The following is a 54,187-nucleotide window of genomic DNA, read 5'->3' on the forward strand; positions in this document are numbered from 1 at the left end:
GTAACCCGGGCACCGCGCTCTCACGGTGAGCCGGTCCGGCCGGCGACGACCGCGATGGCGGCGATCAGGAGAGCCGCGCACGTCGCCAGCGCCGGCAGCAGCCCGGCGTGGCCGGCGATGGCCGCGACCGTGAGCCCGCAGGCGATCGTGCCCAGGTAATCGGCCTGGGCCAGCAGCGAATGAACCGTGGCGCGCACCGCGGTGACGGTCTCGTTGTTGACCCAGATGGTGGCGAAGCTGCGGGTCAGCGGCAGCGCCCCGGCCGCCATCAGCACCGCCATGCCGCTGGCGAGCGCGTTCGGGGCGAGGGCCAGCCCGGCGATCCCGGCCGTGGCGGTCGCGGCGGCCGCCAGGTAGCCGCGGCGGACCGTGCCCGGCGTGCCGATGCGAGGCTGGACCAGGCGCAGGGCGGCCGCGCCGGCCAGGCACATGACCACGCCCAGCCCGGTGAGCCAGACGACCGGGTCGAGGCGCGGCGCGAGGGCGACCAGCCGCAGCGGGTAGAGCCGGCCGAACGTGCTGGTCACCCCGTTCACCAGCAGGGTGGCGGCGAAGATGGCGACCAGCACCCGGCTACCGCGCACCAGAAGTAAGCCGCCGGCCAGGAGGGACCACGCCGCGGGCCAGCGGTGCGCCGGTGCCGGGGCGAAGCGGCGCTCGCGGAACCCGGCCGCGACAAACAGGCCGAGGGCCAGCATCGCCGACCCGGCCAGCACGATCGCCGTCGGGCGGCCGGTGAGCCGGGCCAGGCCGCCGAGCGTGAGCAGCCCGGCGACGGTGCCGGTGAGCTGGGCCCGTTCGGCGCGGATCAGGACGGCCGGTACGCGGGCCGGTTCGTCCAGCTCGTCGCTGATCCAGGCCACGTCGGCGCCGCTCGCGAAGGTCCAGGACAGGCCCCAGAGCATCTGCGTGGCCAGCAGCGGCAGGAACCCGCGGACCAGCCCGGTCGTCAGCATGGCGGTGCCCATCAGCAGGTGCGACACGACCAGGGACCATTTCCGGCTGACGGTGTCGGCCAGCATGCCGGCGGGCACCTCGAACACCAGGCCGACCGCTGCCTGAGCCACCCCGATCAGGACGAGCCGTTCGGCGGGCATACGGGCGTCGACGACCAGGTACACGCTCGTGACCAGCCACCAGCCGCGGTGCAGCAGCGCCCGGCACCAGACCCACCGGGCGTAGACGGCGCCGAGGTCCACCGGCACAAGAAGTCAGAAGAGGGTCGGCGGCTCGTCGGGGGAGGCGAGGGGCGCCGGCGTGGGCAGCGGCTGCAGCGAGGGCAGAATCGCCCGTACGTCATCGTGAAATTGCCGGGCGAGCGAAGGGGCATCCGCGTTGTCGGGCGTGTGCAGGAAGACCGTCGGCGAGCGGCCCTCCCGCAGCCAGCCGGCCACGATCGGCACCCAGGGCTGCCAGCCGGCGACCGTCGCCGCTGGGTCGTCGCGGCCCAGGTAGCGGATGATCGGGCGGCCGGTGACCGCCGTGGTGCGCAGCGGCATGCGGGGCTTCTTGGTCCACGCGTCCCGTTCGGCGTCGCTGGTCGGCGGGTGGGCGAAGAATTTCGTGGTGTCGAACGGGATCCACTCGGCGCCCGCCTTCTCCAGCACGGCCTGCAGCGGGCCGGGCTCGGCGAAGAAGTCCCGGTGGCGCACTTCCACGGCGTACGGCAAATGGGCCGGAAGCCGCCGCAGGAAGGTCTCCAGGACGCTCAGGTCGCCGGGTCCGAAGGACCCCGGCAGCTGGATCCAGTACGCGTGGGCGCGCGGCCCGAGCGGCTCCATCGCGTGCCAGAACGCGCCGAGGTCTACATCGGTGAGGCGGCGCTCGTGGGTGACGGTCTTCGGGAGCTTCACCACGAAGCGGAACGACGGCGACGTCTGCGCGGCCCAGGACGCGACCGTCTCCCGGGCGGGCGTCGCGTAGAAGGTCGTGTTGCCCTCGACCGCGTCGCACCAGCCCGCATACGCCCGCAGTCGCTCGCCGGCCGGGAGCGCCCGGTCGACGAACCGGCCCTGCCAGGCCTTGAGCGACCACATCGCGCAGCCCACGTGAAGTCGCACGCGGACGAGACTAACCGATCAGCTGCCAGTCCATCCCGTGCCAGGACACCGGCGTGGACAGCGGCCGCCCCTCCAGCGGATCGCCGTCCTCCGGCCACAGCCCGGTCACCGCGATCTCCCCGATCGTCGCCGTACGGGACGAGTCGGTGTCGCCGAGCAGCGCCGCGGTCACCCCGGCCGCGGTCAGCATCGTGCGGGTCAGGTCCAGCCGCGGCGGGTGCGTGCCCAGGACGGCCGCCGCGGCGTCGGTCGCCTCCTCGAACGCCCGCCGCGCGGCGAGATCCACCGGCGAGGCCAGCATCCGGGCCAGCGCGGCGGCCAGGCCACCGTCGCCGGGCAGCAGACCGGCCAGATCCGGTACGGCCGGCGGCTCCTCCCCGCACACCTCGAACGTCGCCACCCACAGCGACCCGGACGTCTCGGTCCGCACCGGGCTGGCCGTGGCCGCCCACACCGCGGCCCGGAACAGGCCGTTGTGCAGCCGGCTGTCCGCGTTGTCGATCAGCCGGTCCAGGGCGTACCGGGCGATCAGCGCCAGGTCCCGGTCCACCTCGACCGTTGCGGCGCCCCGCTCGACCTGGTACTCGGCCTTCCCGTCATCGTCCACGACCAGGCAGAACGCGTCGCGGAAGCCGGCCTGGACGATCTCCCCGAAGACGGCCGCCCGGGGCGAGCCCGGCGGCATCGTCAGGATCGTGCTGGTGACGTCGTCGCGCATCCACCGCGCGTGATCGGTGATCGGCGGCGGGGCCGACCGGGAACGCGGCGCGGGCGGGCGGTAGGCGGCGGTACGCGGTCTGTCCGCGTATTCACGGAAGCGCATGGCCCGCATGCTCCCAGCGCCCCGGGCGGCGATGTCGCACCGTACGTCCGCCGTGACCCCGGCCGTTCGGGGTGGACTCGCTGGGCTACCGTTGCCTGGAAATCAGCCGCAGCCCGGCCGGGATGTCGAAACGCGGGGAGGTTTGCGTGGCCAACTCCCGCCGGTGGATGTGGTCCGCCGCGGCCGTCACGGCCGTCGCCGTGGTCGCCTATGGCCTGTACGCGGCGTTCGGTGGCTCCGCCGATCAGGTCGCGCCGGGCAGCCTGCAGCGGGCGGCGCTGACCGCCTGGCCGAGCGAGTCGAACACCGGCGTGCCCTCCGGGACCAGCCTGACCGCGTACGACGGGCCCTGTCAGATCACCGACGACAACACCGTGATCGACGCGAAGACGGTGAACTGCGGCCCGGACGGGCTGAGCGTCCGCGCCGCCAACCTGGTCATCAGCAACAGCAAGGTCAACGGCGTGATCCGGCTGGACACCGACCGGGCCGGGGCCAAGGGCTGGTCGATGTCCGTACGCTTCTCCGAGGTCGACGCCGGCGTCAAGCCGCTGGCCGCCATCTGCTGCGGCAACCTCACCGTCGACCGGGTCAACGTGCACGGCGGCGTCACGGCGGTGCAGTGTGAGGCGTCCGGGCCGACCTCCGGCGGCGACCCGGCCCCGAAGTGCACCGTCCGCGACTCGTACCTGCACGGTCAGCAGCTCCCCCGGAACCAGCAGTGGCATCTCGGCGGGTTCCTGACCGAGGGCGGCGACACGACGGTCACCCTCGACCACAACTACGTGATCTGCAACGCCCCGGTGTATCCGCCCGACGGCGGTTGCACGGGCGACATCAACCTGCTCGGCAACTTCGGGATCATCCACGGCGTCACGATCACCAACAACAAGCTGGGCGCCACCCCGAACCTGTCCTACTGCACGTTCGGCGGCAGCAGCGGCAAGGGTTTCGGGCCGCAGGCGCACGACATCGTCTACCGCGGCAACGTCTTCGAGCGCGGCACGACCGGCAAGTGCGGCCAGTACGGCGCGGTCACCGACTTCGCCAAGGCCGGCCCGGGAAACGTCTGGACCGGTAACAAGTACGACGACGGCACCCCGATCCCCGCGCCCTGACCGGCGACCCGGACGCACTCGCCCGATCGGAACACGCCGCTGGTGGCGCTCCTCAACCAGCTCGGTGCCGAGCTCGACCCGGTGTTGCAGAGCAACGGGATTCAGTGGCTGAGTCTCTCGGAGGCCGAGCGGCAGGAGGTGGCGCTGCAAGTGCTGGCGCGGCTGCCGGTGTTGTGGATCTGGGACAACGTCGAGCCGGTCGCCGGATTCCCGGCCGGGACGCCGTCGGCGTGGACCGCGGATGAGCAGCGCGGATTGCGCGACTTCTTGCAGGCGGCGTCGCAGACCCGGGCGCGGATGCTGTTGACCTCGTGACGGGATGAACGCGACTGGCTCGGCGATCTGCCGGCCCGCGTCCGGCTGCCCGCCATGCCGATGCGCGAACGCATCCAGTTCACCCAGGGTCTGGCCGCCCGGCACGGTCACCGGATCACCGATGTGGCGGACTGGCGGCCGCTGCTGCGCTAAAGCGACGGCAACCCGCTCACCATTACCGTGTTGGTCGGACAGGCCCTGCGCGCCGGGTACACCACCAACGCGCAGATCGAGGAATTCGTCGCCCAGGGGGCCAGCCTGCGGACCTCCGACAATTGGTCGGGCAGCGCGTACCGGGCCGCGGTCGTGCGGAGCACCAACGACGCGCTGGACTGGCTGCGCTGGGCCCGGTGGAGCGGGCTGGCCGCCGCCTTCACCGTGTTCGCGGTCGGGCTCCTCGGGCTGATCGGTGTCGCCGCCCGGCCCACGCCGAAGGCCACCACGACCGCCGTCGTCGTCGACCGGAACGGCGCCGCCTGGTGCGGGCCGATCGGGCGTACCGCCGGCGGCCGGCTCACCGTCAACGGCTCCCCGGTCGCCGGCGTCCGCGACGTCACCGTGGTCGCCGCCGGTAAATGAGGGTGCTCAACCCGCCCGCGGGCCGGATACTGGCGCGCGCAACTGTCATCGGGAGGGTGAGACATGAGCCGGACGATCCGGGTCACCGTGCGGGGTAGCTTCGACAAGCTGAGCGAGGCGCAGCTGGCCGAGCTGGTCGCCGCCCGGGCGGAGCACGATTTGATGAACACGGCGTACACGGCCGAGGGGTATCTCGCCTACGACCTGCCGGGCCGGCCGTTCTTCACGTTCCGGTTCCTGGCCACCGCCGAGGAGCAGGACGAGATTCCGGCGATCACCGCCGACGCCGAACAGCGGGCGGCCGCGTGGATGGCCGAGCGGGGGTACCCGGTGAAGAACCTGACCGCGCAGGCCGTCGACATGTCCGAGGTGCCGCTGGGTAGCCGCGGGAAGCGAGAAGCCGGGCGCCGCAGGTAACGGGCGCCGCAGGTAAATCGGTTGCCGCCCGGCGGCGTACCTGGTGAGGTTGGTCCGTCCGAGTTGCCGAGTGAGGAGTGTCCCGCGATGCGAGCTGCGTTTCTGTCCGACCAGGAAGGATTCCGGCTCACCATGAGGGACAGGACGCTTGGCTACGCTCAATCTCGGCATTCTGGCGCACGTCGACGCCGGTAAGACCAGTCTCACCGAGCGGCTGCTGTATGCCGCCGGGGTCATCGACGAGCTCGGCAGTGTCGACGCGGGCAGCACCCGTACCGACACGCTCGAGCTGGAACGCCGCCGCGGTATCACGATCAAGTCGGCGGTGGTGTCGTTCCCGCTGCGCGGCACCACGGTCAACCTGATCGACACGCCCGGCCACCCGGATTTCATCGCCGAGGTGGAGCGGGTGCTCGGCGTGCTCGACGGCGCGGTGCTGGTGATCTCGGCGGTCGAGGGGGTGCAGGCGCAGACCCGGGTGCTCGCCCGCACGCTGCACCGGCTGCGCATCCCCACGCTGATCTTCGTGAACAAGATCGATCGGGTCGGTGCGCGGTTCGCGGGGCTGCTCGACGAGATCAGCGCCCGGGTGTCGCCGGCGCTCGTGCCGATGAGCGAGGTCACCGACCTCGGCACCCGGGGCGCGGCGGTGGCCGAGCGGGTGGATCTGCTGCGGCTGGCCGACCACGACGACGCGGTGCTGGCCGCGCTGGTCGAGGAGCGGACGCCGCCGCCGGTGCGCGCGCACGACGACGTGCACCCGGTGTTCTTCGGCTCGGCGATCACCGGCGCCGGCATCGACGAGCTGATCGGCGGGATAGTCGATCTTGCGCCGGCGGCGACGAACGGCAGGGCCGGCGGGGCGGTCTTCAAGATCGATCGGGGGCCGGCCGGGGAGCGGATCGCCTACCTGCGGATGTTCGACGGCGTTTTGCGGGTACGCGACACGATCGGGCCTGACCGGGTCACCGGCATCGACGTGTTCACCGACGGCGGCACGCAGCCGCGCGCCGAGCTGACGCCGGGGCAGATCGGCACCGTCCGCGGGCTCGGTCACGTCCGGATCGGCGACACGGTAGGCGTACGCACCCGAAAAGCGCGGCAAGCGCAATTCGCCCCGCCCAGCCTGGAAACCGCCGTGCTCGCGTCCCGCCGGGCCGACCTGCACGCGGCGCTGGCCGAACTGGCCGAGCAGGATCCGCTGATCAACCTGCGGCAGGACGACGAGCGCCGCGAGGTGTACGTGTCGCTCTACGGCGAGGTGCAGAAGGAGGTCATCCAGGCCACCCTCGCCGAGCAGTACGGCCTTCAGGTCAGCTTCCGGGAGACCACCACCCTGCACATCGAGCGGCTGGCCGGCGCGGGAAGAGCGGTCGAGTTCAACAAGGTCGACCCGAACCCGTTCCTGGCCACGGTCGGCCTGCGGGTGCGGCCGGGGAGCGACGGGGTGACCTTCGATCTGGCGGTGGAGCCGGGGTCGATGCCGCCGGCGTTCTTCGCGGCGGTCGAGCAGACCGTGCGGGAGACGCTGCGGCAGGGGCTGCGCGGCTGGCCGGTCCCCGACTGCGCGGTCACCATGACCCACTCGGGGTATTCGGCGCGGCAGAGTCACTCGCACGCGGTCTTCGACAAGAGCATGTCGAGTACGGCGGGCGACTTCCGCAACCTCACCCCGCTGGTCCTGATGGCCGCGCTGCGGCAGGCGGGAACCGTGGTGCACGAGCCGATCCACGCGTTCACCGCCGAGGTGCCGCCGGACACGATCCCGGCGGTGCTGCCCCTGCTGGCCCGGCTCGGCGCGATTCCCCTGGCCACCGGCGCCCACGGCGTCGACGGCGAGATCCCGGCGGCGATGGTCCACGAGCTGCAGCGGCGGCTGCCGGGGCTGACCCGGGGCGAAGGGGTGCTGGAGAGCGCTTTCGACCACTATGCGGCCGTACGGGGGAAGCCGCCCGTCCGGGAGCGCACCGGCCCGGATCCCCTCGACCGCAAGGAGTACCTGCTGCGCGTGCTGCGTCTCAGGACATCGTCAACGTCAGGTTGACCACGACGGTACGTCAACCTAGGGTTGACGACATGACGCAAACTTCCCCGCCCGTGCGGCTCGACGACCTGATCACCGCGATTCACCGGGCCCGGCCCGACGACGCCCTCCAGCAGCTCTCCGACGCCGTACTGCTGGGCGACCACCTCGGGGAGCTCGCCGACCACCTGATCGGCCACTTCGTCGACCAGGCCCGCCGCTCCGGCGCCTCCTGGACCGACATCGGCCGCAGCATGGGCGTCAGCAAGCAGGCCGCGCAGAAACGGTTCGTGGCCAAGGGCGACCAGGGCTTCGACCGGTTCTCCACGGTGGCCCGCACGGCGGTGGTGGCCTCGATGAAGCAGGCGAAGACCCACGGCCACCACGAGATCGTCCCCACCCACCTGCTGCTCGGCGTACTCGATGTGCCGGAAGGCCTCGCGGCGCGGGCGCTGCTCGCCCAAGGTCTCGACCTCGATGCCGTTCGCGCGGCGGCGGAGGCCGCCCTCCCGGCGCCGGCCGACGGCGGCGAGGAACCCGTCCTGATCCCCTACGACGCCGCCTCGCGCAAGGTGCTCGAGCTGACCTTCCGCGAGGCGTTGCGGCTCGACCAGCAGACCGTCGGCACCGGGCACATCCTGCTCGCGCTCCTGGAAGAGCAGGAGGCGACGCTGGCCGGCCTGAAAGTCATCAAGGACCGGATCGACGCGTACGTGTCAGCCGAGGGGGAAGAGGGCACGGGTCAGCCATGAGCCCCCGGGCTCGGGCCGGCCGGTGATCAGCCGCAGCGTGTCGACCCGGGCCCGGATCGGCAGCCGCGGCAGCACCGCCTCGCCGGCCGCCTTCAGCACGTCGACGGGGTGGTCGTGCCCGACGGTCAGGTGCGGCACGACCTCCTCGAACGCCCCGTCGTACGGCCGCACCCCGGGAAACCGGGCGGTCACCGCGGCGGTCAGCCGCAGAAACGGCGAAGCCGGCGACGGCGCCAGCCACACCACCCGGTCGGCGAACCAGCCCAGCCGGTCGAAGGCCACGAAGAACGCCGGCACCGTGGCGGCGGCCCGCCCGAGCGTGTCCAGGACGTGCGCGGAGATCTCGGCCGGCGGCAGGAACGGGAACAGGACCGTCACATGCGCCGGCACGCCCCAGCTCGCGGCCTGGTCGAACAGCTCGCGGTGCGGCGCGACGACCGGCTCCACCTCGGGAACGGTGACGATGAGGGCGCTCTGGCTCGCTTCCATCGACACAGTTTGAACCCTGACAGATGTCATGGCGGGGAGATGACGCGCGACCCCCCGCGTGTCACCCCCGCCGGGCCACGATGAGGGCATGACGTTAACCGCGACACCCGGCACCGCGGCCCGCGGCGCCGCCGAACCGGCCGTCGACCTCGACGGCGTCGTCAAGCGCTTCGGGGCCGTGACGGCCGTCGACGGCATCAGCCTGCGGATCCGCCCCGGCGAGGTGGTCGCCCTGCTCGGCCCGAACGGGGCCGGCAAGACCACCACGGTCGACATGCTTCTCGGCCTCGCCCAGCCGACCGAGGGCTCGGTGCGGGTGTACGGCCGCAAGCCGCACGACGCTGTCGCCCTCGGCCTGGTCTCCGCGGTCATGCAGACCGGCGGCCTGCTCAAGGACTACACCGTCGAGGAGACCGTGCGGCTGACCGCGGTGCTGTTCGGCAAGCCGCCGGGCTCGGCCGACGAGGCCCTGGACCGGGCCGGGATCGCCGACATCGGCAAGCGGCTGGTCGGCAAGTGCTCGGGCGGGCAGCAGCAGCGGTTGCGGTTCGCGATGGCCCTGCTGCCCGACCCGGAGCTGCTGATCCTGGACGAGCCGACGACCGGCATGGACGTCGGCGGTCGGCACGACTTCTGGCAGGCGATCCGCCGGGACGCGCAGGGCGGCCGGACGGTCATCTTCGCCACGCACTACCTGGAGGAGGCCGACGCGTACGCGGACCGGGTGGTTTTCGTCCGTCGCGGCCGGATCGTCGCGGACGGCACCGCCGCCGAGGTCAAGTCCCTGGCCTCTGGCCGGACCGTGCGGGCGACGCTGGCCGGCGCGGTCGAGGCCGATCTTCGCGACCGGACCGGCGCGGAGAAGGTCGAGGTCCGCGGCGACACCGTCTACCTGCACGGCCGGGACACCGACGCGATCGCCCGGTACCTGCTCAACGAGACCCCCGCCCGCGACCTGGAGATCACCTCGCGGAATCTCGAGGAAGCGTTCCTCACGCTCACCGCCGATGACACGGAGCCTGCGAAATGACCGTTCTGACGGAGAGGTCCCTGCCGCGCTTCGGCGGTTTCAGCCTCGGGATGATCAAGCTGGAACTGCGCCGGATGATGCGCAACCGGCGTACGGTGATCTTCACGCTGGTCATGCCGGCCGTGTTCTTCCTGCTGTTCGGCACCAACGCCAAGACCCGGCACGAGACGGTCGGCGGCGGCAACGTCACCGGCTACATCCTGGTCAGCATGGCCGTCTACGGCGCGATGCTGGCCACCACGAGCGGCGGCGCGATGGTGAGCATCGAACGCGCCGCCGGGTGGAGCCGGCAGCTTCGCCTGACCCCGCTCAAGCCGGTCGCCTACATCGCCGTGAAACTCGTGCTCGCGATGATCATCGGGTTGGTGTCGGTGGCCGTCGCGTTCGCGGTCGGCTCGGTATCGGGGGCGAAGCTGCCGGCTCACGCCTGGATCGAGTGCGGCCTGCTGGCCTGGGTGTGCGCGCTGGTGTTCGCCGCGTTCGGCCTGTTCATGGGGTATCTGCTGCCCAGCGAGAACGTCATGCAGATCCTCGGGCCGGTGCTGGCGGTGCTGTCGTTCGCCGGGGGACTGTTCGCCCCGCTGGACACCTTCGGCCACACCTTCGCGACGATCGCCAAATTCACTCCGGTGTACGGGGTGGGCCAGCTGGCCCGCTACCCGCTGACCCACGACGGCAACCTGTGGCTGGCGGTCGCCAACGTCGCCGCCTGGACGCTGATCTTCTCGATCGGGGCGATGTGGCGGTTCCGCCGCGACACGGCCCGCGTCTGAGGCTGGGATAGCGTGATGACCGTGGCCGAACAGTCCGAGAGGTATGACTGGGGACGCCGGTACGGCTGGCTGTTCGCCGCGGTCTGGTTGTTCTACCTGGGTGAGCCGGTCGGCGCCCTGAGCAAGCATCCGGATCCGGTCTGGCGGGTCGTCGGCCTGGTCGCGGTGGCCGCGTTCGGGGTCTCCTACCTGCTCATGGTCCGGCTGGCCAGCCTGGTGCGGAACTCGCCGGTCCGGACCAGGCCGTTCGTGGCCCGGGCGGCGCTCGGCATCGCGACCATGCTGGTGCTGTTCCTGCTCCAGATTCCGGGCGCCGGGGCGCACGCGCTCAGCTGTCTGGTGTACGTCGCGGCGTTCGGCATGGTCGCCCTGCCGCTGCCCGCCGGCATCACGCTCGCCGCATTCCTGGCCACTCTCGCCGAGGCGCTGCCGGGCGTGGTGCCCGGCTGGCGCGACAACGGCTACGGCCTGGCCGTGCTGCTCGGCTCGCTGGCGACCTGGGGCATCCGGCTGGCCACCCTGCGGCAGAACCGGTTGGTGGCGGCCCAGCAGGAGATCTCGGATCTGGCCGTGCAGAACGAGCGGGCCCGCATCGCCGCCGACCTGCACGACATCCTCGGTCACTCGCTGACCGTCGTCGCCGTGAAGGCCGAGCTGGCCCAGCGGCTGCTGGACGTGGATGTCGAGCGGGCCCGCAAGGAGCTGGCCGACCTGGAGGGGCTGGCCCGCGACGCGCTCTCCGACGTGCGGTCCACGGCGATGGGCATGCGCGGCATCTCGCTGCCGGGCGAGATCGCCGCCGCCCGGGAGGCCCTGGCCGCGGCGAACGTGCAGGCCAGCCTGCCGGGCGCGGCCGACGAGGTGCCCAGCCGCAACCGGGAGCTGTTCGCCTGGACGATCCGCGAGGCGGTCACCAACATCGTGCGGCACAGCAAGGCCCGGCACGTCTCGGTCGTCCTCGCCGCGCAGAGCGTGGAGATCGTCGACGACGGGGTAGGCGTTTCTTCGCAAAACGGAAATAATGGACAAGGTCTCGCCGGGCTGCGCCGGCGGGCGGAAGCGCTGGGCGGGAAACTCACGGTGGGGGGCCGTGCGGACCAGCCGGGATTCCGCGTACGGGTGGAGGTCCCGTCATGATCAAGTTGTTGCTCGCCGACGACCAGGCCCTGGTCCGCGGCGCGATGGCCGCCCTGCTCGACATGGAGCCCGACATCAAGGTGGTCGCCGAGGTCGGCCGCGGCGACCAGGTCCTTCCGGCGGCCCGCGACCACGACGTCGACGTGGCCCTGCTGGACGTCGAGATGCCCGGCATCGACGGCGTCGCCGCCGCCCGTGAGCTGCACAAACACCTCCCGGCCGTCCGGGTGCTGATGGTCACCACGTTCGGCCGGGCCGGCTACCTGCGCCAGGCGATGGCCGCCGGGGCCAGCGGCTTCATCGTCAAGGACACCCCGGCCCGGCAGCTGGCCGACGCGGTCCGCCGGGTGCACGAGGGCCTGCGCGTGGTCGACCCGGATCTGGCCGCCCAGTCGCTGGCTCAGGGCGAGTCCCCGCTGACCGAACGGGAGGCCGACGTGCTGCGCGCGGCCCGCGACGGCGGCACGGTCGCCGACATCGCCCGCGCGCTGCGCCTGTCCGAGGGCACCGTGCGTAACCACCTGTCCTCGGCGATCGGCAAGACCGGCGCCCGTACCCGCGCCGAGGCCGTGCGCCTGGCCCTGGACAACGGTTGGCTGCTTTCTTGAGATAACCCGAGGCGAAGCAACCGGGCGGCAACCGTGAGTGACCGTTTGCTGCACCCGGCGCCCCGAAAAGTTCTCCCCGCAACCACACAGGGGGGAACCGAAGATGAGCGCCGGTACGAAGAGCGTCACCCGTGAGCAGGAGCAGCTGATCCGCGACAACATGGCCCTGGTCGGCCACATGGTCCGGGAGATGCTGTTCAAGGTGCCGCCCCACGTGCACCGCGACGACCTCGCCTCGGCCGGCTACACCGCCCTGGTGACCGCCGCCCAGGCGTACGACGCCGGCCGGGGCATCCCGTTCGGCCGGTTCGCCGCCATGCGGGTCCGCGGCGCCCTGCTCGACGAGCTGCGCAGCATGGACTGGGCGACCCGCTCGGTGCGGGCCCGGGCCCGCCGAGCGGATGTCGCCCGGCAGGAGCTGACCGCCAAGCTGGGCCGCACCCCGACCCCGACCGAGCTGGCCGAGCTGCTCGGCGTCGCGGTGAGCGAGCTGTCGAACGTCGACGACGACGTGCAGCGCGCCGCGGTGCTGTCGCTGCAGGGCTTCTCGGCCGGCACCGCCGAGGACATGGTCACCGAGACCGACCTGAACCCGGAGGAGATGCTGCTGCACCGGGAGCGGATCGGCTACCTGCACGACGCGGTCGCCGTGCTGCCCGAGCGGCTGCGGTTCGTGGTCGAGGCGTCGTTCCTGCAGGAGCGGCCGCTCGCGGAGGTGGCCGCCGAGCTGGGCGTCACCGAGTCGCGGGTGTCGCAGCTGCGTACCGAGGCCCTGGCGCTGCTCAAGGACGGCCTGGCCACGCACATGGAGCAGCAGGAGACCGGCTCGGCCAAGGACGGCTGCGTGGCCCGCCGCCGCGCCGTGTACGCCGCGCAGATCGCCGCCCGCAGCACCATGTCGACCCGGCTGGCCGCCACCGACGTGCACGGCCTGCGCAAGGCGGCGTGACACTCTTCTCTAATATCGCCCCGTGACCGAAACGACGGTGGTGAGCCTGCAGGACATCCGGGACGCGGCGCAGCGGATCGCGGGGGTGGCACACCGCACCCCCGTGCTCCGCTCCCGCACCCTCGACGCGCTGACCGGCGCCCGGGTGTACCTGAAGGCGGAGAACCAGCAGCGGGTCGGCGCGTTCAAGTTCCGCGGCGCGTACAACGCCGTCTCCCGGCTCTCCGCCGAGCAGCTGTCCCGGGGGATCGCCGCGTACTCCTCCGGCAACCACGCCCAGGCCGTCGCCCTCGCCGCCCGGGAGCTGGGCAGCTCCGCGGTGATCGTGATGCCGGCCGACACCCCGGCGGCCAAGCTCGACGCGGTCGCCGGCTACGGCGCCGAGATCATCACGTACGACCGGTACACCGGCAACCGGGAGGAGCTCGGCGCGCGGCTGGCCGCCGAGCGGGGCCTGGCGCTGATCCCGCCGTACGAGCACCCGGACGTGATCGCCGGGCAGGGCACCGCCGCGCTCGAGCTGCTCGAAGACGTCGGCGCGCTGGACGCGCTGGTCGTGCCGGTCGGCGGGGGCGGGCTGATCGCCGGCAGCGCCACCGCCGCCAAGGGCCTGCAGCCGGGCATCCGGGTGATCGGCGTCGAGCCGGAGGCCGGCGACGACACCAAACGCTCCCTCGAAGCGGGCGAGCGGGTCCGCATCCCGGTCCCGCGCACGATCGCCGACGGGCAGGGCGCCCCGATCCCCGGCGAGCTCACCTTCTCCATCAACCGGCGGCTCGTCGACGAGATCGTGCTGGTCTCCGACGACGAGATCCGCGCCGGGCTGCGCTTCGCCGTCGACCGGCTCAAGCAGGTCATGGAGCCCTCCGGCGCCAGCGGCCTGGCCGCCCTGCTGGCCGGCCGCCTCCGGCCGGTGCCGGCCCGGATCGGCGTGATCATCTCCGGTGGCAACGTCGGCGCGGCCCGGCTGGCCTCACTGCTCGCCTAACACCTTCGCCTCCAGCGCGGGATCCAGGCCGACGGCGTCGCGGTCGGTGCGCCGCGGCGCGCCCCCGTGCAGGCCCTGCAGCCACGTCCAGGTGTCGGCGACCGTGTCGTAGATCGGCCGGCAGCGCAGCCCCGCGCCGAGCGCCTTGGAGACGTCGCCGCGGTGCAGGAAGTCGTGGTCCGGGCCGGGCGGCAGCCAGATCGGCAGCTGGGTCCACGGCTGGATGCCGTACCGCTGGATCACCGCCGGGTCGGTCCAGCGCAGTCTCGCCCGCCGGCCGGTCACCTCGGCGCCGATTTCCAGCAGCTCGCCCATGGTGGTGTGGCCGGGCTCGCTGACCACGTTGTACGGGCCGGTCAGCCCGGCCGCCGCCGCGTCGAGCAGGAAGATCGCCAGGTCGCGGGCGTCGATGTACTGCAGCGGCAGGATCCGCGGGCCGGGCGCCAGGGTGGGGCCGCCGCGGGCGAGCCGGTTGAGCCACCACGGCAGCCGGCCGATGTCCTCCAGGGGCCCGAGGATCAGCCCGGCCCGGGCCAGCAGCAGCGGCCCGCCGAAGTCGGCCGCGGCCAGCTCGCCGCGCACCTTGTCGCCGGCGTAGCCGGGCTCGCGCGGGTCGGCCAGGGGTGCGGCCTCGGTCAGCGGCGCCGGGGTGCCCCACCGGTAGACCGAGCGGCTCGACACGTACGTGTAGTGCCGTGCTCTTCCGGACAGCAGCCGGGCGGTCCGGCCGACCGCGCCCGCCCCGGCCGACCAGGTGTCCACCACCAGGTCCCAGCTCTGGTCGACGCGCAGCGCGGCCAGCCCGTCGGCGGACTGCCGGTCCCCGGTGAGCACCCGCACGCCCGCCGGGGAGCCACGTAAGCCGCGGTTGAACAGGGTCACGTCGTAGCCTCTGGCGACCCCCTCGCCGGCGAGCGCGCGACCGACGAAACCCGAGCCGCCCAGAATCAGCAGTTTCATGGTCATCGACGATGCCCGATGTCTACCGCCGCCGGAAGGCCCTATCGCTCAGAGCGGAACCTTTCCAGTGCCGACACGACCAGCGCGTGATCGTCCGCCTGGGGGAGCCCCGACACCGTCACCACGGCAACCACCCCGACATTGCGGATCCGCACCGGGAACGCCCCGCCGTGCGCGGCGTAGTCGGCCGGGTCGAGGCCCATCCCGGCGCCGAGTTCCCGGCCCATCAGGGCCAGCCGGCGCCCGACCAGGTACGAGGAGGCGCCGAACCGCTCGACGACCCGGACCTTCCGCTCGATCCACCGGTCGTTGTCGGCGACGGCGCCGGGCAGGGCGGCATGGAACAGCTGCTGCGTGCCGCGCCGGATGTCGATCGCCACCGGCCGCCCGGCGGCCATCTCGACCAGCCGCGAGCCGAGCCACCACGCGTCCTCGTTGTCGAAGTGCGTGAACACCAGCTCCTGCTCCTGGCGCTCCAGCTCCTTGACCAGCTCCTCGCTCACCGCCGCCGCCTCACCTTCTGCAACCAGAGGCCGAACGACGCGCCGGCCACGAAGACCATCATCGAGCAGCACAGGAACTTGATGAACACCGCGGCCTCCCGGTTCGTTAGGGTCGGTACCCGTGCGACTGGCGACCTTCAACATCCTGCACGGCCGGTCGCTGTCCGACGGCACGGTACACGCCGGCCGGGTGCGCGCCGCCGTCGCCGACCTGGACGCCGACGTCCTCGGCCTGCAGGAGGTCGACCGGGCCCAGCCCCGCAGCGGGCTGCTCGACCTGACCGCGATCGCCGCCGAGGCGATGCGCGCCCCCGCCCACCGGTTCGCCGCGGCGATCGCCGGCACGCCGGGGGAGAGCTGGCAGCCGTGGCGCTCGGACGACGACAACGTCCACCCGCTGTACGGGATCGCCCTGGTCAGCCGCTATCCGGTGACCCGCTGGCAGATCACCGCGCTGCCCGGCGCCCCGATCCGCTCCCCGGTCTATACCGGCGAGGGGTTCCGGCTGCTCAAGGACGAGCCGCGGGTGCTGCTGGCCGCCGTCCTTCAGACGCCGACCGGGCCGCTGACCGTGGCCACGACCCATCTGTCGTTCGTGCCGGGCTGGAATCTGCGGCAGCTGCGGCACGCCGTACGCCATCTGCGGTCCCTGCCCGGCCCGCGGGTGCTGCTCGGTGATCTGAACATGCCCGCCGGCCCGGTCCGCGCGGTGACCAGCTGGAAGTCCCTGGGGAAGGCGCCGACCTTCCCGAGCCCGTCGCCGCGCGCCCAGCTCGACCACATCCTCGCCGACCCCGGCGCCGTCGCCACGCTCGGCCGGGTGGTGCAGGTCGGCACCCCGCACCCGCCGGTCTCCGATCACCGGCCGCTCATCGTGCAGCTGGACGCAGATACACGTCCTCCAGCCCGTCGATCGGATCCCACTGCTCGCCGATCTTCCGGAAGCCGAACCCCGCGATCGTCGCCTTAGACCCGGCGTTGTCCGGCCGGATGCTGGCCCGCACCGCGGTCACCGCCGGGTCCGCGTCGGCCCGCTCGAGCAGCGCCCGCAGCATCGCCTTGGCATACCCGCGCCGGCGGAACCGCGGATCGACCGAGTACGCGACCTCGACGACCCCCTCGTCGTCCGGCGGCCCGTGGAACCCGCCGTGCCCCACCACCACGCCCTCCGGCACCGCCACCGCCGGCCGGGCGATCCAGTCCAGGCTCGCCGGATCGCCGGCGATCTGCTCGAGCCGGATCTCCCACAGCCAGTTCTCGTCCACGAGGTATTGACTCAGCGCGATGCCCGCCGCCTCACTCGCGGCCGCCAGGTCACCCTCCACCAGCGCGGACAGCGCCGCGGGGGAGAGCTTCACAAATCGGATCTCCGGCACCCCACGGATGATCACACGCCGTGGTGATCGTCGCCACGTTGGTTGCGCACAATTGAGTTGTGCGCAATGATTCGAGTCATGGACACCGCCACCGGCACCGGACTCGAGCAGATGATCTGCTTCGAGCTCTACGCCGCCAGCCGCGCGATGACCGCCCTCTACCGCCCCGCCCTCGACGAGGCCGGCCTCACCTACCCGCAATACCTGGTCCTGCGCGTCCTCTGGCACCGCGGCCCCACCACCGTCCGTGACCTCGGCACCGCCCTGCACCTCGACAGCGGCACCCTGTCACCCCTGCTCAAACGCCTCGAAACGCAGGGCCGCATCCGCCGCGAACGCGGCACCACCGACGAACGCACCGTCTGGATCCACCTGTCGGATGACGGCGCCGCCCTCCAGGACCGGCTCGCCGACCTGCCCGAACAGATCGCCTGCGCCGCCGGCCTCACCCTCGGCGACTTCCGCCACCTGCACGACCTCCTCGGGCGCTTCCGCGCCAACGTCAACTGAAAGGGCCCTCATGGAAGCCATCTACACCGCCTCCGCCACCGCCACCGGCGACGCCCGCAACGGCCACGTCCGCTCCGCCGACGGCGTCCTCGACTTCGACCTCGCCGTCCCCAAGGAGATGGGCGGCCCCGGCGGCGCCCTCCCCAACCCCGAAGAGTTGTTCGCCGCCGGCTACGCCGCGTGCTTCCACGGCGCCCTCAAAGCCGCCGCCCGCCTCGCCAAGGTCACCCTCACCGACTCCGCCGTCACCGTCGACGTCGGCATCGGCAACAACGGCCAGGGCGGCTACGGCCTCAAGGCCGCCATCGAGGCCGAGATCAGCGGCGTCGACCAGGACGTCGCCCGCCAACTGCTCGAAGCCGCCCACCAGCTGTGCCCCTACTCCAACGCCACCCGCGGCAACATCGAGGTCGCCCTCTCCCTGGCCTGACCGTCACAAGCACGATCAAAAACGTCCGGCCGTACGCGCCAACCGTCCCCAACCGCACAAACCGCAGCCCCGCCCGTTCCCCGCGGCGGGGCTGCGCCGGTCACGGCCGTAACGCGACTCTCGCGTGAGGTTCCCGCTCACGCTCCCCGGGCACCCGCCCCGCCACCGCCGCCCCGGCGACCCGGCACGATGACCAGATGCCCCCGCCCCGCCTGCGCCACTCGGTCCGCGCCCTCATCCTCACCGCCGACCACCAGATCCTGCTCTGCCGCCACCTGGTCACCGACCCGGCCGGCGACGCCGTCTGGACCGCACCCGGCGGCGGCATCGAACCAGGGGAGACCCGGCTCGACGCCCTGCGCCGCGAACTGGCCGAAGAGGTCGGCCTCACCCTCACCGGCACCCCACCCCACGTCTGGCACCGCACCACCATGACCCCCGACGTCCTGCCCGGCTACGACGGCATCATCAACGACTACTACCTGGTCCACACCACCCGCTTCACCCCGCACGGCACCATGACACCGGCCCAGCTCGCCGCCGAGAACATCGTCGACCGCCGCTGGTGGCCCCTCGCCGAGCTCGCCGCCTACCCCGGCCCCGACCTCTTCGGCCCCCGCAACCTCGCCACCCACCTGACCACCCTGGTCACCAACGGCGTCCCACCCCAGCCACTCACCCTCGACCGGTGACCACCAACGACCGACGCCAAGCGCTGTCCCAGGACGAAGGGACTCGGCCACGGTCCGGGGCCTGGCCGTCGGGGCAGCCGCTCCGACCACCGATCCGCGTCGGGTCAGAGGCCACGCAGCGCCCGGTTCGTGCGGTTCGCGCGCACGGCCGCCCGCTGCTGCTCCGCGGTCACCTCGATGTAGCCCTGCGACGTCGTCAGCGACGCGTGACCCAGCAGGCGCATGATCTCCGACGCATTCGCGCCGTCCTCGGCCAGCCGCGTCGCGAACGTGTGCCGCAACGCGTGCAACTGCGCACCCCTCGGCACCCGGTCGGTGATCCCCGCCCGCCGGTAGCAGGACTCCACCAGATACTGCAGCCCACCCCGCTGCAACGGCGCCCCGGCCCGATCCACCAGCAGCGCGTCCCGCGGATCACCCCGCCCGAACCGCACCCGCCGGCTGTCCTGGTACCGCTCGATCAGCGTGTCCAGCTCCGGCTCGATCGGCACCGTCCGCGGCCGGCCGCCCTTGCCCGCCACCTCCACCCGCCGCTCGCCCGGACGCCCGAGCACGTCCCCGGACCGCAACGCCAGCATCTCCGACAGCCGCAAACCCGCACAAAGCGCCAACGCCAGCACCGCCAGATCCCGCTCCGGCCACGGATCCCGCTGCCGCTCATCCCGCTGGCTGACCGCGGAGAGTAACCGCTCCGGGGTGTCCTCGCCCCGCAACGGCTTGGGGGAGTAGGCCGGCATCCGCGGCTTGTCGATCGCCGACATCGGATTGCCCGGCAACACCTGCTCGGTGACCAGGAACGTGAAGAACGCATTCCACGACGACCACGCCCGCGACACCGACGCGGGCGCCCGCTCGGCCGCGAACCGCGCGAACGCCGCACGCAACGAACGAGGGGAGAGGTCACCGAGAGTAACCGGATCTGTCCCGATCAACTCGACGATCAAAACCAGATCCCGCCGGTACGCCTGAAGTGTGTGCACCGACGGCTTCCGCGTGGCCCGAGCCGCCAGAAACTCGTCCACCAGCCCGAGCACCGCAACATCCCGTCCGTCCTGCATAAGTCATATTATGCAGCATTTAGACTGGTTCGCGAAGTTCCGAGTTCGGGCCATTTAGACTGATTCGCGAAGTTCGGGCCTGCCAACAGGCGTTTGCACGTAACGAACAAGCGCCGACCCGCGGAGCTCACGCCGTCGCCTGCGCGGGCGGCGTGCTGCCGTAAGTCCGCAGCGACTTTCTCGCGCAGGGCAGTCTCAAGGTGGCCCGCCCACAGCAGGCCCCGCGACGGGCTGGGACCCCGTCGGCGGGCGTTTCCTGTCACGAGGCTGCTCCCGGAGCCCGCCTCGCGTGGCCGGTCCGCGCGGCCCGGCGCCGGCCGGATCCGGTTTTGCTCGGGCTTGCGTTGCAGCTCAGCCCGCAGCCCGCGGCACGGGGCCGGGTCAAGGCTCCTGAACCCAAAGCCCCTCGATCGTTTACTTTACATAATGTCAATTATCGACCTGGCAGATGTTCGATGGAACGGGGCCGGTGGAGCGGCACGGTCATCGATGCAGCCGGAACTCGTTGCCGCCCGGGTCGATCAGCACGGCGCTGCCGTCCGCGGCCGCACGGAGCCAGGTGGCGCCCAGGCCGGTCAACCGGCCGACTTCCGCCTGCTGGTCGCCGCCGGGCGCGGTGAGGTCGAAGCGCTGCCGGTGCGGCGCTTGGACCGGGGCGTCCGGCGGCCCTCCCCACGCGACCTTGGTGCCGCCCTGCGGTGACTGGATCGCGGTTTCCTCGCCCTGGTCCCAGACCAGCGGCCAGCCCAGCGCCGCGCTCCAGAACAGCCCCACCTCGCGGGCGCCGTCGCAGGCCAGCTCGCCGAGGTAGCCGCAGCCGGCGAGGAAGCTGTTGCCCGGCTCGATGACGCAGAACTCGTTGCCCTCGGGGTCGGCCAGCACGATGTGTCCCTCCTCGGGGCGCTGGCCGACGTCGAGGTGGGTGGCGCCGAGGCCGAGCGCCTTGGCGACCGTGCGCTGCTGGTCGGCGTCGCTGGTGCTGGTCAGGTGGAGGTGCATGCGGTTGGCTCCCCTCTTCGCCGTGCTGCTGGGCGTGAAGCGGAGGCCGAGCTGACCGTCGGCGCCGGGCAGCAACGTGCTGGGCAGAGTCTGGCCCGGCGGGAGCGGGTCGTCGGTGGGCTGCCGGTCGAGCAGGGTGGCCCAGAAGCGGGCGAGGCGCGCCGGGTCGTGGGCGTCGTACGCGATCGTCAGGCGCGGCATGCCTGAGGTTCTATCGCCGGCTGGGGTGCCGGCGGGAGTGATTTATCGTCGGCCGGTGGCTGCGCGGGGTGGCTGGCTGTCGCGCAGGCGGGCGATGACGCGGAGGACCTCGTCGCGGTTCTTGGCGGATTTGAGCCAGGCGGGCAGCGGGGCGATCAGTGTCATCCGGTTGGCGGGGTCGCCGCGTTCGCGCAGTTTCGCGGCTACGTAGCCGTGCAGCAGGGTCAGGTGGGCCTCGTTGTAGGCCCACAGGGTGTGTTTGCCGCAGCATTGGGCGGTGCGCCACAGCGGGAGGCGGAAGAAGGGGTCGACCGGGCCGCCCGCGCAGAACGAGTGGGTCCGCGCCGACCAGGTCGAGGTGGTCAGGCAGGCGGTGCAGACGAATTGGCGGGGCCAGCAGAAGACGCGCGCGTCCTCGACCGGGCGGGTGGTCACCGCGGCCCGGGCGCCGCAGCGGGGGCACACCACGTCGATGGTGTCGGCTGTGCGGGTGGACGGCCCTACCTGAGGGTCGCGGAACCGGGTGGTCATGCGGTCAGGGTGGCAGAGCGGGGGCGTGCCGGCATCTCGATTACCGTCTCGGGGATGCGGATTCGTTGGGTCACCGGGTTCCTGGACACTCCGGGCCGGGAGGCGGAGGAGTTCTGGCTGGCGGTGACCGGGTCGGCGTTGTCGGCGCGGCGGGACGGCGGCAGGTTCGCGACGCTGCTGCCCGCGGACGGGGACGCGTATCTGCGGGTGCAGGTCGTCGGGGACGGGCCGCCGCGGGTGCACCTGGATCTGCATGTGGAGGATGTGCGGGCCGCGGCCGCCGAGGTGCGGTCGCTGGTGGTGCGCGATGCCGGCGACCTGGTGGTGGTGCGGTCGCCGGCGGGCATCGTGTTCTGCCTGGTGCCGTGGCATGGCGAGAGCAGGCCGCCGGGTGGGCAGGCCAGTGTCGTCGACCAGGCGAGCCTGGACGTTCCGGCCGGCGGTTACGAGGCGGAGGTGGCGTTCTGGGCCGGGCTGACCGGGTGGCGGCCGGTCGCGTCGGACCGGCCGGAGTTCCGGTTCCTGGACGGCGGGCCGGGGCTGCCGTTGCGGCTTCTGCTGCAGCGGCTCGACGACGGTGGTCCCGGCGTACACCTGGATCTGGCCTGTGCCGGGGTTGCGGCCGAGGTGGAGCGGCATGTCGGCCTGGGGGCGAGTGTGGTGCGGCGGGTGCCCGGGGATTGGACGACGTTGCGGGACCCGGCGGGGCGGGAGTATTGCGTCACCGCTCGGGCGCCCCGGCGGCGTGGATGATCTGCCGGTGGGTGCTGACCCCGGCGGTCAGGTGCCAGCCGGGGGTGGCTTCGAGTTCGGTGGGCTGCCAGTAGCGTTTGACGATCTGGAACTCGCGGCCGTCGCTGAGGCGGCGTAGCTGCCGGTCGTCGGGGACGCGGTCGGGGTGGTAGCTGTCGATCAGGAAGACCCGGCCGGCGGGGCGCAGCGCGTGGGTGACCTTGGCCCAGAATGCGGCGAGCCGTTCGGCGGGGACGTGCGAGAGCCAGTACGCGAAGAAGACCGTGTCGAAGGCTGACTCGGGCGGGTTCCAGGCGAAGATGTCGGCCTGCCGGTAGGTGACCTTGCCGGTGGCGCCGGTGCGGGCGCGGTTGAGGTCGAGGGTCTCGGTGTTCGCGTCGACGGCGGTGATGTGGGTGGCGTGGCGGGTCAGCCGTTCGGTCCACCAGCCGGTGCCGGCGGCCAGTTCGAGGACGTCGCCGGTGGGTGCGAACGTGTCGAGGGCGCGGGCGACCTCGGCGATGTCCTGTTCCCAGTCCTGTCTGGCCTGTTCGTCGAGGGTGTATCGGCCTTCGCGGCGCCACCACTGGTCGTATTCGGGGGCGCGGTGGCGGTAGTAGTCGCGTTGCTGGTCCAGAATGTCCACGCCGGCACCGTAGGAGGGGGCGCGGTGTGGCGGCGAGCGAATTGTCGGTGGGTCCTGGTAGAAAGATTCGCACAGACGTACGAGAGGGGTGGCTGCCGTGGCCCGGGGTTTGAGCACCGAGGAGCTGACGACGATCCGCGACGGGCTGGCCGCCGGGCGTAAGCCGCGGGTGCAGTTCACCGAGGCCGCCGGGCAGATCGCCGGGCAGATCGGGCAGGTGGTGGGCCTGGCCGATCCGGCCGCGGGTGACGAGTTCGTGGTGGTCCGCTTCGGTAAGGACGAGTTGCCCTTCTCCCCCGGCGACCTGCGGGTGGCGCCCCGCGGTGCGGCGGCGAGAGCGGTCCCGGGGAAGGCCGGGCCGGCGCCCGCTCCCCCGCCGCCGATGCCGGAATTCGTGATCGACAAACCGCCGGTGCCGCGCCAGCCGCCGGCCCCGCCGAGGCCCGCCCCGCTGAAGATCGAGGAACCTGTGGCAGAGACCCCGCCGCGCAAGGCGTCCCGGCCGGTCAAGGCGAAACCCGCCCCGGCGCTGACCGTCACCCTGGCGTATGGCGAGGGCGAGTGGACGGTGGCCGCGTCGCAGGGTTCGAGGGTGCTGGCCAAGCCGTATGTGGTGCGCCCGGCCGAGGCGCTGCGGATGGTGTCGCTGGTCGACGTGCCCGGCGTGCAGGAGGCGGTCGAGCACATCCTGGCCGCCGAGCGGGCCGAGGCGGAGCAGCAGGCTCAGCGGTTGCGGGCCGAGCTGGCCGAGGTGGAGGCCCGGCTGGCCGAGCTCGGGGAGGCGGGGGGAAAGGCGTAACGGCATGGCATCATGGGCGGCCTTATGGGGAGAGCTTCGCGGCGGGCGCCGTTCATGTGGCGGTTCATGCTGGTCCTGGCCCGGGTGCTGGTGTTGCCGCTGTGCCGGCTGCGGGTCTGCGGGCGGGTGCCCGAGTCGCTGCGTGACGGCCCGCTGATCCTGGCGGCCAACCACATCAGCCCGTTCGACCCGGTGGTGATGACCGCGGCCTGCCACAAGGTCGGGATTGCGCCGAAGTTCATGGCCACCGGCGGGATCTTCGACGCGCCGGTGGCCGGGCCGGCGATGCGGGCGGCCGGGCACATCCGGGTCGACCGCAACACGGCGCATGTCGCCGATGCGTTGCCGGCGGCCGTCGAGGCGCTGCGCGGGGGCGCGATGGTGCTGGTCTATCCGGAGGGGCGGATCGGGCTGGACCCGTGGATGTGGCCCGAGCGGGGCAAGACCGGTGTGGCGCGGATGGCGGATCTGGCGGGCGCGCCGGTGCTGCCGGTGGCCCAGTGGAACACGCACACGGTGTTGCCGTACGCGACGCCGGTCGGGATCGGCCGGTCGCTGCTGCGGGCGATGCGGCGGCGCCCGGTGGTGTATGTCCGGTTCGGTGACCACCCGGTGGACCTGTCGCGGGTGACCGGCACGCCGGGGGCGCGGGCGATGAAGTCCACCCGGCTGATCATGGCGGCGATCGACGAGACCCTGGCCGCGCTGCGGGTCGGTGAGATGGAGCTGCCCCGGGAGGTGGATCACACCCGGGCGGTCGACAATTCCCGGGTGCGGCCGCGCGGCTAGCGGCCGGCCATGCGGTCTTGGGGAAGGAGGGCTAGCGTATTTCATCGACCGATGAAATACCTGGAGGAGGCGGGATCGATGGACAGCGACGTATGCATCGTCGGCGGTGGACCCGCCGGCCTGTTCCTGGCATTGCTGCTGGTACGACGCGGCATCCGCACCGTGGTCCTGGAGAAGCACGCCGACTTCCTGCGTGACTTCCGCGGCGACACGGTGCATCCCTCGACGCTCACCCTGCTCGACGAGCTGGGCCTGGCCGACCGGTTCGCCCGGCTGCCGCAGCGCCGGGTCGACAAGATCCGGTTCACCTTCGCCGACGGGCGCACCTACCAGCTCGGCGACCTGACCCGGCTGCGCGGCCCGCACCCGTACATCGCGCTGGTGCCGCAGTGGCACCTGCTCGACATGATCGCGGAGGCCGCCGCGGAGTCGCCCGGCTTCACCCTGCTGCGCGAGACCGAGGCGGTCGGCCTGCTGCGCGACGGCGAGACGATCACCGGCGTCCGCGCCGACGGGCCGGACGGGCCGGTCACGGTCAACGCGCGCCTGACGGTGGCGGCCGACGGCCGGCACTCCACCCTGCGCCGGCTGGCCGGGCTGCGCTCCACCGAGTTCGGCACGCCGATCGACGTCCTGTGGTTCCGGATGTCGCGTGAACCGTCGGACGGCGCGGGCCTGGCCGGGCGGGCCGACACCGGGAAGTTCATGGTGCAGATCGACCGCGGCGACTACTGGCAGAACGCGTGGCTGATCCGCAAGGGCGGCCACGAGCAGGTGGTGGCCGCCGGGCTCGACCGTTTCCGGCAGGCGGTCGCCGCGCTCGCCCCGGCCCTGGCCGGCCGGGTCGCCGAGATCCGCTCCTGGGACGACGTGCAGGCCCTGACCGTCCGCGTCGACCGGCTGCGGCAGTGGCACCGGCCGGGCCTGCTGCTGATCGGCGACGCCGCGCACGCCATGTCCCCGGTCGGCGGCGTCGGCATCAACCTCGCGATCCAGGACGCCGTCGCCGCGGCCCGGCTGCTCGCCGGCGCGCTGGCCGCCGGCGGCCCGGTCGATCCGGCGCTGCTCGGCCGGGTCCAGCGGCGGCGCCGGTTCCCGACCGCCGGCACCCAGCTGATCCAGCGCGTCCTGCAGAACCGCATCATCAGCCCGTTCGTGGCCGGCTCCCGCCCACCGACGGCGCCGCTGTTCATGCGGCTGGCCGACCGGTTCCCCGTCGTGCAGGGGGTGCCCGCGCGGGTGATCGGCATCGGGCTGCGGCCCGAGCACGCCCCGTCCTGGGCCGCGCCCAAACAGGCGCACGCCACTACCCGCTAGCCTCCTTTCTCATCACCGGGCACCGGGCCGGCGGCCACGACCCCGCCTAGGATCTCTGTCGATTCAAAACCGGTGGACCGCGGCGGGCCGGCCGGTCATCGTGGGCCGGGTGGAGATGTCGGAGGCCGAGCGGAAGGTCTGGCGGCGGCTGCCGGCCGGTGCCGCCGAGGCGATCGCCGGGTTGTCCGGCAGTCAGTTGCAGACGCTGCTGCTGGCGGTGGCCCGCGACCGGGCCGGCCGGGTGCGCCCGGCCGATCTGGTGCGCCGCTGGCGGCAGGACCGGTTCGTGCGGCCGGCCGCCGCCGACCCGCGCGCGGTGAGCCGGGCCGAGGCCCGCCTGTGGGAGCTGCTGCCGCCGGACGTGTACGGCACGCAACTGTCCCCGGTCGTGCCGCTCGGCACGGTCACCGCGGTCGCCCCGCTGAGCCAGAACCGGATCGTCACCGCGACCCGCCCGGTCGAGGTGCTCAGCGACCCCACCAACGCCCTGGCGATCGAGGCCGCCGCCCGCCGCGACACCAGCGACGAGGTGCACGTCGCCGCCGCCCATCAGGTGCTGCGGGCCCAGGTGTTCGGCCCCGGCCTGGGCTCGCATTTCCGGCTGTTCGCGCTGGTGTCCTCGGCCCGCGACACCGGGTCGGGCCGCACCGAGGCCCGCCTGCTGGCCCGCCACCTCGCGTACTGGCGGCAGGTCCTGGCTCCCCTCGCGCGGGCCCGGGTGCGTTACACCATCTTCGACAGCCCGGTGCTGCGTGAGCGGATCGCCGAGCTGGCGTCGCCGCTGCTGGTCGAGGAGCCGGAGCGGGACCGCGGCCGCGGCTACTACACCGGCGCCGCGCTGCGGATCACCGCCGGCGACGTCGAGCTGGGCGACGGCGGCTTCACCACCTGGACGGCGCAGATGCGCGCCGACGCCAAGGAGCGCTGCCTGATCTCGTGCGTGTCGGTCGACCGGCTTCAGAGCCTGGCGATGCCCTCCTCGGCGACCGTCAGCCAGCGCTGAACCGTCGCCGCGTCGTGGTGCCGGATCGACCAGTCGACCTGCCGCAGGCTCATGTGCGCCCAGTAGGCCCGCATCCGGCGCGGCGGCAGCAGTTTCAGCCGCTCCTCGACCAGCACCGCGAGGGCCGGCGCGTGCGCGCGTACGTGGAACAGCAGGGTCACCAGGTCGAAGTGCCGGTCGCCGCGCTGCGCCCCGTCCCAGTCGACGACCCCGCTCAGCCGGCCCCGGTCGACCAGGATGTTGCCGGGGTGGAAGTCCATGTGGGTCAGGTCGTCGCCGATCATGTGCGAGCCGTCGGCGCCCACCGACCGCACCCAGTCCAGCAGCCGCGCCGCCCGGTCGTCGTACCCGGCCAGGGGTTCGTGCAGGCAGAAGCCGGGCCCGTCGGAGGTCAGGTACAGCTCGGCCGGCCGCGGATCCGGCTCCCCCGCGAGGATCCCGGCCAGCTGGTCGTTGACCCGCAGCATCTGCTGCACGAGGCCGGCGTCCAACCCGGACGGCGGCGCCCCGGGCAGCCGTTCCTGCACGACGACCCGGACCCCGTCGACCCGGGCGGTCAGCTCGTGCCGGGCCGTCGGCACCCCGGCCACGCGGGCCCGGTCCACCAGCACGGCGCTGCGGGTGCGGGCCGCGGTCAGCACCGACCGACGGCCGTCCGGCCACCGCACGAACGCCGCCCCGACCTCCCCGCCGGGCGCGGGTCCCTCCAGGACCAGCCGCACCCCGGTGATCGAGGCGATCCGCTCGAGCACCTTGGGCGCGTCGAGCCGGGCACTTCTCGGCCATGCCTCCGTCGTGGTCACCTCGGCCCCCCGTACCAGTCCGATCCGACCGGTCACCCTAGTCGATGTCTACTGTGGTCCGCGCTGTCTCAAGTACGCCAGTACCGCCTCGCGGGTGGTGCGCACCCCGAACAGTTGCCGGGCCTCGGCGATCCGCCGGTTCGCCGTGCGCAGCGACAGGAACTCGGCGGCCGCGGCCGCCGCGATGGTGTCGCCGGCGGCCAGCCGGTCCAGCAGGGCGCGCTGCTCGGGGACCAGGTCGGCGACCGCGCCGTGGTCGTTCGGCTCGGGCGCCGGGCCCTGCCGTACCGGGCCGAGCCGGGCCAGGTCGTCGATCAGCGCCCGGCCCAGCGGCGACTCCGCGTCGCAGATCGCCACGATGCCCGCGCCCCGCGCCGCCGCCAGCACCGCCAGTTGCAGCGATTCCGCGTCGGTGATCCGCCCGTGCAGCACCAGCCGGTGCCCGGTGACGTCCCAGGCCGGGTCGGGCAGGGCGAAACCGTCGCGGGCGACCCAGCCGTCGCGGATCAGGCGGCGCAGCACGGTGTCGGCGTCCGCGGGGGTGGCGACGACATGGCGGGGCGCGTCGGGCTGTCTGGTCACCGGCCGTCCTTGGGGATGTCGGAGGGGAAGGTGGCGAAGGCGAGGGCGGCGGCTTCCGTTCTGGTGCGGGCGCCGAGCTTGCGCATGCCGGCGCGGATGTGGGTGTCGACCGTCTCGGCCGAGATGCCGAGCTGCCCGGCGATGCGCCGGGTGGGTTCCCCCGCGGCGACCAGCCGTAACACGTCGGTCTCCCGCCGGGTGAGCTGGTCGCCCGAGCGGGGGCTGCGCACGTCGCGGTGCACGTTGTGCCGGCGCAGGGCGCGGCGGGCGCGCCCGGCCAGCACGGTCAGGCCCGCCGCGTCGGCGAGCCGTTCGGCGTCCAGCAGCGCCGCGACCGCCCGGGCCGGGTCACCGTCGGTGAGCCCGGCGGCGAGCAGGCAGCGGATCTGCTCCCGCAACGCGACGGGCCGCCACCCGTCCGCCGCGGCCGCGAACCCGGTCCCGGTCGCCCAGGCGGTCAGCGTCCGCCGGGCGGGAGCCGGGATGTCCCGGGGAATCGGCGGGGTGTTCCGCTCCCCCAGGTCGAATCCCGCCCACCGGGCCGTGATCGCCTGCAACCCGGAGATCAGGCCGTGGGTGTTCTCCTCGGTGTTGCGGGTGGCCCGATCGGGTTGCCCGTCGAGCCACGCCGTCTCCTGCGCGACCCACGCGGCCGCCGGATGCGCCGGCCCCGCGTCAAGCCGCGCGCGGGCCGCCCCGAGCAGCCCGGTGTCGGCTTCCACCAGCGCGGCCGCCGCGGTCGCATAACCCCGCGCCTCCTCCGGAATGGCCCGGTCCGCGAGATTCCCGCTGCGTTCGAGGATGGCGTCGGGTTGCGCTTGCCGCGACGGCGCGAGCCGATCGGGCGCTTCGCGCTCAGACCGTACGCCAGGGACTCCCCCGAATCCTGCGGCCGAACCCGGTCCGGCGCCCGGCTGGGCGCCGGGTTGCGCGTTCACGCGGCCGCCGGGCCGGTGGTCGGCCGCGCGGTCTTCGGACGCAGGCGCGCCGTGCAGGGCGAGCGCCCAGTCGGCGACGGCCGCGAACCGGGTCTGCCACCCGTAGGCCAGCTCGTCGGCGCATTCGCGGGCCGCGCTCTGCGCCGCCCGGGCCGCTTCGGCCAGCCGGCCGTCGGCGACCAGTTCCTCGACCAGCAGCCAGGCGCTCCAGCGGGCCACGAGGGGGTCCCCGGCGCCGGCGGCGGCCGCGGCGAGGTCGGTGTCCCAGCCGGGGGTGCGGTGCCGGGCGTGCACGGCGGCGAGGGCGGCGGCCACGCCGGGCGGCGGGTGCGGGTAGCGGGCCGCGATCTTGCCGGCCAGGTCGAGGGCGGCGGACGGGTCGGCGGCCAGCTCGGTCAGCAGCAGCACCCGGTCGCGGGCGGCCAGGACCGGGCCGGGCGCCGCGTCGGGCACCGTGCGGACCGCCTGCCGGGCCGCCGCCGGGGCGCCGGCCTGCAGCAGGGCCTCGCCGCGCAGCACGTCGGCCTCGACGCCGAGCGGGGTGTCGCTGGTCAGCACCCGGGCCGCCGCGGCGGCCCGGCCGACCGCGAGGGCCGCGTCGGCCGCGGCGATCCGGACCCGGGGGTCGATCGGGATGTCCAGGTCGCAGGCGAACAGCAGCAGCGCCGCCCGGTCGCCCCCGGTGGCCTGGTCGGCGGCGGCCAGGGCCCGCCGGTGCGCGCCGGCCGGGTCGCCGGCCGCGGCCAGGTGCCGGGCCGCCTCGGCGGGCGGGGTCAGTTCGGCCAGCCGGGTGTGCAGCTCGACCCGGCCGGCCGCATCCAGCAGCCCGGCCGCGGTCTCCGCCACGTACGTCGACACCGGCACCAGCTCGCCGGCCGGCCCGTCGGTGATCAGCCCGGCGTCCCTCAGATCAAGAGCTCCCGGGCCGAGCAGGGCGGCGGGCGCGGGCCGGCCGAGCAGCCCGAGCGCGGCCAGGGCGGTCCGCGCGGGCCGGGGCAGGTCGGCGAGGGCGGTGGCGATCGCGTACGCCACCTGGTCGATGCCGGACCCGCCCGCGGCTCGGCCCGCGGCCGCCTGCCGGGCCAGCGCGGTGATCGCGAGGGGGTTGCCACCGGCCCGGTCGGCCACCGCCTCCAGGGTCTCCGCGTCCAGCTGGGTCGCGGTGCGCCGGGCCAGGTCGAGGGCCGCCGGGCGGGACAGCGGCGGCACGCTCAGCCACGCCGCCGCGGCCTCGCGCAGCGCGGCGGCGACCGGCTCGGGGAGCCGGTGCGGGGTGCGCACGGCGACCAGCACCCGGCAGTGCGCGGCCAGCAGCGGCAGCGCTTCGAGGGTGGCCGCGTCGGTGTACTGCAGGTCGTCGAGGACCAGCAGGCCGCCGCGGACCCGGGAGCGGACCGCCTCGGCGAGCAGGTGCACGTCGTGCGCGGGCAGCCGGGCGCGGACCGCCCGCGACAGCGCCAGCGCCGGGGTGGAGCGCAGCATGGCCAGACCGCCGCCGGCGTGCACCGGGCCGGGGACCAGGCCGGTGAGGCGGCGCAGCAGGGTGGTGCGGCCGCAGCCGGGCGGGCCGGCCAGCACGACCAGGGCGGGGCGGTGCAGCAGCGCGGCGGCGGTCTCGACCGGGTCGTGAGCGTCCGCCACCGGTGTGCTCCTCCTTGCGCGTCCGTGGCACGAACACGGGATCCCGTGTCACACGCCGGTCCGTAGGCTGTGGTGCGGCGGGCGCCGGGCCCGCCCCTTTTCTCAGGAGGGTCGGTGGCGGCAGCCGTGGTCACATTGTCGTCGATAGTGTGCACGGCTGACGAGTCGTCATGAGCGGCCCGCTCAGCGCCAGCGTAGCGACGCTGTGTGACCAGATGGCCGGCCGGACCGGTCCCGAGGCCGGTGGCCAGCTCAGACAGATCTCCGACCGGCTCGGCGAGCCGTTACGGGTGGCGATCGCGGGCCGTTTGAAAGCCGGAAAGTCGACACTCGTCAACGCCCTGATCGGGCGGCGGGTGGCGCCCACGGCGGTGGGTGAATGCACCCGGGTGGTCACCCGGTTCCGGTACGGCGCCGCCGACCGGGTCGACGTGGTGGTCCGCGACGGCCGCCGGCACAGCCTGCCGCTGGACGACGACGGGATGATCCCGCAGCGCCTGGGCGTGCCGGCCGGCCGGGTCGCGTACGTGGACGTCACCCTGACCAGCGAGAAGCTGCGCGATCTCACCGTGGTCGACACCCCCGGGCTGGCCTCCACCGACGGCACGGTGTCCGCGCGGGCCGAGGAGGCGGCCGGCGTGTCCGGTGCGCCGTTCGACGCGGACATCGACGCCGACTCGGTCTCCGAGGTCGCCGCGGCCGAGGCCGTCGTCTACGTCTTCACCCAGGCCGTCCGCGCCGACGACCGGCGGGCGCTGGACGCGTTCCGGGACGCCTCGGCGCGGCTGGCGTCCAGCCCGATCAACGCGCTGGGCGTGTTCGGCAAGGTCGACACCCTGGTCGGCGGGGCCGGTGACCCGTGGCCGGTGGCCGGCCCGCTCGCCGAGCAGCAGGCGGGGCTGCTGGCGCGTACGGTCTCGGATGTGGTGCCCGTGGTCGGCCTGCTGGCCGAGACCGCCGAGGCCGGCCGGCTCACCGACGCCGACCGTGCGGCGCTGCGCGAGTTGGCCGGCATGCCGGTCGGTGAGCTGCGGCTGATGCTGGCCTCGGTCGACCTGTTCCGCTCCCGGCCCGGCCCGGTCGGTGCCGAGCAGCGGGAACGGCTGCTGAGGCGGCTCGACCTGTACGGGATCGGTTTCGCCCTGGCCCAGCTGGCCGCCGACCCGCGGCTGAGCACCGGCGAGCTGGTCCGCCGGCTCGGCGAGGCGTCCGGCTTCCCGCGCCTGCGGCACACCCTCGACCAGGCGTTCCGCTGGCGCGCCGACGCGATCAAGGCGGGCTGGGCGCTGGGCCGGCTCGAGCGGATGGCCGGGCACGCCCGCGACGAACGCGACCGGGAGGCGCTGCGCGACGCGGTCGAGCGGCTGCTGCGCAACCCCGCCTACCACCGGCTGCGGCTGCTCGACGCCGCCCAGCGGGTCGCCACCGGCGCGGTGCCGCTGCCCGACGGCTGGGAGGCCGAGCTGACCCGGCTGGCGACCTCCGAGGACCCGCGCTGGATCCTGCGGCTGCCGCAGGCCGGCGCCGAGGAGCTGGCCGCCGCCGCGATGGCCGCCGCGAACCGGTGGCGGGTCTACGCGGTCGCCGGCGCCGGCCCGGCCCAGTCCCGGGTCGCGCAGGTCGCGCACCGCGGTTTTCATCTGCTGGCCCAGCAGGTACGCCGATGAGCGCCGATCTGGCCCGGGCTCTCGACACGACCGTGCGGGACACCCTCGCGTACGTCAGGAAGGCCGACCCGGACGCCGGCGCGGAGCTGGCCGACCTGCGCCGCCGGCAGCTGGTCCGGCCCTCGGTGGTGATCGTCGGGGAGACCAAACGCGGCAAGAGCTCCCTGGTCAACGCCCTGCTCGGGGTGCCCGGCCTGTCCCCGGTCGACGCCGCCGTGGCCACCGCCACCTACCTGCAGTTCGTGCCCGGCGAGCCGGCCGCCCGGGCCTGGCTGCCCGGCGCCGCCGAGCCGATCGAGGTCGACGGCCTGCGCCGCTGGGCCACCGGCGAGCAGAAGGCCCGCCGGATCGAGGTCAGCCACCCGGCGCCGCTGCTGCAGTACCTGAGCCTGCTCGACACGCCCGGCGTCGGCGGCCTCGACCCGGCCCACGCCACCGTGGCCCTGGCGGCGGTCGAGAAGGCGACCGCGCTGCTGTTCGTGGCCGACGCGTCCGCCCCGCTGTCCCGGCCGGAGCTCGACTTCCTGGTCGCCGCCGGCGAGCGGGTCGACGCGGTCGTCTTCGCGCTCACCAAGATCGACGCGTACCCGGGGTGGCGGCGGATCGCCGACGACAACCGCAACCTGCTGCAGGCGCACGCGCCCCGCTTCGGCCAGGCGCCCTGGTTCCCGGTCTCCGCCACCCTGGCCGAGCTGGCCCTGGCGGCCCCGGCCGGCGAGCAGGCCGCCCTGGTCGACGCCTCGAAGATCGCCGACCTGCAGCACGCCCTGGTCGACCTGGCCGGCCGCGGCCACCAGCTGCAACTGGCCAACGTGCTGCGCGCCGCCCGCGCCGACCTGGACCGGCTGGCCGAGGCGGCGACCGCCCGGGTGCGGGCGGCCGAGGCCGACCCGGCCCGCAGCGCGCAGGTCCGCGCCGACCGGGCCGCCGTGGCCGCCCGCAAGCGCACCGAGGCCCGGCAGTGGACGCTGCTGCTGAGCACCGAGACCCAGCGCGCCCGGGTCGAGACCACCGGCCACCTGCGCACCAGGATCGCGATGCTGCAGCAGGAGTTCTCCGAGCGGATCGACACCGGCCGCGGCGAGGCGCTGACCGGGCTGCCGGAGGCGGTCGACACCGCGCTGCAGGCCCTGGCCGCCACCCTGTCCGGCGAGCTGGAGGCGACCTTCCAGCAGGTCGCCGAGAAGGTCCTGGCCGAGGTGTTCGACGAGCAGGAACGCGCCGGCATGCTGGGCCGGCTCAACGCGACGCTGCGGCACGCGCTGTCGGCGGCCGCGCCGCGCGACGGCTCCGGCGAGAACGCGCTGATCGCGCTCTCGGCCGGCGGGATAGCGTTCATGGCCGGGCGCGGCGCGATCCTGGGCGCCTCGGTGTTCGCCGCCGGCGGGCTGCTCATCCCGGTGGCCGGGATCGGCCTGGGCCTGGCCGCCGGCGGCTACGTACTGTGGCGGCGGCGGGTGCAGACCGACCGGCAGCAGGCCCGCATCTGGCTGCGCGACGTGCTCGGCGAGGCCCGGGCCGCGCTCGCCGACGAGATCGTCAACCGGTTCACCGACCTGCAGTACGCGCTGTCGGTGGCCGTCGACGACGCGGTCGAGCGCCGGCTGCGCGACCTCGACGCGCACATCGCGGAGATCGACGCGGCGGCGGCCGAGGACGCCGCCGGGCGGGCCAGGCTGCGCGCCCACGCCCAGGGCGAGCTGGAGCTGGCCCGGCAACGGCTCAAGCAGGTGGATGACGTGCTGATCCGGGCGCGCGCTCTCACGCCCGTACCCCACGACGAGGAGTACCGATGACCGACCACCACGATTTCGGGTTCGACCACCACGACTTCGACGGTCACGAGCAGCTGCCGCCCTTCGACGACCACTCCCCGCCGGACGACCACCTGACCTGGGAGGACGGGCACGACTACGACATCTCCCACGATGTCGGCTCGGTCCCGCACGAGGCAGCGGCGCACGAGATCGCGCACGAGGCCGTGCCCGACGACGCGCCGGCGGAGCCGCCCGCCACGCATACCGATTTCTCCGACATTCCGGATTCGCCGGAGGAGGCGCCGTTCCCGCCGTCGGTCGACGTCGGTGACCTGCCCGAACCGGTCGACGGCTTCCCCTGGATCGACACCGGCAGCCTGGGCGTCGCCGACATCCACGCCGCCCTCGACACCACCGACCCGGTCCACCCGGCCGAGCTGGCCGAGTACGCCGCCACCGACCTGCCCCCCGGCGAGGACCCGTGGGCCGCCCTGGCCGGCTCCGACGACCCGGCCACCGCCGCCCTCGCCAAGTGGTGGCAGGAAAACTGACCCCGCGCGCCACCTCCCCGGCGGCCGGTCGCGAATGGCATAGTGTCCGCGCATCGACCGACGACCAGGAGCCGCCACGATGGCCGCAGCCACCGGCACCCCCACCGACGTCCCCGCCGCCGGCCGCCGGGAACGCACCGGCTGGTACTTCTACGACTGGGCGAACTCGGGCTTCCAGACCACCGGCCTGACCGTCTTCCTGGGACCGTTCCTGACCAGCATCACCAAGGTCGCCGCCGGGTGCCAGCTGGCGACCGACGTGGACGACTGCGCCGGCCGCGTGCACCCGCTCGGGATCTCCGTGCCGCCGGGCTCCTTCTACCCGTACGTCGTCTCGCTCTCGGTCTTCCTGTCGGTCCTGGTGCTGCCGGTGATGGGGGCCGTGGCCGACCGCACGCCCCGCAAGAAACTGCTGCTGGCCGTGACCGCCTTCGTCGCCGCCGCGGCCACCATCGGGTTCGTGTTCGTGACCGGCGGGCGATACCTGCTCGGCGGTGCCCTGTTCCTGATCGCGAACATCTTCTACAGCGCGTCGATCGTCGTCTACAACTCGTTCCTGCCGCAGCTGGCCGCCCCCGACGAGCGCGACAAGGTCTCCAGCCGCGGCTGGGCCATCGGCTACCTCGGCGGCGGCCTGCTGCTCGCCGTCAACCTGGTCGCCGTGTCCCTGCTGAAGATCGAGGGCAACGACCAGCGCACCCTGGACATCGCCCGCTGGAGCATCGTGTCGGCCGGCGTGTGGTGGGCCGTGTTCACCCTGGTCCCGCTCAAATGGCTGCGCAACCACCCGGGCACCCAGTCGTCCACGCACCGCGGCAACCTGCTGCTCGACGGGTTCCGGCAGCTCGGGCACACCATCAAGGGCATCCGCGCGTACCCGCTGACGCTGTTCTTCCTCGGCGCCTACCTGATCTACAACGACGGCATCCAGACCGTGATCGCGCTGGCCAGCCAGTACGGCACCGAGGAGCTGAAACTCGGCCAGTCCACGCTGATCGTCACGATCCTGCTGGTGCAGTTCCTGGCGTTCGGCGGCGCCCTGCTGCTCGGCTACCTGGCCGCCAGGATCGGCGCCCGCAAGACCATCCTGTTCAGCCTCGTGCTCTGGCTGGCCGTGGTGGTCGCCGCCTACTGGCTGCCGGAGGGCGAGCCGCTGCCGTTCATGCTGCTCGGCGTCGCGATCGGCCTGGTCCTGGGCGGCAGCCAGGCGCTGAGCCGCAGCCTGTTCTCCCAGCTGATCCCGGCCGGCCGGGAGGGCGAGTACTACGGCTTCTACGAGATCAGCGACCGCGGCACCAGCTGGCTCGGCCCGCTGCTGTTCGGCCTGGTCTTCCAGCTCACCAACAGCTACCGGCTCGGCATCGTCTCGCTGGTGCTGTTCTTCCTGGTCGGCGGCGTCCTGCTGGCGTTGGTCCCGATCCGGCGCGCCATCACCGCGGCCGGCAACACCCCGCCCAGACTGCTGTGATGGACATCCGCCTCGACCCGGACTCGCCGGTCCCGCCCTTCGAGCAGGTGCGGCTGCGCATCATCGCGCTGGCCGCCGACGGCACGCTTCCGGCGGGATACAAGCTTCCGCCCGTACGCACGCTGGCTCTTGACCTGAAGCTGGCGGTCAACACCGTGGCCCGCGCCTACCGCGAGCTGGAGGCGGCCGGCCTGGTCGAGACCCGCGGCCGGCTCGGCACGGTGATCACCTCCCGGGCGGCCGGCACCTCGGTGCAGGCCCAGCAGGCGGCCGACTCCTACGCCGCGACGACCCGCGCGCTCGGGGTCCCGCCGGAGACCGCCCTCGCCCTGGTCCGGGCCGCCCTGGGGTTGCCGGGGTAGAAGTCCTTACGGCCGGCGGCGAACTCCTCGGCAGAATGGACGCGCGGCGCTGGACCGCGCCCGACGACGGATGGATGACCGGATGCCCGCCTCCCCCTATGTGACCCGGCTGCGCGAGCACATCGGGCACGACCTGCTCCTGCTGCCCGGCGCGAGCGCGGTCGTGCGGGACGCGGCCGGCCGGGTGCTGCTGGTGCGGCGCGGCGACAACGGGCGGTGGTCGCTGCCGGCCGGGATGATCGACCCCGGGGAGCAGCCCGCCGACGCGGTGGTGCGGGAGGTCTTCGAGGAGACCGGCATCCGGGTCGCGGTTCAGCGGCTCGGCGGGGTGGCGACGCACCCGGCGCGCTACCCCAACGGCGACGAGTGCAACTACCTGCACGTGTGGTTCCACTGCCGGCCGGTCGGCGGGGCGGCGCGGGCCGACGGGGACGAGTCGCTGGAGGTGGGCTGGTTCGAGCGGGCGGCGCTGCCGGAGCTGGACGGGTGGTCGCGGCTGCGGCTCGGCTCGCCGGACGGCTGGTTCGCGGCGGCGGGTGAGCCGCCGCATCCGGGGCTGACCGACCCGTACGCCCTCTAGGCGTTGGCGATCTTCAGCAGGTGGTCGGCGTGACACGGGCCGTCGAGGGGGCACCAGCAGGCCAGATCGTGCCCGGCCAGGCCGGCGCGGATGTCGTCGACGGTGACCGGCTCGTGTTTGCCGATGCCGGGTAGCGTCCCGGCGTCCAGGGCCGCGCGGTACTTGGCAACGGCTGCCGGGCGGCCGCCCTCGTCCTCGATGGAGAACGGGTTGCCCCAGCGGGTGGACCGGTCGACCCGGATCGCGTCGGGGTGCTCGGCCCGCCACGGATGCTGGCGGCTCATCTGGATGCGGCGCCACGCCATGGCTCCCGAGCGTAGCGCGCAAACGGCCGCCGGCCCTCAGACTGGCCGACATCGATCGTTGGCCTGGTCGACAGAGTTGAACGCGCAGCTCAGCCGCGCCATGCCGGGCCGCCGTGCTTGGCCAGGAACCGCGTCTGCTCGGCGGGCTTGTTGGTCAGGGCTACGGCGCGGGCGAGGGTCCAGTCGCTCAGAGCGCCGGCGACGCTCAGAGCGCCGGCGACGCTCAGAGCGCGGCCGACGTGAAGACCCAGTCGGGGCCGTCCTCGCCGAGGGTGTCCAGGTGTTCGGCGCGGCGCAGGCCGGCCCGCAGCGCGACCCGGGCGGACGCGATGTTGGCCGGGCGGATCCGGGCGATCACCGGCGGCTCGGGCGGCGCCGCGGCCACCACGGCGGCGACCGCCTCGCCGGCCAGGCCCTGACCCCAGACCGCCGGGTCGAAACGGTAGAACAGGTTGAGGGCCGGGGCCTCGTGCAGGCGCATCACCTGCAGGCCGCAGAAGCCGATCACCCGGGACGAGTCCCGGCGGCGGACCACCCAGTAACCGAAGCCGCGCCGCTCCCAGTGGGCCCGCCACGCGCGGCAGCGGTCGGCCGCCTCCGCCCGTACGGTGATCATGTCGGACGGATTGTGCTCGCAGGCCAGCCGGTCGCTGTGGATGCGCAGGATCGCGTCGACGTCGCCCTCCCCGGGGCGGCTCAGCAGCAGGCGGTCGGTCAGCATGCGGGGCGGCCGAGCAGGACGAGGATGTGCCACAGGTACTTGATCAGCTGGAGCGGGGCGCCGGGCTCGCGGGCCGCCCGGCCGATGATCTCCGCGTCCAGGGTGGTGACGGCGTAGCGGCCGGCGATCGCCTCCGCCAGCGGCGGGATCTCGGGGCCGCGCAGGGCGGCGGGGAACTCGGCCGGGGTCAGCGTGAAGCCGGGCGACCAGAGCAGGGTTTCGGACAGGGCTGCCAGGTGGGCCTCGTACGGCGTACCGCGGAAGGACGGGTCGGCGACGACGGCCGCGACGTCCTCGCTCAGGGTGAGGCCGCCGTGGATCTGGGCTTCGACGTAGTTGTCCAGGGCGCGGCCGGCGGTCGATCGCTTGACGGCGAGGCTTGCGGCCCACGAATCGGGCGAGTCGGCCGGAAGATTGAGGGCGCTGCCCGTGTCGGCGACTTCCGTTCGCAGCGCGGCCCAGATCGCACCGAACGCGTCGGCGGTCCCCACCACGGTCGGTAACAGGACGCTGTCGCCGAGACTGAACGTGGCCCGCCCGGCGACCCCGGGCCGCAGGATCAGGTGGCAACTGCCGAACCGGGGCGACGCACCGTCCGGATAGCCGGCCAGATTCAGTCCGCCGTAGACCGGCCGGCCGAGTGGGCCGGTGTACATGCCCGGGAACATCCGCTCCTCCCAGCCGGCGCGCGGCCCGCCCAGCCCGCCGTTGGAGATCCCGGTCTCGAACTGCGACCGGTAGACACCCTCGGCCGCCAGGCACTCCACCACCGTCAACCCGTCACGGACCAGCCGGTCGGGATGGAAGTTGACCGTGATCGGCGAGCGCTCGACCAGCCCGGCCGGGCCCGGCGCGCTCACCTCGCGCTCACCTCGCGCTCACCTCGCGCTCACCTCGCGCTCACCTCGCGCTCACCTCGCGGCGATCGTGTCCGTCGCCAGCAGCACCATCAGCAGCGCGCCCAGCACCACCCGGTAGAAGATGAAGATGCTGTACGAGTGCTTGGCGACGTACTTGAGCAGCCACGCCACCGCCGCGAAGCCGACCACGAAACTCACGACCGTCGCGGTCAGCGTGTTCACCCAGCCGACGCCGCTGGCGATGTTGCCCGCCTCGTCGTGCACCTGCAGCACGGTCGCCCCCAGCAGCGCCGGGATCGACAGGAAGAACGACAACTTGGTGACCGTCACCCGGTCGAAATCCCGCAGCAGACCCGCCGACATGGTCGCGCCCGACCGGGACACACCCGGGATCAGCGACAGGCACTGCACCACGCCGATGATCAGCGTGTCCTTCCACGTCGTGTCGTCCTCGTGCCGCACCTGCGTCGCCGCGTGATCGGCGAACGCCATCGCCCCGGACCAGACGATCAACGCGCCGGCCACCACCCACAGGCTGCGCAGGGTCGTCTCGATCGCGTCCTGGAACACCAGGCCCACGATGCCGATCGGGATCGACCCGAGAATCACCGCCCACGCGAAGCGCCAGTCCGGCTCCTTGCGGGCATCCGCGCTCAACAAACCCTTGAACCAGGCCGCGACGATGCGCAACAGATCCTTCCGCAGGAAGATCACGGTCGCGAACACGGCCCCGGACTGGATGATCGCGGTGAACGCGGTGATGTCGGGCGCCTCGATGTCGAACCCGAGCACCTTCTCCACGATGGTGAGGTGACCGGTGCTCGATACCGGGAGGAACTCGGTGATCCCCTCCACCGCACCCAGCAGCACCGCCTCAACAATGTTCACACCCGACCGCCTTTGTCCCGAACCGCTGACCGCGGTTGAGCATAGGGGCAGCCGTCACCCACCGGCGCGCCGGGCACGAGCCGCCGCGATCGTGTACGCCGGGTCACGATCAAGGTTGTGCCGGTCCCGGTCGTAACGGCGCGTGGTCCGCGGATCGGCATGGCCCATCGCATCCTGTACGTCCTCCAGCGGCACGCCCTCGGAGCGGGCGGTGGTCGCGAAGGCGTGCCGCAGCGAATGCGGCGACAGTTGGTCGGCGGCGGGGATGCCGGCCTCCCGCGCCAGCCGCCGGATCAGCCGGAACACGCCGTGCCGGTCGATCCGCGCCCCGCTCGAGGTGACGAACAACGGACCGTCCCCGGTGCCGCGGACGGTCAGGTAGTCGTCGAGGGCCGCGGCCGCCTCCACGGTCAGCACCCGCCGCCGCGACTGCCCACCTTTCGCGACAAATCGGACCGTACGGTGGCCACGCTCCCAGCCGAGATCGGTCAGGTCCAGGCCCACCAGCTCGCCGACCCGCAGACCCAGATCCGCCAGCAGCGTCACCACCGCCCGATGCCGCGGACCCGCCGCCCGCGCCGCCCCGAGCAGGGCATCCACCTCCTCCGGCGCCAGCCCCACCGTCGCCGAATGATCCCGCGACACGTACGGCCGGTCGGCACCACCCACCGGATTCGCGTCGACCGCCCGGATCTTCACCAGAAAGTCGTACCAACTCGACAAACCAGACAACTTACGCGCCACCGTGGCCGGTGCCAACTTCTGCGCCTCCAACCCCCGCGCGTACGCATTCACCTCCAGAAACGACGCCCCCAACGGCTCCACCGACCGCTCCGCGCAATACGACAGCCACGCCGCCACATCCCGCCGATACGCCGCCCGCGTGTGCTCCGACAACCGCCGATTCGCCAGCCACGCCTCGGTGACCTGCTCCGCCGCCCCGAACCCGGCGAGCGCCCCGCCACCCTGCCTCGGCACCACCTGCATGGCGCCCATCGTCTCAGCTCCCAGCCACCGGAACTGTCCGCGACATGCCAGCAGCCCTCCCCCACACCACAGCCACCACCCGCCGCGCCACCCGCCGGCCCTCTCTACTACGGCCCACCCGCCGGGTCTACCCACCACAGCCACCGCGCGTGCTGTCGGCGCCTGCTCTGCCTGCCCGGCGCGCCCGTTCCGTCTCCTGTCGCCGCGCTTCTGCCGCAGCCCCTCTGTCGCCGCCTTTCTGTCGCCGCCCTTCTGCCGCAGCTCCTTTCCGGGCCGGTCAGCTCTCGGCCACGGCGCCCGCCTCGACGTGCCACCGCCGCGTGTGCCCGACCGCCTCCGCGAAATACCGATCGTGCGTCACCGTCAGCAGCGTCCCCCGATACCGCCGCAACGCCTCCTCCACCACATCGAGCGCATCGAAATCCAAGAAATTCGTCGGCTCATCCAGAACCAGCACCCGAGCCGGACTGTTCACCAACACCGCAAGAACAAGACGCCGCAACTCCCCCGCCGACAGACTCCGCGTCCGCACCTCCCACTGATCCGGCCCGAACTGGTGCCCCGCCAGCAACCGCTCCGCATCCTCCACATACACCGGCACCCGCGCCCGGAAGAACTCCATCACCGTCGCTCCCGACCGCAACCCATCCGAGCTCTGCGGCAACACCGCCACCTGCTCACCCCCGGCCTCCGCCAGCGCCCGCACCAACGTCGTCTTCCCCGCCCCATTACGCCCGGTCACCAAAATCCGGTCACCGCGCCGCACATCCAGATCCACCCCGGCCAGCAGCACCCGCTCCCCGAACACCACCGTCAGATCACGGACCTTCACCACCACCTCCCCCGCCTCCGCCTCATCGGCCGGAAACCCCAGCGTCAACGGCGGCCGGCTCCGCGGCTGCGCGATCCACCGCGCCGACTCCATCTGCCGCCGCAACCGCCGCTCCCGCACCTTCGCCTTCCGCGCCACCAACCGCGCCACCCGCTTCAGATGCGGCGCCGCCACCCCCAGCCCCGTGGCCGACTCCACCCCGCGCGCCTGCTGCTTCGTCCGCTCGATATCCGCCTCCCACCGCCGGCGGTCCTTCTCCTGCGCCTCGAAATCCAGCAGCAACCGCTCCCACCGCCGCTGCTTCTCCGCCCGATAAGCCGTATACCCGCCGCCCGGAAAGTCCTGCGGCTCGTCATGAATCCCGTCCAGCTCCACGACCCGCGTCACCACGGCATCCAGGAACGCCCGATCATGACTCACCACCAGCACCCCACCGGCGAACCCCCGCAACCAGCCCTGCAGCCACGCCGCACCCTCGGCATCCAGATGATTGGTCGGCTCGTCCAGCAACAGCAGATCCGGCGAATCCAGCAGCGCCCGCGCCAGCAGCAGCCGCGCCTGCTCACCGCCGCTCACCGCCCGCAACGCCAAGTCGTCCGGCAGATGGTCGATGTCGAGCCGCTGCCGGATCTCCGCCAGCCGCGCCTCCGCCGTCCACCCCTCGAGCGCGGTCCACCTCTCCTGCACCGCACCGAACTCGTCGAGGACGTCCTCCCTCACCGCCAGCCGCCGCTCCAGCAGGCGCAGCCGCGTGGTCACCGCCGCGAGCTCACCCAGCCCGCCGCGCAGGAACTCGGCCACGGTCCCATCCGGCTCCGGCATCTGCTGCGGCACATACCCGACCCGCGTGCCCGGCCCGACCGTCACGGAACCCTCCGCGGGCCGCAACTCACCCGCCAACAGCCGCAGAAGAGTCGTCTTACCGGCCCCGTTCGGACCCACCACCCCGATCCGGTCGCCGTCCCCGACGACCAGGTCAAGACCGGAAAAGAGCAGATCACCGTCGTGGGCCGCGGTGAGCGAAACAACCTTCAGCACAGAGATTCTCCCAGAGCGACAACCGACAGGGGTACGCCCGGAGCACACGCCCAGGCGCAAACAGAAGCCGGACTCGCTATCACATGGAGAAGCCGCTCCTCGCTGTCGCACACCACGCCCGGCCCTCGGCCGAACACACCCCCGAACCGGCCACACCGCCGGCCAGGCAACCGCGCCACCGCACCAGCCACCCGCCCGCCGGTCAAGCAGATGCGGACGGCGCCGCGGCGGACCGTGCCGCGCGGCCCATGCTCCGCCGCCACCAATCGTGGTGCCGGCGGCCGCTGCCCGGCCCGACCTCCCGTCGTGAGCCGCCCGGCGGCGCCCATCGGGCCACAGCTCGCGCCCGCCTCGTGCTCCCCGGCTACGTCGACTGCGCATCGTCGGTTGCGGCCTCAACCCTGCCCCGGCCCATCGGCCGCCCGCAACCGAATTCCGCCGTGGCCGCCATCTCCAGTCGAACCCGCCCCAGCACACGCCCACGCGAACCCATGCCGGCCGGCCCGGACCAAGTAGGGATGTCGTTGATTCCTTTTTGTTTTGGCTTTTGACTTTGTGGTGCGCCGGTGAGTTGGCGCACCACCTGTAGGGCATCCTAGGACGCTGCTGTACGGTCATCGGACTCAGCGCCGTCCGGCACGGGCCAACGCCGCCTCGGCCTGGGCCGCCAGCACGGCCACCAGGCCGGCGGCGGGCGGCAGATCGGTGATGAGGTCGATCGCCTCGCCGGCCCAGACCGGCAGCGGCGGGATCACGCCGCGGGCGACGTCGGCGTCGTAGTCGGCGCGGGCCTCGGCGCTGGCGGCCAGCTCGCCCTCCCGGCCGCGCCACCGCTCCAGGTGCGGGTGGGCCAGGGTGCGGGCGGTGTACCGGGACGGCCAGTGGGACCCGCGAGCGACATCCAGGACGCGGCTGCGCTCGGTCTGCTCGCCGCGGCCCTCGACGATCGCCCTCGTGACCGCCGGGTCGGCCAGGGACTCCGCGGTGGCCTGGAAACGACTGCCCAGCAAGGCACCGTCGGCACCCAGCGCCAGCGCCGCCGCCACTCCCCGGCCGTCGGCTATCCCGCCGGCGGCCAGCACCGGGGCCGGCGCGGCCAGATCGGCCACGAGCGGCACGAACGGCAGCGTGGACCGGCCATGCCGTGCGCCGTGGCCGCCGGCCTCGGTGCCCTGGGCGACGATGACGTCGGCGCCCAGGGCGACCGCGCGACGGGCCTCGTCGAGGTCGGTCACCTGCAGGATCAGCGACACTCCCGCCCGCCGCACCGGCTTCACCAGGTGGCTCGGATCGCCGAAGGAGAACATGACCGCCCGGGCACCACGCTCGAGCACATACTCGACGGCGCCCGGCTCGACCGCCCAGGTCAGGAATCCGACTCCCCACGGAAGCCGGGTGCCGGCGGTCAGGATCGCCAGCTCGCGGTCGAGCCACTGCCGCTCGCCGTCGCCCGAGCCGAGCAGGCCGAGCCCTCCCCCATTCGAGACCGCGGCGGTCAGCGCCCCGCCGGCGGAGCCGCCCATGGGGGCGAGCGCGATCGGATGCCGGATGCCGAACAGTTCCGTGAACCCCGTTGTCAGTGCCATGACGGCATCTTGGCCCGGGCGGGCCGGGAGCGCATCGGACCGTGGTAGGAGACCGGAAATCAGACCACGGTCCAATGTGATCTCGGTGAACCCCGCCCTAATCTCGGGCCCATGAAACGAGCGATCCACCGAATCCCACCCACCCCGACCCGTCACCCCGGCGACGGCCCTCGACCGCCCGCCGCACGGAATGCGACGTCGCGGCGACGACGTCGGCCGGGTGGCCGGGCCGCGAGCGGCTGACAGCAGGCGAGCGGACGGACAACCGGCGGGCAGGGCGCGGCCGGCCTGGGTCGCTGGGACGGCCGTCCGCATCGTGGGGCGCGGTTGTTCGCGCGACGGCCAAGCCTGCCCCTTGACCGGGCTCCGGCTCGATCGGCACCGTCCGCGGCCGGCCACAAGCCCCGACCGGCGAAAACAATGTCAGCCGCAAGCACGATGGCGCTTCGTCAGGCTGGGTCGTTGATTCCTTTTTGGTTTGGGGTGGGCGTCCGCCGATGACGCGGCGCACACCCCGTAGAGCATCCTAGGATGTTGGTTCGGTTACTGCGTCGTCGCTCACGTGCGGGGCCGGGCGAGGCGGTAACCACGGAAAGAGGAGCGCACAATGGGCGGCGTGCCGCGACCGACGTCCGACTCCCCGCCGATCCGGCGCACCGCCGATCCGGCGCAGACCCGGGAGGATCTGGCGACGCTGCGACCCGACCTGGTCGAACGTTACGACGCCGAGTTGCCCGGAGCGCGGGCGGCGGTGCTCGGGCGGCTGCTGGGAGCGCTGGACCGGGAGCCGCTGCCGGGGCTGAGCAAGCGCCGCGCCGGCGAGGTGTCCTTCCCCGGTGTGACGGTGCGGTTCCCGCGGTCGGCCGCGGTGACCTTCGCGCCGGCCGAGGCGGGCCTGGAGGCCACGGTCCGGGCCGAGATCGGGCCGCGCGACGGGCAGGGCTGGGGCCCGGGCGGCGGGTTCGAGCCGGACTGGGGCTGGGACCGCCCGAGTCCGGGCGCGACGCCGGCCTGGCTGGACAGCGACGCCTGGGTGGAGGAGCTGTCGCCGGGGGCGTTCATCACCGATCCGGGGACGCTCGTGCGGGTGCTCTGGCCCGGCAGCGACCTGGCCGCCGAGATCGACAACAGCGTCGCCAACCTGGCGCTGGGCCGGGCGGCGGCCGGCCGGGCGGCGGCGAGCGGGGCGGCGGCGAGCGGGGCGGCCGGGGCGGCCGATGGGGCGGCGAGTGGATCGGCGGGACCGGGCGGCTGGCTGCGGTTCGAGGGGCCGGACGGGCTCGCGCTGGCCGAGCAGTCCATCGTCGACGGCCATCCGCTGCACCCCTGCTGCCGCACCCGGGGCGGGATGAGCGTCGCGGACGTGCTCGCCTACGCGCCCGAGCACTCCCCCACGATCCGGCTGCGCCGCCTGCGGGTGCCGGCGGAGCGCTGGCACGGCACCGCCGAGCCGGTCCTGCTGGCGCATCCCTGGCAGGCCGAACGGATCCGGGACGCCTGTCCGTGGCTGGCGGACGCCGGCGAGACCGGGCCGGCCCGGCCGCTGATGTCGCTGCGGACGGTCGCCATGGCGGGGGGCGGCGTCCACATCAAGACCGCGGTCGACGTGCAGATGACCTCCGCCGTGCGGACCGTCTCGCCGGCCGCGGTCGAGAACGGGCCGGTGCTGTCGCGGCTGCTGCGGACCGTCCTGCGGGACCTGCCGATCGACGTGCTCGCCGAGACCGCCGCCGGCGCGGTGCTGGTCGACGGCGTGCCGCAGCGGCACCTGGCCTATCTCGTCCGGGAGGCGCCGCGCCTCGAGGCCGAAGAGGTGTGCGTGCCGGTGGCGTTGTTCGGGGCGGAGCCCGCGCTGGTGGCGACGGTGCCCGACCCGTACGAGATGATGGGTTTGTTCGGTCGGTTGTTGTTCGCTCCCCTTGTCCGGGTGCTCGATCGTGGCCTCGCGCTGGAGGCGCACGGGCAGAACACCCTGGTCGTGCTGCGCGGCGGGCGGCCGGTCCGGATGCTGTACCGGGATCTCGGCGGCGTGCGGGTCAGCGGGCGGCGGCTGCGCGACCACGGGTTCGAGGCGCCGCCGCTGCGCGGGGACCTGCCCAGCGACGACCCGCAGGTGCTGCGCAGCAAGCTCGCGGCCGCCGCGTTCGGCACCGTCGCCGCCGAGCTGGTCGCGGCGCTGAGCCGGCGCGGGGCCGACCCGCACGGGCTGTGGGGCATCATCGCCGCGGCCCTGCGCGAGACCGGCACCCGGGACGTGCCGCACCTGCTGCGCCAGCCGCTGCCGGTCAAGGCGACCACGGCGATGCGCCTGGCCGCCGACCCGCTCGACGACATCTGGGCCTATCTGGACAACCCCCTGGCGGCACACGCATGACTCGCAGTCTCTCCCCGGAACGCCTCGCCCACACCGAGGCGGCCCTCGCCGTGCACGCGCCGGAGCTGATCGACGGCTTCCTCGCGGCGCTGCCGGAGGCCGCGGACACGGTCGGGCGCCGATTGCGCGGGGCGCTCACCCGCGAGGGCATCCGCGACATGGGGCCCGGCCAGGCGCACGGCTTCGACCGTGTCGAGTATCCGGCCGCCGGCGTCGGCGACCCGGTCGAGCTGATCGACGGGATCGACGCACCCGGGTTCGCGGCCGAGCTGCGCAACGCGGTGATCAACCTGGCGATCGCGATGGCCCGGCCGCCGGCGCCGGTCGGCGACGACCCGGACTGGCAGGCGATCGGCCTCGAACGCCTCGCGGTGGCCGGGCACAACCTGCACCCGTGCGGGCGCACCCGGCTCGGCTGGGACACCGGCGACGTGCTCGCCTACGACCTCGAAACGCCGACGACGCGGATCGGTTTCGTCCGGATAAGGCCAGATCTGCTGATCGGCGACAACGTCTTCGCCGAGGACGGCCTGCAGCCGGTCCATCCCTGGCAGCGGGACATGGTGCTGCCCGCGCGCTACGGCGATCTCCTGCGCGACGGCACCATCGAGATCCTCGACGACGAGCTGGAAGCCGTCCCGACCGCCGCGCTGCGCACGCTCTGGGTGCCGAGCCTCGGCGAGTACCTCAAGGTCTCGCTCGACATCCAGGTCACCTCGACCCGGCGCAGCATCAGCATCGCCAGCACCCGCAACGGCCCGGCCGTCTCCAAGCTGCTGCACCGCCTGGTGGAGGACGACCGGGTCATGCTGATGGCCGAGACCGCGGGCGCCGCCGTCCCGGTCGGTTCCGGGCGCGACCTCTCGGCGATCCGCCGCGACGGGCTGGGCGCCCGCCTGCACGGTGCCGAGCGGGTCATCCCGGGTGGGGCGCTGCCGTTCCTGCTGGACGACCTGGTCACCGGCGATCCGGGTGCCTGGCTCCGGGCGTACGCGGAAATGCTTCTCCCGCCCTTGATGCGGCTCACCGCCCAGGGCGTGGCGCTCGAGGCGCACCTGCAGAACTGCCTGCCCACCTTCGTCGACGGATGGCCGCACCGGGTGGCGCTGCGCGACTTCGCCGGGCTCCGGCTGCATCCGCCCCGGCTGCGCGCGGCCGGGCACGACATCGCGCTGTGGCCGGGCTCGGTGGTCGGCACCGACGACCTGGAGATCTTCCGGGCGAAGATCGGGTACACGCTGTTCCAGGCGCACCTCGGCGAGATCATCCTGCGCCTGGACATCGACGAGGACCGGGCGTGGCGGATCGTCCGGGAGGTCCTCGACGAATGCTGCTCCGGCGACGACCACGCCGCGTTCACCGCGCCGCTGGTGCCGCACAAGGCGCTGGTCCGGATGCGGATCGCCGGCGAGGGTGACCTCTACATCCCGGTACGGAACCCGCTCCATGCACGCTGACCTGCTCCGCTCCCGGCCCGCGCCGGTGTGCGCCTACGTCTACGACACCGCGGCTCTGCGCGCGCGGGCCGCCATGGTCCGGCGAGGACTGCCGCCCCGGGCCACCTTGCTGTACGCGGTGAAGGCGAACGGTCATCCCGCCGTCGTCCGGGCCCTCGCCGAGGTCTGCGACGGCCTCGAGGTGGCCTCCGGCGGCGAACTGGCCCTCGCGGTGGCGGCCGGCGCGAACCGGATCGTCTTCGGCGGCCCCGGCAAGACGGACGCCGAGCTGGCGGCGGCGGTCGAGGCCGGCGCCCTGATCAACGTGGAGAGCGTGCACGAGCTGCGCCGCCTCGCCGAGATCACGCGCGCCGCCGCCCCGCCGACGGTCTGCCTGCGGGTCAACCGCCCCGGCGGCGGCCTCCCGGGCAGCCACGCGATGACCGGCACGCCGACCCCGTTCGGCATCGAGGAGGCGCAGCTCGGCGACGCCCTGCGGGTCCCCGGCGTCGAGGTGATCGGCTTCCACCTGCACGCCGTCTCCAACAACCTGGACGGGGCGGCCCATGCGGCATTTGTCCGGGAGGCGCTCGCCTGGTCGGCCGCCACGGCCGACAAATCGGGCATCGACCTGCGCGTCGTCAACGTGGGCGGCGGGTTCGGCATCGACTACCTGAGCGCCGCCGAAATGGACTTATCCGATTTGTCGGAGATAGGGCCGCCGGAAGGCGTCGAGCTGATCTTCGAGCCGGGCCGGTATCTGGCCGCCGACGCGGGCGTCTACGCCGCCACGGTCCTCGACCTCAAGACCACCCACGGCCGCACCTTCGCCGTCCTGCGGGGCGGCACCCACCACTTCCGCCTCCCCGCCGCCTGGGGCTACAGCCACCCCTTCACGATCATCCCGGTCGACGACTGGCCACACCCCTATCCCCGCCCGGAGGTGACCGACACCGAGGTCGACGCGGTCGGCGAGCTCTGCACCCCCCGGGACGTCCTCACCCGCGGCCAGCACGTGGACCGGCTGCGCGCCGGGGACATCCTGGCCTTCGCCCGGACCGGCGCGTACGGCTGGGACATCTCCCACCACGAGTTCCTGCGCCACGCCCCACCCGAGTTCCTGATCACCTGACGCCGGATCACTGGCGCGCCGTCGCCTCGAACGACGCCGAGCCGAGCGCGTTGTGCCCGATCACGAAGCCCGCGACCGCGCCGTGCGTGCTCGCCGGCAACCCCAGGCTGGGCACCGAGAGCGCGACCACCGTGAACGTGTAGTGATGCGTGACGTCCCCCGCCGGCGGGCACGGTCCGGTGTACCCGGACGTCTCGCCGTCGTTCGTCCCGCTGACCGCCGGCGCCGGCAACAACGCCCCGGTCGCCACCGACGTCGTGGTGGCGGGCAGGTCCCAGGCGACCCAGTGCCAGAAGCCGCTGCCGGTCGGCGCGTCCCGGTCGAACAGCTGGACGGCGAAGCTCCGCGTGCCGGCCGGCGCCCCCGACCAGCTGAGCTGCGGTGAGATGCCGGCGGCCGTGCAGCCCCAGAACCGCGCGGGGATCGGCCGGCCGGCCCGGATGTCCGTACTGGTGAGCTTGAAGTGCTTGATGCCGGTGGGCAGACCGGCGCGGACCTGGTGATAGCCGAAATGCAGGACGGTGGCGGCGGATGCGCCGACCGCGGTGCCCAGGACCAGGAGCACGACAGCCACCACCACGGCGAAGCGACGGGTGACGCGATGCATGATCGACCTCCTCCGATGCTTTGACGACAACGCTTTTGACGACGACGCATTGACGACGATGCTTTGACGATCCGATTCTGCAACGCGGCCCACCGCCCCGAAAGCCGGTGCCGCCGACTTCGGTGGGCGCCGAACCGTCGCCGGGACATGATCGGGGCATGGACGACAACGCCGAGTCCCTCGCCGGGTGGGCGGCCCTGCTCGCCGACCGCACCCGGGCCTCGTTCTGCCTGGCCCTGCTGGACGGCCGGGCCTGGACCGTCGGCGAACTGGCCCGCCACGCCGGGGTCGCCGTATCGACCGCCAGCGAGCACGCCGACCGCCTCGTCGCCGGCGGCCTGCTGATCCAGCGCAAACAGGGCCGGCACCGCTACCTGCAGCTGGCCTCCGCCGAAACCGCCACCCTGATCGAGACGGTCGCCACCGCCGGCCCGCCGGTCCCGCCCGCGCCGGTCGTCTCGCTGTCGGCCGCGCACCGGCGCAGGAACCTCGCCCACGCGCGGACCTGTTACGACCACTTAGCCGGCCATATCGGGGTTTCGATCGCCGACGCCCTGTTCAACAGTGGCCTGGTCAGCCGTACGAATGGGCTGGTCGTGACCTCCAGAGGAAATGCCTGGCTGACGTCGCTGGGCATCGGGCTGGACAAATCGGGCAAGCGCCCGGTCGTCAGGGAGTGCCTGGACTGGACCGAGCGCCGCTCGCATCTCGCCGGGCAGGTCGGCGCCGCCCTCTGCAGGCACGCCTTCGACGCCGGCTGGATCGTCCGGATCGGCAGCGGCCGCGCGGTCAAGGTGACCGACGCCGGCGCCCGCGCCCTCGCGGATCAGCTGGGGATCATCGCCGTGGCGACGGACTCACCCGGCGCAGCTCGCGCAGTGCCTGCCGGCGCGCGTCGCCCTTGAGCGTGTCGATGTAGAGCGTCCCGGCCAGGTGGTCGGTCTCGTGCTGCAGCGCCCGGGCGAGAAACCCGGTGCCCTCGATCACCAGCGGCTCGCCGTACTGGTCGAAGCCGCGCGCGGTCACCGACATCGCCCGGGTGGTCGGATAGCCGAGGCCGGGCAGCGACAGGCACGCCTCGTCGTCGGTCTGCTCGCCCGCGAAGCCGGACAGCACCGGATTGACCAGATGACCGACCTGCCCACCCACGTTGTACGAGAACACCCGCAGGCCGACCCCGATCTGCGGCGCGGCGACGCCGGCCCGCCCCGGCAGCCGGACGGTGTCCTCCAGGTCGGCGACCAGCTGCCGCAGCTCCGCGTCGAAGGCGGTGACCGGGTCGGCCTCGGTGCGCAGCACCGGGTCGCCGAAGATCCGAATGGGCCGAACTGTCATGCCCGCCAGGGTAGCCGGTCGTTACGCGAACAGTGCCAGCTGGTCGGCGGCCAGCAGCTCCCGCAGCTTCCCGAGCGAGCGCCGGGTCTGGCTCTTCACCACGCTGACCGGGATCTCCAGCACGTCGGCGACCTGCTCGACGCTGTAGTCCTCGAAGTACCGCAGGATCACGATCGCCCGGTCCCGGGCCGGCAGGCCGGCCAGCGCGTCCAGCATCGTCAGCCGCAGCTCCGGACTCTCCCGGTAGGCGGGCTCGTGCAGCACCCCCGGCGTCGACTCGGTCGAGGACCGGCGACGGCGGTGATCCAGATAAGAGCGAAGCAGGATCTTCTGGGCGTACGCGAGAAGGTTGTCCGCCTGGGTCGCCCGGCGCCAGCTCAGGAACAGCTTGGTCAGCGCCGTCTGGGTGAGGTCCTGGGCGAGGTGCCAGTCATGACAGAGCATGAACGCGGTGTTCCGCAGGCGGTCGGCATGCGCGTTGGCGAACTCGGCGAACTCGTCTTCCTCCGTCATGTCAGCGGAGCACCGGCACGGTCGGGAACTGCTTGGCCCCCTCGGCGACCAGGGCGGCGTCCATGGTCACGCCCCAGCGCGGGTCGGCGGCGACCCGGACGGCCTGATCGACGCTGAGCGCCGGCACGGTCGCCGGGCCGGCCGGGTCGAGGCAGGAGGCGACGTCGACCTGGACGAGCGTGCCGTCGGGCCACGCGGCGTCGACGACCGTGCCCTGCAGGCAGTTGTCCGGCATGTGGCTGATTGTCACGCTGACCGCCTCCGCACGGGGCAGGTCGCCGGCAATCGGGCCGTTCTGCTCGACGGCCACCCGCACGATGCCCGGGCCGGAGCCGTCGTCCAGGTACAGCTGCACCTGGAGATCACCCGGCGCGGCGACCCCCAGATGGGTCGTCCGCCCGGGTGGGAGGAGTTGGGTCAGAAGATGAAGCATCGCCGCTGATGTCGCTTTCTCCCGCGAGCCGCCGGCACGCTTCGTGCCGCTGCGGAGGGTCAACGTACGCGCTTCGGCTGTGGTCGTGGGGACCGGCTCGGCAGGTGGCACGGATGGGGGAGAAAGCGCCCCGGCGGCCTCGGCCGGCGCATACCGGCGGCCCGCGACCCCGCCGTCACCGGTGATGACGAGGGCGGACACGGCCGCGGCGAGCGCCAGCATGCCCGCCCCGATACGCCGGATACGTTGCTTTCGTCGGATTCGCCGCCCGTCGCGGATCGCGGCGGCCACCAGATCGCCCAGCGGCGGCGGCCGCTCGCTGCTCAATTCGGCCCGCAGCAACGCCCGCAGATCTTCCGTCACAACCCTCTCCCGCACCCTCTTACCGCAGAGACGGGCCGGGCGTGCCGTTCGGTGACAGCGCCCCGGCAATTGTGTGATTTCTTGAGTTCCTAACGGATGTCAAGCCACTGCGGGGTGGCTAGTCTGGTTCGCGGACAGGTCGGCTGCCGGAGCGCTTTGCGACTTCTTATTGCGCCGGCCTGTTCGTTGTTTCTGCCGCTGGGCGGCGCGTTGGGATCGGTTCTTGGCTCGGTCGGCGTCGGTGACCTGGTAGTGGGTGGCGCAGATGGTGCGGCCCTCGGCGGCGGTGATCGGCTGGCCGTTGACGTCGGTGAGTTGGTAGGGCGTGCGGGAGCGCCAGCAGGCCGCGAGTCGGGTGACCAGTGCGGCGGCCAGCGTGCAGACGGCGGAGTTGTGGTGTTTGCCGGCCTGGATGAGGCGTTGGTAGCGGGCGGCCAGTGTGGGGTCGGTTTTGCGGGCCCGGTCGGCGGCGTTGAACAGGGCTTCGCGTAGGGCGGGGTCGCCGGCTTTGGTGGGCGGGCCGTGGCGGCTGCTGGTGCCGGACTCGTCGAGTTTAGGGACCAGGCCGGTGAAGGAGCGGACGCCGGCCAGGGTGGCGAACCGGTCCGGGTCACCGAGCCCGGCCAGGATGGCCGCGGCGGAGGTGACACCCAGTCCGGGGGCGGACAGCAGCAGCCCGGCCGGGTCGGCTTCGTCGTAGAGCACGCCGATGCGGTCGTCGAGGCCGTCGATCTCGGTGCTCAGCTGCAGGGCGAGGCGGGCCTCGCCGGACAGGTCGACGGCCAGTTCGGTGAAGTCCAGGCCACCGCCGGTCCACAGCTGCAGGCTCTGCTGGGCGGCGTGCAGGATCCGGTCGGCGTGCTGGTCGCGCCAGGCGCCGCGGCTGGCCCGTATCAGCAGCGCGGTCAGCCGTTTGCGGCCGAGCCGTTGGAGCGCGTGCGGGTCGCCGCCGGTGCGTTCCAGCACGGTCAGGGCGGTCTTGGAGTACTCGCCGGTGTTGAGCGCGTCGGCCCACCAGGGGCCGAGCAGTTCCAGCAGCGCGTCGAGGCGGGCGTAGGTGGCGGTGCGCCGTTTCACCAGCGACCGGCGTCGGCGGGTGGCCCGCCGTAGCGGGTCGGCCGGGCCGAGTTCGTCGTCGCCGAGGACTCGCAGTCCTTCCGGGTGCAGCAGCGGCAGCCGGGCCAGGACCCGGGAGTCGAGCCGGTCGTTCTTGGTGTGCTTGTGGTAGTAGTCACGCAGGTCAGCCGACTGCTCCGGCGGTACCAGGACCACCTTCGCGCCGCGGGAGCGCAGCCACGCGGCCAGGGGCACCCACGCGTTGCGGGTGGGTTCCAGCACGACCAGGACCTCGTCGGCGGCCGGCAGGCTCGCCCACAGCTTCTCCAGGTCATCGACCGTGGTCCGGAACCTGCGTCCGGAGAACAGGAACTTGCCGGTCTCGTCGGCGCAGGTCACCTGGTGCGCCGCCTTGCATGCCACGTCGATACCCAAACGCAGCCGCACGTTACCTCCCCATCGTGGCCGTCGATCACGGTCGGGAGCCTGTCGGTCACGACTCGCCGCGCACGCTCCGCAGGGGGTGTGCCATCCGGACATTCGGTAGCAGCGGTCCATCGACACTCGTGGTCGCGGCCGCGGGTTCCCGAACAGGGATCACGTGCGCCGGGCGGCCCTACCAGCCGAACGATCAAACTCCAGGAGTCACCGCGAAGCGGTGCTACCAGTCGTATACCGAGCCGTACCGGAAGGACCCGACCCGACGCACCCTACGAAGCCCCGAATCGATCTTCAAGGCTCAACATCAAAGCTAAATGTCGTACC

General features: G+C 73.1%; 57 protein-coding genes. 31 read left to right on the plus strand and 26 right to left on the minus strand.

What is annotated here, in order from left to right; translation table 11 throughout:
• Positions 1 to 20: 20 nt before the first annotated feature.
• Genes IH26_RS0146165 through IH26_RS0146175 form a run of 3 tightly spaced genes read right to left on the minus strand, consistent with a single transcriptional unit; the run spans position 21 to position 2,883 of the window.
• Positions 21 to 1,205 carry an MFS transporter gene (locus IH26_RS0146165; protein WP_030442665.1) on the minus strand — a complete coding sequence of 395 codons (1,185 nt, stop codon included), beginning with the start codon at positions 1,203 to 1,205 and terminating at the stop codon, positions 21 to 23.
• A gap of 6 nt (positions 1,206 to 1,211) precedes the next feature.
• Positions 1,212 to 2,060 (minus strand): DUF72 domain-containing protein, encoded by an 849-nt coding sequence (locus IH26_RS0146170; RefSeq protein ID WP_030442666.1) that lies wholly within the window; start codon positions 2,058 to 2,060, stop codon positions 1,212 to 1,214.
• 10 nt (positions 2,061 to 2,070) lie between these two features.
• Positions 2,071 to 2,883, minus strand: a complete 813-nt coding sequence (locus IH26_RS0146175; protein ID WP_157437756.1) for a hypothetical protein — start codon at positions 2,881 to 2,883, stop codon at positions 2,071 to 2,073.
• 146 nt (positions 2,884 to 3,029) lie between these two features.
• Between IH26_RS0146175 and IH26_RS0146180 the strand changes: the two genes are divergently transcribed.
• From IH26_RS0146180 to IH26_RS0146210, 6 genes are all read left to right on the plus strand, one after another.
• A complete protein-coding gene (locus tag IH26_RS0146180; RefSeq protein WP_051809768.1) occupies positions 3,030 to 4,001 on the plus strand; it encodes a hypothetical protein in 972 nt (323 codons plus the stop codon).
• Positions 4,002 to 4,043: 42 nt separating this feature from the next.
• Positions 4,044 to 4,316 (plus strand): hypothetical protein, encoded by a 273-nt coding sequence (locus IH26_RS0146185; protein ID WP_030442669.1) that lies wholly within the window; start codon positions 4,044 to 4,046, stop codon positions 4,314 to 4,316.
• Between the two features lie 180 nt (positions 4,317 to 4,496).
• A complete protein-coding gene (locus tag IH26_RS0146195; protein WP_157437757.1) occupies positions 4,497 to 4,895 on the plus strand; it encodes a hypothetical protein in 399 nt (132 codons plus the stop codon).
• Positions 4,896 to 4,958: 63 nt separating this feature from the next.
• Positions 4,959 to 5,312, plus strand: a complete 354-nt coding sequence (locus IH26_RS0146200) for a DUF6204 family protein (RefSeq protein ID WP_030442671.1) — start codon at positions 4,959 to 4,961, stop codon at positions 5,310 to 5,312.
• A gap of 148 nt (positions 5,313 to 5,460) precedes the next feature.
• Positions 5,461 to 7,356 (plus strand): elongation factor G, encoded by a 1,896-nt coding sequence (locus IH26_RS0146205; RefSeq protein ID WP_030442672.1) that lies wholly within the window; start codon positions 5,461 to 5,463, stop codon positions 7,354 to 7,356.
• A 32-nt stretch (positions 7,357 to 7,388) separates the two neighbouring features.
• On the plus strand, positions 7,389 to 8,087 hold the full coding sequence (locus IH26_RS0146210) for a Clp protease N-terminal domain-containing protein (RefSeq protein WP_030442673.1): 699 nt from the start codon (positions 7,389 to 7,391) through the stop codon (positions 8,085 to 8,087).
• On the opposite strand, the gene IH26_RS0146215 is transcribed toward IH26_RS0146210, so the two are convergent.
• The gene (locus tag IH26_RS0146215; RefSeq protein ID WP_030442674.1) at positions 8,052 to 8,576 is read right to left on the minus strand and encodes a 2'-5' RNA ligase family protein; all 525 of its coding nucleotides are present in this window, start codon (positions 8,574 to 8,576) and stop codon (positions 8,052 to 8,054) included. The two genes, IH26_RS0146210 and IH26_RS0146215, sit on opposite strands and share 36 nt — an antisense overlap.
• Before the next feature lie 88 nt (positions 8,577 to 8,664).
• Here IH26_RS0146215 and IH26_RS0146220 point away from each other — a divergent pair, with 88 nt between their 5' ends.
• The 6 genes from IH26_RS0146220 to IH26_RS0146245 all read left to right on the plus strand — a co-directional run bounded on the left by IH26_RS0146220 (position 8,665) and on the right by IH26_RS0146245 (position 14,061).
• Positions 8,665 to 9,606 (plus strand): ABC transporter ATP-binding protein, encoded by a 942-nt coding sequence (locus tag IH26_RS0146220; protein ID WP_030442675.1) that lies wholly within the window; start codon positions 8,665 to 8,667, stop codon positions 9,604 to 9,606.
• Complete coding sequence (locus tag IH26_RS0146225; RefSeq protein ID WP_030442676.1) at positions 9,603 to 10,379, plus strand: ABC transporter permease; 777 nt, start codon at positions 9,603 to 9,605, stop codon at positions 10,377 to 10,379. Before IH26_RS0146220 ends, IH26_RS0146225 begins: the two co-directional genes overlap by 4 nt.
• A 21-nt stretch (positions 10,380 to 10,400) precedes the next feature.
• Entirely contained in the window at positions 10,401 to 11,516 is a 1,116-nt protein-coding gene (locus tag IH26_RS0146230) for a sensor histidine kinase (RefSeq protein ID WP_245665989.1), read from the plus strand.
• Entirely contained in the window at positions 11,513 to 12,124 is a 612-nt protein-coding gene (locus IH26_RS0146235; RefSeq protein WP_030442678.1) for a response regulator transcription factor, read from the plus strand. Before IH26_RS0146230 ends, IH26_RS0146235 begins: the two co-directional genes overlap by 4 nt.
• Before the next feature lie 103 nt (positions 12,125 to 12,227).
• Positions 12,228 to 13,073 (plus strand): sigma-70 family RNA polymerase sigma factor, encoded by an 846-nt coding sequence (locus IH26_RS0146240; protein WP_030442679.1) that lies wholly within the window; start codon positions 12,228 to 12,230, stop codon positions 13,071 to 13,073.
• Positions 13,074 to 13,095: 22 nt separating this feature from the next.
• Entirely contained in the window at positions 13,096 to 14,061 is a 966-nt protein-coding gene (locus tag IH26_RS0146245) for a pyridoxal-phosphate dependent enzyme (protein WP_030442680.1), read from the plus strand.
• Here IH26_RS0146245 and IH26_RS0146250 read toward each other — a convergent pair.
• Complete coding sequence (locus IH26_RS0146250; RefSeq protein WP_030442681.1) at positions 14,047 to 15,021, minus strand: NAD-dependent epimerase/dehydratase family protein; 975 nt, start codon at positions 15,019 to 15,021, stop codon at positions 14,047 to 14,049. The two genes, IH26_RS0146245 and IH26_RS0146250, sit on opposite strands and share 15 nt — an antisense overlap.
• A gap of 41 nt (positions 15,022 to 15,062) precedes the next feature.
• A complete protein-coding gene (locus IH26_RS0146255; protein WP_030442682.1) occupies positions 15,063 to 15,524 on the minus strand; it encodes a heme-degrading domain-containing protein in 462 nt (153 codons plus the stop codon).
• A 121-nt stretch (positions 15,525 to 15,645) separates the two neighbouring features.
• On the opposite strand from IH26_RS0146255, the gene IH26_RS0146265 reads away from it, so the two are divergent.
• Positions 15,646 to 16,494: an endonuclease/exonuclease/phosphatase family protein gene (locus tag IH26_RS0146265; protein ID WP_034217567.1), complete on the plus strand. Its 849-nt coding sequence runs from the start codon at positions 15,646 to 15,648 to the stop codon at positions 16,492 to 16,494.
• Here the strand turns inward: IH26_RS0146265 and IH26_RS0146270 are convergent.
• Positions 16,394 to 16,900, minus strand: coding sequence for a GNAT family N-acetyltransferase (locus IH26_RS0146270; protein WP_034217584.1), 507 nt, complete (start codon positions 16,898 to 16,900; stop codon positions 16,394 to 16,396). The two genes, IH26_RS0146265 and IH26_RS0146270, sit on opposite strands and share 101 nt — an antisense overlap.
• A gap of 78 nt (positions 16,901 to 16,978) precedes the next feature.
• Here IH26_RS0146270 and IH26_RS0146275 point away from each other — a divergent pair, with 78 nt between their 5' ends.
• The 3 genes from IH26_RS0146275 (at position 16,979) to IH26_RS0146285 (ending at position 18,532) form a co-directional block, all read left to right on the plus strand.
• Positions 16,979 to 17,410 (plus strand): MarR family winged helix-turn-helix transcriptional regulator, encoded by a 432-nt coding sequence (locus tag IH26_RS0146275; protein ID WP_030442685.1) that lies wholly within the window; start codon positions 16,979 to 16,981, stop codon positions 17,408 to 17,410.
• A gap of 10 nt (positions 17,411 to 17,420) precedes the next feature.
• The gene (locus IH26_RS0146280) at positions 17,421 to 17,840 is read left to right on the plus strand and encodes an organic hydroperoxide resistance protein (RefSeq protein WP_030442686.1); all 420 of its coding nucleotides are present in this window, start codon (positions 17,421 to 17,423) and stop codon (positions 17,838 to 17,840) included.
• 197 nt (positions 17,841 to 18,037) lie between these two features.
• Entirely contained in the window at positions 18,038 to 18,532 is a 495-nt protein-coding gene (locus tag IH26_RS0146285) for an NUDIX hydrolase (RefSeq protein WP_030442687.1), read from the plus strand.
• A 104-nt stretch (positions 18,533 to 18,636) separates the two neighbouring features.
• On the opposite strand, the gene IH26_RS0146290 is transcribed toward IH26_RS0146285, so the two are convergent.
• The 3 genes from IH26_RS0146290 to IH26_RS0146300 form a co-directional block, all read right to left on the minus strand.
• Positions 18,637 to 19,590: a tyrosine-type recombinase/integrase gene (locus IH26_RS0146290; protein WP_030442688.1), complete on the minus strand. Its 954-nt coding sequence runs from the start codon at positions 19,588 to 19,590 to the stop codon at positions 18,637 to 18,639.
• Positions 19,591 to 20,073: 483 nt separating this feature from the next.
• The gene (locus tag IH26_RS0146295; protein WP_030442689.1) at positions 20,074 to 20,790 is read right to left on the minus strand and encodes a VOC family protein; all 717 of its coding nucleotides are present in this window, start codon (positions 20,788 to 20,790) and stop codon (positions 20,074 to 20,076) included.
• Between the two features lie 42 nt (positions 20,791 to 20,832).
• Complete coding sequence (locus tag IH26_RS0146300; RefSeq protein ID WP_034217577.1) at positions 20,833 to 21,321, minus strand: hypothetical protein; 489 nt, start codon at positions 21,319 to 21,321, stop codon at positions 20,833 to 20,835.
• Between the two features lie 54 nt (positions 21,322 to 21,375).
• Here IH26_RS0146300 and IH26_RS0146305 point away from each other — a divergent pair, with 54 nt between their 5' ends.
• On the plus strand, positions 21,376 to 22,074 hold the full coding sequence (locus tag IH26_RS0146305; protein WP_030442691.1) for a VOC family protein: 699 nt from the start codon (positions 21,376 to 21,378) through the stop codon (positions 22,072 to 22,074).
• Here the strand turns inward: IH26_RS0146305 and IH26_RS61720 are convergent.
• The gene (locus IH26_RS61720) at positions 22,043 to 22,699 is read right to left on the minus strand and encodes a class I SAM-dependent methyltransferase (RefSeq protein WP_051809770.1); all 657 of its coding nucleotides are present in this window, start codon (positions 22,697 to 22,699) and stop codon (positions 22,043 to 22,045) included. The genes IH26_RS0146305 and IH26_RS61720 overlap by 32 nt on opposite strands.
• Positions 22,700 to 22,787: 88 nt before the next feature.
• On the opposite strand from IH26_RS61720, the gene IH26_RS60645 reads away from it, so the two are divergent.
• The 4 genes from IH26_RS60645 to IH26_RS0146330 all read left to right on the plus strand — a co-directional run bounded on the left by IH26_RS60645 (position 22,788) and on the right by IH26_RS0146330 (position 26,607).
• Entirely contained in the window at positions 22,788 to 23,498 is a 711-nt protein-coding gene (locus tag IH26_RS60645; protein WP_211268885.1) for a hypothetical protein, read from the plus strand.
• Positions 23,499 to 23,522: 24 nt separating this feature from the next.
• Positions 23,523 to 24,287, plus strand: coding sequence for a lysophospholipid acyltransferase family protein (locus tag IH26_RS0146320; RefSeq protein WP_030442694.1), 765 nt, complete (start codon positions 23,523 to 23,525; stop codon positions 24,285 to 24,287).
• Between the two features lie 78 nt (positions 24,288 to 24,365).
• Complete coding sequence (locus tag IH26_RS0146325; protein WP_034217586.1) at positions 24,366 to 25,604, plus strand: FAD-dependent oxidoreductase; 1,239 nt, start codon at positions 24,366 to 24,368, stop codon at positions 25,602 to 25,604.
• Between the two features lie 115 nt (positions 25,605 to 25,719).
• Positions 25,720 to 26,607, plus strand: a complete 888-nt coding sequence (locus tag IH26_RS0146330) for a hypothetical protein (RefSeq protein ID WP_030442696.1) — start codon at positions 25,720 to 25,722, stop codon at positions 26,605 to 26,607.
• On the opposite strand, the gene IH26_RS0146335 is transcribed toward IH26_RS0146330, so the two are convergent.
• The 3 genes from IH26_RS0146335 to IH26_RS0146345 are packed head-to-tail and all read right to left on the minus strand — an operon-like array spanning position 26,562 to position 30,571.
• Positions 26,562 to 27,410 carry a phosphotransferase gene (locus tag IH26_RS0146335; protein WP_034217588.1) on the minus strand — a complete coding sequence of 283 codons (849 nt, stop codon included), beginning with the start codon at positions 27,408 to 27,410 and terminating at the stop codon, positions 26,562 to 26,564. The two genes, IH26_RS0146330 and IH26_RS0146335, sit on opposite strands and share 46 nt — an antisense overlap.
• Before the next feature lie 48 nt (positions 27,411 to 27,458).
• Positions 27,459 to 27,992, minus strand: coding sequence for a hypothetical protein (locus IH26_RS0146340; protein WP_030442698.1), 534 nt, complete (start codon positions 27,990 to 27,992; stop codon positions 27,459 to 27,461).
• Positions 27,989 to 30,571, minus strand: a complete 2,583-nt coding sequence (locus tag IH26_RS0146345; protein ID WP_030442699.1) for a LuxR C-terminal-related transcriptional regulator — start codon at positions 30,569 to 30,571, stop codon at positions 27,989 to 27,991. Before IH26_RS0146345 ends, IH26_RS0146340 begins: the two co-directional genes overlap by 4 nt.
• Positions 30,572 to 30,741: 170 nt before the next feature.
• Between IH26_RS0146345 and IH26_RS0146350 the strand changes: the two genes are divergently transcribed.
• From IH26_RS0146350 to IH26_RS0146375, 6 genes are all read left to right on the plus strand, one after another.
• Complete coding sequence (locus IH26_RS0146350; RefSeq protein ID WP_030442700.1) at positions 30,742 to 32,238, plus strand: dynamin family protein; 1,497 nt, start codon at positions 30,742 to 30,744, stop codon at positions 32,236 to 32,238.
• Positions 32,235 to 34,034 carry a dynamin family protein gene (locus IH26_RS0146355; RefSeq protein ID WP_030442701.1) on the plus strand — a complete coding sequence of 600 codons (1,800 nt, stop codon included), beginning with the start codon at positions 32,235 to 32,237 and terminating at the stop codon, positions 34,032 to 34,034. Before IH26_RS0146350 ends, IH26_RS0146355 begins: the two co-directional genes overlap by 4 nt.
• Positions 34,031 to 34,546 (plus strand): hypothetical protein, encoded by a 516-nt coding sequence (locus IH26_RS0146360; protein ID WP_030442702.1) that lies wholly within the window; start codon positions 34,031 to 34,033, stop codon positions 34,544 to 34,546. Before IH26_RS0146355 ends, IH26_RS0146360 begins: the two co-directional genes overlap by 4 nt.
• Positions 34,547 to 34,625: 79 nt before the next feature.
• The gene (locus IH26_RS0146365) at positions 34,626 to 36,014 is read left to right on the plus strand and encodes an MFS transporter (RefSeq protein ID WP_030442703.1); all 1,389 of its coding nucleotides are present in this window, start codon (positions 34,626 to 34,628) and stop codon (positions 36,012 to 36,014) included.
• Positions 36,014 to 36,376: a GntR family transcriptional regulator gene (locus IH26_RS0146370; RefSeq protein ID WP_030442704.1), complete on the plus strand. Its 363-nt coding sequence runs from the start codon at positions 36,014 to 36,016 to the stop codon at positions 36,374 to 36,376. The genes IH26_RS0146365 and IH26_RS0146370 overlap by 1 nt, the downstream gene beginning before the upstream one ends.
• Before the next feature lie 82 nt (positions 36,377 to 36,458).
• Positions 36,459 to 36,956 (plus strand): NUDIX hydrolase, encoded by a 498-nt coding sequence (locus tag IH26_RS0146375; protein WP_030442705.1) that lies wholly within the window; start codon positions 36,459 to 36,461, stop codon positions 36,954 to 36,956.
• On the opposite strand, the gene IH26_RS0146380 is transcribed toward IH26_RS0146375, so the two are convergent.
• The 7 genes from IH26_RS0146380 to IH26_RS0146410 form a co-directional block, all read right to left on the minus strand.
• Entirely contained in the window at positions 36,953 to 37,261 is a 309-nt protein-coding gene (locus tag IH26_RS0146380) for a DUF4326 domain-containing protein (protein WP_030442706.1), read from the minus strand. The genes IH26_RS0146375 and IH26_RS0146380 overlap by 4 nt on opposite strands.
• Before the next feature lie 223 nt (positions 37,262 to 37,484).
• Positions 37,485 to 37,982, minus strand: a complete 498-nt coding sequence (locus IH26_RS0146385; RefSeq protein WP_030442707.1) for a GNAT family N-acetyltransferase — start codon at positions 37,980 to 37,982, stop codon at positions 37,485 to 37,487.
• The gene (locus IH26_RS0146390; RefSeq protein ID WP_051809774.1) at positions 37,976 to 38,842 is read right to left on the minus strand and encodes a DUF3626 domain-containing protein; all 867 of its coding nucleotides are present in this window, start codon (positions 38,840 to 38,842) and stop codon (positions 37,976 to 37,978) included. Before IH26_RS0146390 ends, IH26_RS0146385 begins: the two co-directional genes overlap by 7 nt.
• 51 nt (positions 38,843 to 38,893) lie before the next feature.
• A complete protein-coding gene (locus IH26_RS0146395) occupies positions 38,894 to 39,730 on the minus strand; it encodes an undecaprenyl-diphosphate phosphatase (protein ID WP_030442709.1) in 837 nt (278 codons plus the stop codon).
• 54 nt (positions 39,731 to 39,784) lie between these two features.
• Positions 39,785 to 40,726 carry a tyrosine-type recombinase/integrase gene (locus tag IH26_RS0146400; protein ID WP_030442710.1) on the minus strand — a complete coding sequence of 314 codons (942 nt, stop codon included), beginning with the start codon at positions 40,724 to 40,726 and terminating at the stop codon, positions 39,785 to 39,787.
• A 268-nt stretch (positions 40,727 to 40,994) separates the two neighbouring features.
• On the minus strand, positions 40,995 to 42,635 hold the full coding sequence (locus IH26_RS0146405; RefSeq protein WP_342668362.1) for an ABC-F family ATP-binding cassette domain-containing protein: 1,641 nt from the start codon (positions 42,633 to 42,635) through the stop codon (positions 40,995 to 40,997).
• Positions 42,636 to 43,210: 575 nt separating this feature from the next.
• The gene (locus IH26_RS0146410; RefSeq protein ID WP_030442712.1) at positions 43,211 to 44,173 is read right to left on the minus strand and encodes a nitronate monooxygenase; all 963 of its coding nucleotides are present in this window, start codon (positions 44,171 to 44,173) and stop codon (positions 43,211 to 43,213) included.
• 607 nt (positions 44,174 to 44,780) lie between these two features.
• Here IH26_RS0146410 and IH26_RS0146415 point away from each other — a divergent pair.
• Genes IH26_RS0146415 through IH26_RS0146425 form a run of 3 tightly spaced genes read left to right on the plus strand, consistent with a single transcriptional unit; the run spans position 44,781 to position 49,115 of the window.
• Complete coding sequence (locus tag IH26_RS0146415) at positions 44,781 to 46,547, plus strand: IucA/IucC family protein (RefSeq protein WP_245665990.1); 1,767 nt, start codon at positions 44,781 to 44,783, stop codon at positions 46,545 to 46,547.
• On the plus strand, positions 46,544 to 48,004 hold the full coding sequence (locus tag IH26_RS0146420) for an IucA/IucC family protein (protein ID WP_030442714.1): 1,461 nt from the start codon (positions 46,544 to 46,546) through the stop codon (positions 48,002 to 48,004). The genes IH26_RS0146415 and IH26_RS0146420 overlap by 4 nt, the downstream gene beginning before the upstream one ends.
• Complete coding sequence (locus tag IH26_RS0146425; protein ID WP_030442715.1) at positions 47,994 to 49,115, plus strand: alanine racemase; 1,122 nt, start codon at positions 47,994 to 47,996, stop codon at positions 49,113 to 49,115. The genes IH26_RS0146420 and IH26_RS0146425 overlap by 11 nt, the downstream gene beginning before the upstream one ends.
• Before the next feature lie 7 nt (positions 49,116 to 49,122).
• Here IH26_RS0146425 and IH26_RS0146430 read toward each other — a convergent pair whose 3' ends face one another.
• Positions 49,123 to 49,722, minus strand: a complete 600-nt coding sequence (locus tag IH26_RS0146430; protein WP_084599747.1) for a YbhB/YbcL family Raf kinase inhibitor-like protein — start codon at positions 49,720 to 49,722, stop codon at positions 49,123 to 49,125.
• A gap of 158 nt (positions 49,723 to 49,880) precedes the next feature.
• On the opposite strand from IH26_RS0146430, the gene IH26_RS0146435 reads away from it, so the two are divergent.
• Positions 49,881 to 50,627 (plus strand): ArsR/SmtB family transcription factor, encoded by a 747-nt coding sequence (locus tag IH26_RS0146435; RefSeq protein ID WP_034217579.1) that lies wholly within the window; start codon positions 49,881 to 49,883, stop codon positions 50,625 to 50,627.
• Here the strand turns inward: IH26_RS0146435 and IH26_RS0146440 are convergent.
• The 4 genes from IH26_RS0146440 to IH26_RS0146455 form a co-directional block, all read right to left on the minus strand.
• Positions 50,560 to 51,057, minus strand: a complete 498-nt coding sequence (locus IH26_RS0146440; protein WP_030442718.1) for a peptide deformylase — start codon at positions 51,055 to 51,057, stop codon at positions 50,560 to 50,562. The two genes, IH26_RS0146435 and IH26_RS0146440, sit on opposite strands and share 68 nt — an antisense overlap.
• Before the next feature lie 21 nt (positions 51,058 to 51,078).
• Positions 51,079 to 51,570: a SigE family RNA polymerase sigma factor gene (locus IH26_RS0146445; RefSeq protein WP_030442719.1), complete on the minus strand. Its 492-nt coding sequence runs from the start codon at positions 51,568 to 51,570 to the stop codon at positions 51,079 to 51,081.
• A 1-nt stretch (position 51,571) separates the two neighbouring features.
• Positions 51,572 to 52,366, minus strand: coding sequence for a hypothetical protein (locus IH26_RS0146450; RefSeq protein ID WP_030442720.1), 795 nt, complete (start codon positions 52,364 to 52,366; stop codon positions 51,572 to 51,574).
• A gap of 99 nt (positions 52,367 to 52,465) precedes the next feature.
• Positions 52,466 to 53,869: an IS110 family RNA-guided transposase gene (locus IH26_RS0146455; RefSeq protein WP_211268886.1), complete on the minus strand. Its 1,404-nt coding sequence runs from the start codon at positions 53,867 to 53,869 to the stop codon at positions 52,466 to 52,468.
• Between the last annotated feature and the right edge of the window lie 318 nt (positions 53,870 to 54,187).

Source organism: Actinoplanes subtropicus (assembly GCF_000721705.1).
Taxonomy (GTDB): domain Bacteria; phylum Actinomycetota; class Actinomycetes; order Mycobacteriales; family Micromonosporaceae; genus Actinoplanes; species Actinoplanes subtropicus.

Excerpts from the sequence above, each read along its gene's own strand:
- IH26_RS0146175 (WP_157437756.1), bottom strand. The coding sequence starts at position 2,883 with ATGCGCTTCCGTGAATACGCGGACAGACCGCGTACCGCCGCCTACCGC.
- IH26_RS0146200 (WP_030442671.1), top strand. The coding sequence starts at position 4,959 with ATGAGCCGGACGATCCGGGTCACCGTGCGGGGTAGCTTCGACAAGCTG.
- IH26_RS0146210 (WP_030442673.1), top strand. The coding sequence starts at position 7,389 with ATGACGCAAACTTCCCCGCCCGTGCGGCTCGACGACCTGATCACCGCG.
- IH26_RS0146215 (WP_030442674.1), bottom strand. The coding sequence starts at position 8,576 with ATGGAAGCGAGCCAGAGCGCCCTCATCGTCACCGTTCCCGAGGTGGAG.
- IH26_RS0146220 (WP_030442675.1), top strand. The coding sequence starts at position 8,665 with ATGACGTTAACCGCGACACCCGGCACCGCGGCCCGCGGCGCCGCCGAA.
- IH26_RS0146225 (WP_030442676.1), top strand. The coding sequence starts at position 9,603 with ATGACCGTTCTGACGGAGAGGTCCCTGCCGCGCTTCGGCGGTTTCAGC.
- IH26_RS0146235 (WP_030442678.1), top strand. The coding sequence starts at position 11,513 with ATGATCAAGTTGTTGCTCGCCGACGACCAGGCCCTGGTCCGCGGCGCG.
- IH26_RS0146240 (WP_030442679.1), top strand. The coding sequence starts at position 12,228 with ATGAGCGCCGGTACGAAGAGCGTCACCCGTGAGCAGGAGCAGCTGATC.
- IH26_RS0146250 (WP_030442681.1), bottom strand. The coding sequence starts at position 15,021 with ATGAAACTGCTGATTCTGGGCGGCTCGGGTTTCGTCGGTCGCGCGCTC.
- IH26_RS0146275 (WP_030442685.1), top strand. The coding sequence starts at position 16,979 with ATGGACACCGCCACCGGCACCGGACTCGAGCAGATGATCTGCTTCGAG.
- IH26_RS0146280 (WP_030442686.1), top strand. The coding sequence starts at position 17,421 with ATGGAAGCCATCTACACCGCCTCCGCCACCGCCACCGGCGACGCCCGC.
- IH26_RS0146285 (WP_030442687.1), top strand. The coding sequence starts at position 18,038 with ATGCCCCCGCCCCGCCTGCGCCACTCGGTCCGCGCCCTCATCCTCACC.
- IH26_RS0146290 (WP_030442688.1), bottom strand. The coding sequence starts at position 19,590 with ATGCAGGACGGACGGGATGTTGCGGTGCTCGGGCTGGTGGACGAGTTT.
- IH26_RS0146295 (WP_030442689.1), bottom strand. The coding sequence starts at position 20,790 with ATGCCGCGCCTGACGATCGCGTACGACGCCCACGACCCGGCGCGCCTC.
- IH26_RS0146300 (WP_034217577.1), bottom strand. The coding sequence starts at position 21,321 with ATGACCACCCGGTTCCGCGACCCTCAGGTAGGGCCGTCCACCCGCACA.
- IH26_RS0146305 (WP_030442691.1), top strand. The coding sequence starts at position 21,376 with ATGCGGATTCGTTGGGTCACCGGGTTCCTGGACACTCCGGGCCGGGAG.
- IH26_RS0146320 (WP_030442694.1), top strand. The coding sequence starts at position 23,523 with ATGGGGAGAGCTTCGCGGCGGGCGCCGTTCATGTGGCGGTTCATGCTG.
- IH26_RS0146325 (WP_034217586.1), top strand. The coding sequence starts at position 24,366 with ATGGACAGCGACGTATGCATCGTCGGCGGTGGACCCGCCGGCCTGTTC.
- IH26_RS0146330 (WP_030442696.1), top strand. The coding sequence starts at position 25,720 with ATGTCGGAGGCCGAGCGGAAGGTCTGGCGGCGGCTGCCGGCCGGTGCC.
- IH26_RS0146350 (WP_030442700.1), top strand. The coding sequence starts at position 30,742 with ATGAGCGGCCCGCTCAGCGCCAGCGTAGCGACGCTGTGTGACCAGATG.
- IH26_RS0146355 (WP_030442701.1), top strand. The coding sequence starts at position 32,235 with ATGAGCGCCGATCTGGCCCGGGCTCTCGACACGACCGTGCGGGACACC.
- IH26_RS0146360 (WP_030442702.1), top strand. The coding sequence starts at position 34,031 with ATGACCGACCACCACGATTTCGGGTTCGACCACCACGACTTCGACGGT.
- IH26_RS0146365 (WP_030442703.1), top strand. The coding sequence starts at position 34,626 with ATGGCCGCAGCCACCGGCACCCCCACCGACGTCCCCGCCGCCGGCCGC.
- IH26_RS0146370 (WP_030442704.1), top strand. The coding sequence starts at position 36,014 with ATGGACATCCGCCTCGACCCGGACTCGCCGGTCCCGCCCTTCGAGCAG.
- IH26_RS0146375 (WP_030442705.1), top strand. The coding sequence starts at position 36,459 with ATGCCCGCCTCCCCCTATGTGACCCGGCTGCGCGAGCACATCGGGCAC.
- IH26_RS0146380 (WP_030442706.1), bottom strand. The coding sequence starts at position 37,261 with ATGGCGTGGCGCCGCATCCAGATGAGCCGCCAGCATCCGTGGCGGGCC.
- IH26_RS0146385 (WP_030442707.1), bottom strand. The coding sequence starts at position 37,982 with ATGCTGACCGACCGCCTGCTGCTGAGCCGCCCCGGGGAGGGCGACGTC.
- IH26_RS0146400 (WP_030442710.1), bottom strand. The coding sequence starts at position 40,726 with ATGGGCGCCATGCAGGTGGTGCCGAGGCAGGGTGGCGGGGCGCTCGCC.
- IH26_RS0146410 (WP_030442712.1), bottom strand. The coding sequence starts at position 44,173 with ATGGCACTGACAACGGGGTTCACGGAACTGTTCGGCATCCGGCATCCG.
- IH26_RS0146415 (WP_245665990.1), top strand. The coding sequence starts at position 44,781 with ATGGGCGGCGTGCCGCGACCGACGTCCGACTCCCCGCCGATCCGGCGC.
- IH26_RS0146420 (WP_030442714.1), top strand. The coding sequence starts at position 46,544 with ATGACTCGCAGTCTCTCCCCGGAACGCCTCGCCCACACCGAGGCGGCC.
- IH26_RS0146425 (WP_030442715.1), top strand. The coding sequence starts at position 47,994 with ATGCACGCTGACCTGCTCCGCTCCCGGCCCGCGCCGGTGTGCGCCTAC.
- IH26_RS0146430 (WP_084599747.1), bottom strand. The coding sequence starts at position 49,722 with ATGCATCGCGTCACCCGTCGCTTCGCCGTGGTGGTGGCTGTCGTGCTC.
- IH26_RS0146435 (WP_034217579.1), top strand. The coding sequence starts at position 49,881 with ATGGACGACAACGCCGAGTCCCTCGCCGGGTGGGCGGCCCTGCTCGCC.
- IH26_RS0146440 (WP_030442718.1), bottom strand. The coding sequence starts at position 51,057 with ATGACAGTTCGGCCCATTCGGATCTTCGGCGACCCGGTGCTGCGCACC.
- IH26_RS0146445 (WP_030442719.1), bottom strand. The coding sequence starts at position 51,570 with ATGACGGAGGAAGACGAGTTCGCCGAGTTCGCCAACGCGCATGCCGAC.